Below are 54,894 nucleotides of genomic sequence, written 5' to 3' on the forward strand. Positions count from 1 at the left end.
TGGTATGCACTTCTTCATTCTTTTCTAAATGAAAGGTTTCGCCAAATTGAATGGATCGTGGTCCCTGCCAGTCATCCGATTCTTCTGTTTGTGAGATGATCTGTTTGCCGGTTGGAAAGCGAAAGCCGCCAAGTTCTTTGTAGGATGCATGTTCCTCTCGTTCAGCCGGTTTCTTTTCCTCTTGTTGTTCTCTTTTTTCGCAAATCTCTTGCTGAGATATTTGCTTATGGATAAAGGCAGGTTCTTCATGTATATTTAATCTAAAAAAGACGGGTTGTCCGCAATATGGGCAAGATAAATGCCCTTTTTTCCCCTCATCATGGAGGAATTGATAGTGTTCTCTCGAATATGTATGTAATGAGATCGTTCGATCATGTCGTCGTGCGCATTTCAAAGCTAGTCCTCCAATAGTCAATCAATGTTAAAAAGAAACACATCTAATCATATCAAATGAGGCGTGTTTCAAACAGTCATAATTAGGGAATAGTAGAGTAGAAGAGAAGCAAAGGAGGCGTTCTTGATGGGATATATAGCCCCGATTCAGCCGGATCTGTATTTTCAATATATCAATCGTCCTGCTCCTCAGGATAAAGAAGACTATGCGAAAGTGACGAAGGTCACCCGCACCTTTCATGACAAGGTATACAGAGAGCTGGAGAAAAAAGAGGACTTAGTGACAGAAGCGGAAACGAAAGTACAGCAAAAAAAGCGGGAACGCTTTGTACGAGATATGTTTATGGAAGAAGGCAAGGGCGTTCATATCAATACTTACGTCTAAATGACTGCGCTTTCTTCCTGAGCGAACGAGATGGAATCAATAAAAAGCCAGGGCATCCATGATGCCCTGGCTTTTTATTGTCGTTAAACGGATAGTGTTTTTGTCATTTTGACATGTGTAATCCCTGCTTCTTCAAACGGTTCTGAAACGGCTTTGTAGCCTTTCTTTTCGTAGAAAGGAAGAGCTTGGACTTGTGCATGCATGACAGCTTCTTTCGCCCCGTTTGCCATCGCTTCAGACTCAAGTGCTTCTAAAAGCTGGTGGCCAAGACCGAAAGAGCGCGCCTCTTTTAATACACAAATTCGTTCAAGCTTTGCCTTATGACCTTCAATTATGCGCAGTCTAGCAGCAGCTTGTGGTTTGTTGTCATCATTATAAATGACAAAGTGAATGGCTTCGTCCTCAAGTTCATCAATTTCAATCTCTAACGGGACTTCTTGTTCTTTTACGAAAACTTCTTTTCGAACATAATAAGCATCTTCTCGTTGTGTTTGTTCTTTTACGATGACTGTATTCAAATGTCTTTAACCCTCTTCTCCTAAGATAAATGTTTCATAAACGGTCCAAGAACCGTTCTCTAATTGATATAAAAGATGGAAGCGGTCAACCGTTTCCTCGTGGTCAATTTTTCTCAGCTTCAATGTGCCTAGAACGTCTGAATGCTCATCGTCTGATAACTTTTGAGCCACTGTCACATGCGGAACAAATGCATATTCAGGTGTACCAGCAAGCGGATCAGTGTACAACTTCTCATTGAGAGCCATTAATTCTTCGTTCGGTTCTACTTTCATATAAATCACGTTGTTTACAGGAGCGAATGAACTGAATTTTTTAATACGTAACGTAATAGGAGAAGCATTTTTTGCGTACTCTCGCAAGGTGGAGACGACCTCAGCTGCTTCTAGATCCGTTAATTCAAAAGGTGTTCTTAATGTTAAATGAGGTGGTATGAGTGCATAGTTCGGATCATAACGTTTCCGATAAGAGTTCGCAATGTCTTGCAATTTTTTTGATGGAAATAAAACAACTCCGTATTTCATCATGTTCCCTCCTGATTAAGAAAGTATTTATTATTTTTTATTATAACAAAATTCAGTTGATTAACGAATATGGGAGCATTCTTTTTAACGAAGGCGAAATGAGCGGCTGCCAAAACGTCCATTTATGATCGCCTTCGAATGTCTCAAATAAATAATCCGCACCGGACTTCTCCAAAAGGACCTTTAATTCTTCGTTCGGCTGAATAAAGTCTAGCACTTGCCCATCTGTCGTTTTCACAGCTGTTTCTTCTAACCCGATTTGATGGATAATGGCATAATGAGCAAGGGATGATGACTGTTTGACTGCTTGCAGAACCGACTCATCCACGTAAGGAGACTGCAAAATCAGTCCGCCAAATAACGAAGGATAATCAACGGCTGTCATAAGTGAGATCGTAGCACCTAATGAATCACCAATAAATGTACGACCTGATCCAACTTGATACGTTGGATAGTGTTCATCAATATAGGGAACTAGTTCATTTGCCAAAAAGCGTTTATACGCCTCGAACTTTGGTCCGTCTGGATGATACGTATTTCGCCTTTCAGTCACATTTTCATATGGGACACCAATGATAATCGAGCGTTCCATTTCTTTGTTTTGCATTAATTCTTCCGCCTGTCTGCCTATTTTACCTAGACGGAAATAATCATGACCATCTTGTGCAATGATGACATGATATGTATAAAGGGGGGAGTAATTGACTGGCAAATAAATCAAAATGGTCATATCTGCCCCAAGTTCTTTTGACTGTAAGGTTTCTTCTTGAATGATGCCTGTTTTCTTCACCATAATCCATTCCTCCAGCTAACCAAATTCATCATAAGTGAAACGTTTCCATTCATTGTAACACGAAAAACAGCGTTGTTCCTATATGCTAACATGCAATCAAATTGGCTGGCATCCAATCTGCTGCAAAATACAGAAAATTTTAATTAATCGTTACATTTCCCCTTGAAAAATGAGGTTTAATGCGTTACAGTATTAAGAATTAGAACAGACAGACAACACATTCTTATCGTGAGAGGTGGAGGGACTGGCCCTTTGAAACCTCAGCAACCGGTATGCATCACTTCATGTGATGTACCAAGGTGCTAAATCCAGCAAGCAGCTTTTTTGCTTGGAAGATAAGAGGAAGCGATTAAACCCCTTCTTCTTATGAAGAAGGGGTTTTTCTGTTTTGAAATTAGATTTTTACTTAGGATGGTGTCAAATGACAGAACATGTGGAAACGAAGTTAGCGCAAATTGGAAACCGCAGCGAAGAGGCGACTGGAACTGTCAGTCCTCCCGTTTATCTTTCAACAGCTTACAGACATAGAGGCATTGGGGAATCAACAGGATTTGATTATATTCGGACAAAAAACCCAACAAGGCAGCTTGTAGAAGATGCGATTGCTTCACTCGAAGAAGGAACGGCCGGTTTTGCCTTCAGTTCGGGAATGGCTGCCATCCAAACGATCATGGCGCTGTTTGAGAGCGGGGATGAACTCATTGTTTCATCAGATTTATATGGCGGTACATACCGTCTATTTGAAAACGAATGGAAAAAGTACGGACTGCGCTTTGTTTATGATGATTTTTCAGATGAAGACTGTTTACGCTCTAAAATGACGCCAAATACAAAAGCCGTCTTTATTGAAACGCCAACAAACCCACTCATGCAGGAAGCGGATATTCAAAAGGTTGCGAAAATCGCAAAAGAACACGGTGCATTGGTCATTGTGGATAACACCTTTTATACGCCCGTCTTGCAAAAACCGATTACACTCGGAGCGGACATTGTCATTCATAGTGCCACCAAATATTTAGGCGGACATAACGATGTTCTTGCCGGACTTGTCGTCACAAAAGGGGAGCAGCTATCGGAAGACATGTTCCAGCATCAAAACGCCATCGGGGCGGTTTTATCTCCATTTGACTCATGGCTTTTAATGAGAGGAATGAAAACATTGGCGCTGAGAATGCGCCAGCACGAAGCAAATGCGAAGGAATTAGCTGACTTTCTAAAGCAGCAGCCGGAAATTCAAGATGTCCTTTACCCAGGCAAGGGAGGCATGCTGTCATTCCGAGTAGCCAAAGAGGACTGGGTCAATCCATTTTTGAGGCAGCTGAAAACGATTTGTTTTGCTGAAAGCCTTGGCGGAGTCGAAAGCTTCATTACGTATCCTGCAACGCAAACTCATATGGACATCCCAGAAGAGATTCGTATTTCAAACGGTGTGTGTAACAAATTGCTCCGTTTCTCAGTCGGGATTGAGCATGTGGAGGACCTAAAAGCAGACCTGAAACAGGCACTATCAAATGTGAAAGAGGAGGTACACACGAAATGACCACACACGATTGGACACTAGAAACACAACTCGTTCATAATGCGTTTAAAACAGACCGTTCAACAGGTGCAGTCAGTGTGCCGATTCAACATGCATCGACGTTTCACCAAAGCAGCTTCGATGACTTTGGTCAATATGACTACTCCAGATCAGGCACCCCTACACGTCAGGCATTGGAGGATACCATTGCAGCGCTAGAAGGAGGAACGAGAGGGCTTGCCTTTGCGTCAGGTATGGCAGCCATTTCAACCGCTTTTCTTCTATTATCAAAAGGAGATCATGTCCTTGTCACAAAAGATGTGTATGGCGGGACTTTCCGAATGATCACCCAAGTTCTTTCAAGATTTGGGATTGAGCATACCTTTGTGGACATGACCAATTTGAATGAAGTGAAACAAGGCATTCAATCAAATACAAAAGTCATTTACATGGAAACACCGTCAAACCCTACACTCGGTATTACGGATATTGAAGGTGTCGTACAGATTGCGAAAGAGCATGACTGTCTGACTTTCTTAGATAATACATTTTTAACGCCTGCGCTTCAGCGTCCGCTGGACCTTGGTGTTGACGTTGTGCTGCACAGCGCAACGAAATTTTTAAGCGGCCACAGTGATGTACTGTCAGGCTTAGCCGTGGTGAAAGATGAGAAGCTAGGAGACGAACTTTATTCGCTGCAAAACTCCTTCGGGGCGGTACTTGGCGTACAGGATTGCTGGCTTGTGCTTAGAGGATTAAAGACCCTTCAAGTCAGATTAGAAAAAGCCAGTCAAACCGCATTAGAACTGGCTTCATTCCTCAAAGAACATCCTGCGGTCAAAAAAGTATATTACCCAGGATTAGATGATCACCCAGGGGCAGACATTCAGCGGAAGCAGGCGAGCGGTGCAGGTGCTGTTCTTTCATTTGAACTAGAAAACCAAGCGGCTGTCAAAGAATTGGTCGATGGCGTCACATTACCTGTATTCGCCGTCAGCCTCGGAGCAGTCGAATCCATTCTTTCCTATCCGGCCAAAATGTCCCATGCCGCTATGCCAAAAGAAGAAAGAGAAAAAAGAGGCATCACGGATGGTTTACTTCGATTAAGTGTGGGCGTAGAAAACGGAGAAGACCTCAAAAGGGACTTCAAACAAGCACTAGATCAACTAAAGCCAGCTCTTGTGAACCAATCATAAAAGTCAGTAAAAAGCCGGTGCGTATACCGGCTTTTCGCCTTTTTTGAACAAAACCATTGACGACTGATCATGATGGTTATATAATAGAGACTGTCAGTAACAGAAAGCCCAGAACTGATACATAACCTGATTCCGTAGCTCAGCTGGGAGAGCGCTACCTTGACAGGGTAGAGGTCGCTGGTTCGAGCCCAGTCGGAATCATCGTTTAAACCCTTGCCTAGCAAGGGTTTTTTTGTTTTTATCTTTCCACATAAAACAAAGATTTCGACTTGTGGGGCCATTCTTTCAAAAAAAGTTATGAAATTGATCAAATGGTCTATTAATATTTAAATTAATTTCCGATTTCGCTACGAGCTGTTTTAAACACATCGAATTTATCAGCTGTATCTTTATCAACTTTTTCTGTTACATGACTATATGTGTCAGAAAGAACTTTAAGGCTTTCATGACCAGTTCTTTTTTGGATGGCTTTCATTTGAGCACCAGCTTCAATAAGAAGAGTAACCATTGTATGCCTTAGATCATGAAGCCTTATTTCTTTTATCTCAGCTTTTTTTCTAAACTTATCCCATCGAGCGGTTGGAGTTGTATAGTAAAATGGTTTTCCGATGCCGTTGTGGAATAAAAATTCAAATGTACCGCCTTCCCATTCTTCACCAACTTTCATTTTTTCTTTCCTCCACCACAAATAATATTTCTGTAAATCTTCCATATACCATTCAGGCATTGAAACGAAACGACTTTTTTTGTTTTTAGTGGCTTTTATATACGCTTCTCCATTTTTAGTCTTGGACAAACTGCGGCTTATATTCAATCCTCCTTTATCCCAATCAACGTCTTTCCATTCTAAAGCCAGACCCTCACCTCTTCTTGTACCGGCAATTAACGTTGTTAAAAAATACATTCTCCACCAAATAGGCTCTAATTCATATAGTTTAGAAATGCACAAAGCAGCTTCTTCTGAATCAAAAAATCCCATCTCTTTTTTTCGATTTTTGGTGGTTTTAGTCCTTTCATAGGGTTCTCAGGAAGGATCGACCACTCATGAACAGCAGTATTGAAAATTCTATCAAGAATAGAATAGATATCTTTTTGCGTAGCAGAACCTAAACCGCCTTTTTTTCCATCTTTTCTAGCACCGTCAAGGGTAAGAGAATGCATTAAATCATCAATTTTTTTGCTATTAATTTTACCAAGTTCCTTATCACCTAGAGCAGGAAGGATATGATTTTTCATGTGTTGCTTTACTACATCTAGCTTAGTAATTTCATAAATTTTGGTTGCCTTTTTCTCAAGCCACTCATCAACGAATTTTGAAAAAACCATTTTCTCAGGTGTAATATAGGCACCCGCTTGAACCTCAATTTCAAATTTTAGTAACTCTTGTTCTAGAAATTTTTCAAGTTTCTTGGGTTTTTTCAACAATGATTCATCTGTTATTTTTATTGGCTTTCTCACTTTATTGCGTTTACCGTTTACATACTCACCCTCAGTGGTCAAACGGAAAGTGTATTTACTTCTTTGTTCAATAGTTCCCATTCTTAACACCTCAATGATATTTGATTTTGTTGTAGTATAGGCCTAGCCTACGTTTAGCAAATTCGCAAGTCACTTTGAAAATATCTGCGACAAGTAGTGCTGCTTTGTTTTGATCAGCGGGTAGGTTTAAATTTTTCAGCATGAATGTCGGAATGCAGAAATGGTATGAAAAATAGTTCGCCTTGTATTCTTGGTATTGTTTCCATTGATGTGGCATCACTGCATTGTTCCCACCTTCAATCAAAATGTACCAAAGTTCATGCGCTAGTTCGCATCTTTGTTGAAATGGATCTGATCTACTATCAATGCTTATAACATAGACACCGCATATCTCAGTCATACAGGTTCGTTTTTCATGTTGCACGATGAAAATGTTCATTTTTCGGCATAATTCAATTATTTCTAAGTCTGATGGCGATGTAATCTGTTTACCTCTTAAAACCTCCCGATCCAGTCTTCTAAATGGCTTTGAGTATAAGTGAAGCATCCCCTCCAAATTTACTGCATTAACACTGGATAAAAGTATGGTTTAGAATAAATTAATTGAGGCTAACGACTTATTTTCAAGTGAAAAAGAACATTCATTCTGTTTTTTGTTCTGAAAAATAGCCCAGTTTGAAGGATCTTAGAAAAAATTTCGATAAGTTATCAGAGAAGATGGACCTTTTAAAAAACATAGACGTGCTTTTTATTGATGATCTATTCAAATCAAGAACAAATGAAAATGACGAGCTGAAGACATGGCCGTTTCTGCAAATGCAAGAAATCATTAATTATCGTTATCAACATCAAAAACCGATCATGCTTTCATCTGAATTTTGAGGACTTCATACAAATGGATGAAGCATTCGGCACACGATTTTTCTCAATGTGTAAGAACTTTGCTGTAACGATTGAGAAAAATATAAAGCTAAATCATCGGTTAGAAGGAGCGTTTTAAATGTGTGAACCATGTAACGGATCGAAAGTCGTCATAAACGAAAATACTTTCATGGCGGGCTTCTTCCCTTGTCCTGATTGTAACACCACAGAAAGTAAGCAAAGCCTAAAGCCAGTCATCGAAATGTTAGACAGAATGTTAGTCGAAGCAAGGGCGTTGGAAGGAAAGACAGCATGAAGACGATGGCAGCGCTAATCACTATCACTTTCACAGCTAGATTCAGAGAAAGGAAGCTCCTGCAATGGCTGCGGGATGACGGGAGGTTGACATGATAATAGCATTTACAGTTTATGGCGAGCCAGTAGCGCAAGGGAGACCAAGAGCGTCTACAAGGAATACTGGAAAAAGAAAAATCGTTATGCATGATCCGCAGAAATCAAAAGATTTTAAGCATTACGTGGCTTTAGTTGCTTCACAACATAAACCAAATCAACTCATAACGGGACCTGTCTCAAAGGATATCAGAGTATTCAGACCAATGACAAAGAAAATTTCAGATTCTAAGAAGCAAAAAGCATGTGCTGAAAAAGGAATTCTAAGGCCCACAACAAAGCCGGATGTTGATAACTATTCAAAAGGCATTAAAGACGCATTAAACAATCTAATTTACAAGGATGATAGTCAAGTAGTGGAATTGAAAGTCTGTAAGTTCTACAGCGAAAATCCACGAGTCGAAATTATTATTACTGAATTGGCGAACTGAAAAGGAAGGCGGGTAGAAAATATGAGCGGAAAGTCTAACAATCCGTATACAGCGGGGCCGGATGTCACTTGGAAGATGACCAAAGAAGAGCTAGAGGCGTATCTAGCAAAACATCCTATCGTTTACCGAGAAGAACTAAAACCGTCACCAACGTTCCAGATGGATAAAGGGGCATAAAAAAACACCGAAGCCGCTGCTCCAGTGCTAATTAAATCTCACACTTTAATTATAACACATGGAAGCGGGGCGGAGCGGATGAAACCAAATGAAATAAAGGATTTTGAAACAACCATTCATCAGAATTTAGAACCTGGGAAGGTCCGCATCATCGTGATTGACGGCAACGAAGGTACAGCCCATATCACAGACGCACCTGAACACGGAAAAACAATCATTCAAACTGCTAAAGGTTATTTTGCGAGAGTTGACCATGAGATAGGGTTCAAGGTGAGATGATATTAGAATATTAGTTTCGAAGTTTAAGTTAAAAGATTTAGTGATTGTTTTTAGGAAAAGTAATGTAGACACTGAAGTATATTCAGTGTCTTTTTGAATTTTATTTTAAGTGCATCTATTTATAAAGGGAAAAATATTACACTTCTTTTGAGAATGCTACTTGTTGGTATGACTTGCAAGCCTCTTTAAAAAGAAATATTTTTTTATTTAACACTACACATAGTTCCTTTGAAAAGTCATTTAAAGTGTTTAAATAACTATCTATCTGTTTATGAGTCATGTTGGGACTCTTATCTTGATGTACTATATTATTTCTTTGATTTGTCATGTTATTGATAATTACATCCATATTAATTTCTTCTTTATCATCTAAGAGAGAGTCTTCTTCATTATAATAAATAGTAACTTTATCAAAAATATCTAGTTCAATATTCTTGAAAAGTTTTTGTACCTCTTTAGATCCATGTTTACCGTAGTTAAATTTATTAGGAATTTTAAGAGGAGATACACTATTCTCCTCATTGGACCATAATATAGATAATTCTTTAAATACTTCGATTTTTTCTGGATCCTTATTCGGATGTTCGATATAATCCATAAGTTTTTTAAGTAATACCGCTGAGTGCGTTATTTTAAGTTTATTTGAGAGTACAAGGTTTGTTATATTCATATCGTTTATGGTATCAATATATTCAGTAACTATATCTTCAAGAAACACTTCAAATTTAGCGGTAAGAAGCAATAATGCGCTCTTTATTAATGTTGCGTAGCTATTTTCATCTTTTTCCAGTTTTTCAGCTAGTTTTGTAAGTATTTCAACTTCTTTAAGTGCTTCAGTAAAGTTTTGAAAGCTTTGCATATTCATTAGTTTACCCCACTGTTGACATAGTACTTTCCATTTTAGAAATCCAAGAACTTAATCTATATTCTAAAGCTTTTGTATCTGATGTCCCTTGAGTTACGGATTTGTTGAAATCTTGATCAGTTAGTATCTCTTTGTAATTTAATAATATTTCTGCTTTCTTTGCTTGAATTCTTTCAAATGTATAATTTTGAAAACTAATCATTATCACATCCATAATGGCTTTGTTGATTTTTGTTTCATATCCATCTTCGTTCAATTTTCTAAATGCTTTGTCTCCAAAAACTTCATACACAGAATCAATCACACTATTAAACTTATTTTCAAGTTGGTGTAATTTCACTTCAGAGATATCCTGATTTTTCTCAAAATAACTGTTTAAGTATGTCTTTGTAGCACCTTTGTAGCCTTCCATATTATTATTTAATTCATTATATCCTTCAGAAAAAGCTAAATATCTTAATATCATTTCTTGATCAGTCATTCTTTTATGAGGCTTCTTCAACCCTAAGATTTGCATAAACTTAGGGGTATGTGTTAATTTTTTCAAAAGCTGATTTAAACGCCCTCTATACAAGCAATTTCTTAGTTCTTGTTCGTTTAACTTTACTGCTCCAGAATTTAGTCTCATAAAAATATCGTATTTAATTTCTGGATGAGAGTCATTAAATATTAATATTGTTCTCAGATTACCATTTTTCAAAACTCGACTAGCTTTAGAAGGAAGTTCATCATATTTTAGATTATTAAGTTCACTTAAAACTTTTAAGCCCTTTAATTTAAATTGATTGTTAATAAATCGGTTCAAAGCTGTAAGTCTTTGTAAACCGTCTACGATGTTCCATACGCTATCTTTTTCTTCAGAAGCATAAATAACAGGAATGGGGATGTTAAGTAGTATAGATTCAACAAGCAAAGAACATTTATTTGTATCCCAGATGAAGTTTCTTTGGTATTCAGGAGTTAATAGGATTTCTTTATCTTTAACCATCCTTACTAAATCACTAACACTTTTATCATAAGCTTGTACTCTTAATTTTCTTATTTCAGACGGTATTTCATTTATTTGATCTTCAGATTCATCTTCGAATTCTAAGGAAGTATCATCGAATTCTTCGACTTTTTCATCTTCAAGATAATACAAATCATTCATTATATTTCCTCACTTTTGTTTTTTTGTTATATCTTTCTAATAATAAGTCAAAAATAAACATTAGGAAAGTAGTAATGAGAAAAAAATCAAAAATGTTATTCTTCTTAGAATTTATTATATAATCAAATTAAACAATATATTGAGTCCAAGACGGAGAGCCTGAGGACACTGATCAACACCTTTTAGGGGTGCTGATTGGTGTCCTTTTTTTATTTCTCAGAAAGGAGCAGCCATGAAGAAGGAAAAGCCTAAAAAGAACACGCAGAAGCTCACTGATAGAGATTTAAGAAAGCTAATGGGGCAAAACATGCAAAGACTGAGAAGAGTCAAAGGCGGGGCGTACAAGCGTAAATAACGGGAGGGGAAACAATATGAACAAAAAAGAGATTGAAGGACTCATTCACAATTATCACTGGATGGCGAAAGAGGTTCAACGGCTTCAACGTGTTTTATATGGCACTGACATACCTATGCGCAGCTGGGGCGTTGCTCAATACGGCATCGAGGCAACATTGCCAAAGGGGAGCAAAGGAAAGAGCCAAGCTGAATTACGTGACATGGATATGAGGGAAGAAAGATTGTTTAAGAGACTTCGAAAGTTTGAAGAACGTGTATATGCAATAGAGGCAGTCAGCAAGCAAAATCGAAGGTGAAAAGCACAGGGTGGTCTATGACTGCATGATGGAAGGTATGAGTTATCGAGCCATTGGACTTCACTTGGGCCTGTCTCGTGAAAAGGTACGGCAGATGAAAGATAATATCATCGACCAAATATGCCAATATTGCCACTTTGTGCATATCTTGAAAGACGAAAAATCCGTAGTGTAAAATGGAAGGCAGGACGGGGAGGCACAATTTTCCCGCGTCACCAATTCTTATTTTAAATAAAACTATGATAATCTTAAGTTACAAAATAAGAATTGGATGTGAATTACAAATGAAACTAGAATCTCAAAATATAAGTGAGGCTATCATTCGTAACTGGGGCCTTCCAGAAGCTTTATTAAGTCATAATGAAGATATTGAATTTAGATTCTCTGATGAAGGAATGAAAGAAAGTATTAGGACGGGTTATCACATTAATGACATGTCTTGTAAATTTTGTATATATAATGTAAGAGAGGATAAGCCTTTATTCAGTATGGATTTTCACGAAAAATTTTCTATTACGGAACGTTTTACTAAGACTTATGATGCTCAAAAAAACAGACCATTAATGCTACAACTAATACATGTACATGACGGCTCTTTAAGGAAAGGAGGAATAGCAACATTTTATATTGAAAAATTGATTGAGTATGCTAAATCAATTAAGAGTGATCATATTATTGTTAATAAAGTGAATGCAGAATCTCCAGATTTCAGAAGTGATCAAAATAATGCTTTGAAGCAGGATGAGTTAAAGAAATTCTATAAAAAGTTTGATACTCCTGAAATGCCAATAATACTAAATTGATTTTCGTTCGACAAATTTTGCGAATAGTTCCATGTGCTCGCTTTCTGCCGATATAAAGGCGGGGGTGATAAAGGTGAATTTTGAATCTAAATATTTAGTAAGATGGGGACTCCCTGGATGGGTGTTTATGATATTTATAACCCTGCTGTATTTAATAAACAAACCAGAGTATATACCCCAAATTCTAAAGTATAAAGGTTTCTCGCTAGTAGGTTTTACTGCACTAGCAGCAGCACTAGGATTAATTTTAGGGCATATCATTCATCAGATTAGTTTGTTTTTCTGGTTTGTAATTCCAGAATACAGAAAAAGAAAATGGTTAGTTTACTTTGATAAAGAATTTAAAATAGATAAGCGAATCATTGAAGAAGAACTTGGGAAAGGAATTAAAAACATATACAGTTATCGTTTAGGGCAACTACATGCGAGAAGAGGCTTACTTACAAGTTTAATGCTGTCATTTGTGACTATAGCAGTCCTCTGTTGGACAGATTTAACCTTACTCAGCGGAAAAACGATAATACTTGAAATTGGTAACGGTGTTCTAATAATGATTATGCTGATAAATTATCACTATTTTGATAGAAACCTAGAATATTTTATGGACAGAGTAAATGAGTTTAAAAAACAAAGTAATTCAAGTGATAACTCTGAACAATCTAATAATGAATAAAATGGCGCCTCTATTATTAAGGTGCTTTTTTTGTTCCTGTAAACTGCTTCCGGTGAAGAATCTCTATAAAAAATATCGGCTTAAAGGTAGAGTGCGGCGGCAGTTTAGAGTGAATAAATTAAAAGGGGGTAAGTTGATATGCAATGAAACTGACAGAAAAACAGAAGCGCTTTGCTGACTACTACATCGAACTAGGAAATGCTACAGAAGCCGCTAGGAAAGCAGGATACAGCTCTAAGACCGCTAAATCAATCGGTCAAGAGAACCTGACTAAACCTGACATTAAATCCTATATAAAAGAGCGGTTGGATGAAAAGGATGCTGAAAGGATAGCTTCACAGGACGAGATTCTTGAGTTTCTAACTGCTGTCATGCGTGGAGAGAAAACAGAGCAAATACCTGTTGGCTTAGGCGAAGGCGCACAGCAATTAGAAGATAAAGACCCTTATCTAAAGGATCGTGTAAAAGCAGCTGAGCTGTTAGGGAAGCGTCATTCTATGTGGACAGATAAAGTTGATATGGTGGGAAATGTTGGCGTTCGTATTGTTGATGATATAGGTGATATCGATGACCATGATTAAAATATCGGAAGTGCTGGCACCGGCATTTCATGAGTTTTGGAGATGCAGGAGAGCAAAAGAGCATCTTCATTACGTTATGAAGGGAGGCCGTGCTTCTGGCAAATCGTTTAGCGTGGGTGTTGGAGTAGTAACAGACATCATTGAATACCCTGTTTCCGCTCTCGTGCTGCGTAAAGTACAGAACACGCTTGTTAAATCTGTTTTCGCACAAATAAAGCAAGCAACGGTAACGCTGGGTGTCTCTCATCTATTCAAGTTTGTTCCTTCTAGGTTAGAAATCACATACAAGCCGAGAGGGAACAAGATATATTTTGCAGGGGCTGACGATCCTGAAAAGCTCAAATCAATCAAAGACGCTGACTTTCCAATAGGTGTTATGTGGATTGAAGAGCTTGCAGAATTTAAGTCAGATGAAGAAGTAAGCACTATTATGAACTCGGTTCTACGTGAAGAACTAACACACAAAACAAAGCCGGACAACCCACGTAAACGAGCACAAGTATTTCTAAAGAGAGGTGCCTATATGTAATTGATGGCAATAAAAAAGACCTTCAAACCAAGGCCATTAATTGAATTTCTTTTTTAATCCCTCCATCATATCTGCATCATAAAAAGATTGTAAAAGCTCATCCACATTGATTTTTTTATCCTTCTTGCTTAGAAATTGATTGATGATCTCTTCATATTCTTCTCTAGTATTTCCTTCAATATCTGAAAGGTTTAATTCTTCACCAAAGTGTCTAATGAACGCTGTCCTTGTTATATCATATGCCTTTTTGTTTTCTTCTTCACAGGTGCAAAATGCTCCTGAGAGAGTGATGAGGAATTGAACGTCTTCATCGTCTAAACCATTGGCTTTTTGGAACTGAATGAATTGATTTTGTGACATATATATGTACCATCCTTTTATCTAAAGTATAAGTAAATCAGCAGTGAGAACGATGTATTCAACAACAAGTCCGATTGTATCAGCTACACCTGAGTCTATATGTTTTTTAAGCTCTGCAGAAACAACCTTTCGAGCCCTACCAGCTGCATTTTTTGGAGTATCAATAATTTTTTCTAATTCTTTAATGATCTTGTTTGCATTTTTGACAGTACCATTTACAGCTTCCTTTCCAAAACGTTGCTGTAAAACCCATTTTGCCCAGTCGTTATTCACTAAGCCTTTAATTACTTTGATTGCTGCCTTAATAGCCGCACCCTTAGGGCCATTTGTAGTAGCAAGTGGATCATTGTTAGCATTCTCAATAGCTTTAAATGCTTGAAGCAAGGCTTCTTGTTTTTCTAATGGTACATCTCTTAAAGCAAGTTGTTTTTGTAGCTCAGTAGGATTGAAAGTTACTGCCAAATTTTCTTTCTGTTCAATCTTTTCTGCTGCATATGTAGCTGTTGTGGGAATGAAAACTGCTGCTGATATGAGAACTAGCAACATCTTAACAAAAAACTTTTTCATTGGAATACTTCCTTTCTAATCATTTTTCAATAGTGAGGATATCACAGAAAGGAAAAAATTTTACATAAATTAGAATAAATGGGCTTTAAATCACATGCTGTTTGTCTTTGTTTAATTAGATGTGTTACTAATTTCTTGCATCTTGAAAAGGGCATATTTACGCATGAAAAAACCATCTACACATCAATGTAAGTGGCTACTTGTCTATCTAATTTTTTATTTATTTGATTGAATTCATTCTTTACATCATCAATGAATTCAATAATATTGTATTCAATTTCTTTTTAGATGTAAGGTTAATAGATGAGTTACTATTTGTAACAATCATGAGCACATTAGGGCTATTCCTACTGCTCATGATCGTCATTTCTAGCTGATTAGAAAAGTGTTGGCGCACTATCTAATCTGATGGGTTGGTACGCGCCCATGATACCAGCCCATTCTAACTTAATTTAGTTTGTATTCAATAGGTCGTGCATTTTACGAGGCAAGTAAAGTTTACCTCACCTAACTAAATAGGATCAGTCTATACTCCTGGATCAAGGTGTTGTCTTTAGTGATGCCATTTTTAAGGATAAGACTGTCGTGGAATGTGCTAACACTTTAAACTTAAAAGGGTAGTGACTCAGCCGATGCGATAAATGAGGATAGGATACCACTGTGCTTCACTATTTGCACATGTATCTGAAAGGCGAAAGCTGCCATTAAGTGCTGTACGAAGGATGGGTGTATCGTTTCTGACGATGCAGGACAAGCCACAAGTATCAAAACTCAAACTTGAGGGTTGAGAAACTGTTCGGGACACTTGACACAGTAGTGCAGTATTACAAAGGGAGTAGTTTTAACCTACAGTGGGGATTTCATAAATACCTACCGTCATTTAAAATGACATCAGCTTATGTCAAAACGCATATTTGCGTTCAGTCGTTTAAAACTATGATATTCTTTCCATTCAATCTAAATCCCCTGTATAATTAAGGAAAATTAATAAGGAGGATTAAAAGTGAAGGTTCTTAGATTTGAATATGAGAATAATAGATTTGAATTACACACAATGTTTATAGACGATATTTCAAACATGAAAGATAATGATATTCAAAGAGATATGTTGTTTAAGAGTAAAAATATAGTTAAAGCTGCTTTGGGCTTTGAAGGATATTTGAAAGTAGAAAGCTTTTCGACTTATGAAGAAACCAACTCTGTATATTGCTCATATACGTTTTGAAAGGATAACAAGATAAGAAGCGATTAGAACGTGAGTTAGATGAAGCTAAGAATATGGATCACGATGAATTGATTGAAGATTAATTATTAACTCATGTTATCATAGAAGAAAATGGATTATGGGGGATTGTCAATAAATGCTCAAATCAAAATTAATTGTTTGGACTTTTATCATTGCGACTGGATTCTATATGCTCATAAGTATATGGAACATTGCTGTATTTCCAGATAAAACATGGACAGATTACGCAGGACAGATTTTGATTGTAGTTTTTGGAAGTATGGTGAATGGTTTAATCGCTGCATTCTTTATGTACGCAGCAGCTATGTTAGTGAAATATATTAATGGTGATAAAGCTTAAAACAGGTTATAAAAAAGTAATAAAAAAGGTAACATTTTTTTCGGTTTTAAAAAATACGAAGGAACACCAGAGGATCTCAGTGATACTCACAGGATGTCATATACCTACCTTGACAGGGGAGAGGTCGCTGGTTCGAGCCCAGTCGGAATCATCGTTGAAACCCTTGCCTAGCAAGGGTTTTTTGTTTTTTTCTTTTGGTTGGGGGCGAATTGGGGACGAACTTTATCCACCAGATTGTTTCTCAGTATTTTTAGAATCAAAAAATCCCTTTTCCATACCGATCACACACTTTTAATAGTATCAGCATATCCAGTTTAAGAGGTTACTTACAAAATATTTAGAACTTTTTAGTAAGAATCCTCAGAAATGTAATACGGTTTTAAGTATTTTCATTTATAATTCTCTATTTGTCTATACTTTTCATATCGCTGTTGTATAAGCTCTTCCGAGGATAATCGTATCAATTTTTTAAGAGATGATTCGATTGCAGATTCAATCAATTTTGCCTGTGATTTTATATCATTTTGTGCTCCACCCTTAATTTCAGGAATAATTTCATCAATAATTCCTAAATGCTTTAAATCTTTTGCTGAAATTTTCATGTGTTTAGCAGCTTCTGGAGCATACTTAGCATCCTTCCATAGGATAGAGGCTGCTCCTTCTGGCGAAATGACTGAGTACCATGAATACTCTAACATATGGATATGGTTACCGACACTAATACCAAGAGCTCCACCACTTGATGCCTCTCCAATTACAATACAAACAATTGGCACTTTAAGTGTAGCCATTTCCAATAGATTTCGAGCTATCGCTTCAGAAATTCCACGTTCTTCAGACCCTTTGCCTGGATAGGCGCCAATTGTATCAATAAATGTAATAATAGGGCGATTAAATTTATCAGCTTGTTTCATCAGTCTTAGCGCTTTTCTATAACCTTCTGGATGTGCCATTCCAAAATTTCTTTCTATATTTTCCTTTGTACTTCTCCCTCTTTGATGACCAATAACCGTAACGGGCATCCCTTTAAATTTTGCAATACCACCTATCATTGCTTGATCATCACCATATAATCGATCACCATGAAGTTCGAAAAAGTTTGTAAACAATAAAGGTATATAATCCAATGTCGTGGGCCGGTTACGTAGCCTTGCAATTTGAACTCGTTGAAAAGGTGTAAGATTAGAATAAATTTCATCTTGCATTTTATTTAAACGTTTTTCTAATTCTTGAATTTCTGATGATAAATCTACATTATGTTCTTTCATCATTTTCTTTAATTCATCAAATTTCTCTTTTAGTTCAATAATAGGACGTTCAAAATCCAAACTCATTTTATCCTCCAAAGGGTATGATTTACCTCACTCTAATCAAAAGACTTAGAAATAGAATCAATAAATAATTCAAAACCATCCACAACTATTTTTTGTTCTGATTCTGATAAATTACTGAGGATACGTTGATAAAATGTAAGGGATTGTTCTCTTAAGCGATTCACAGTAATGTGGCCTTTTTCTGTGAGGTGCAGAAAAAGTTCTCTTCTGTTTTTTTCATTTACTTCACGATAAACAAGTCCCTTTTTTACTAACTTATCTACCAATCTACTTACAGTTGAAGTCTCTAATCTAAGTTTATTGGATAGTTGCCAAGCAGTTAATTTTTCCATCTCTAGTTCCTCTAACGCCATCATTTGAGAGGTTGGTAGAGGTTTTTCAAATGGTCCATTGGGCAAATTTTGAGATTCAAAAACCCCAGTTATTATAATCATTTTCTTAATATCTGATCTTAGTTTTAAGGCATCTTCTCTTTTCAAAAAAGGTCACTCTCCTAAAATTCATGTATTATACATCAATTGTATTATACATGAATTTGTTTTTTTCACAAGTTTAACGTAAGCCAATATGACAACATAGACAAGAGATTTCTTCTTGTTAAAATGGTTTAAGTGGATTGATCCATAGTCGATCCACCTGATTGATAGATGCATCAGGATCTTACCCTAAGTAATTGCTGTTTACTATTTTCAACAAAAATAGGCAAGTATGAAAAATAAAGAGAGGGGGAGAAAAATATGAAGTCATTTTTACTAATTGGACAATCTAATATGGCGGGTCGAGGCTTTAAGCATGAAGTGCCACCAATTTATAATGAAAGAATCATGATGTTGCGAAATGGTAGATGGCAAATGATGACTGAGCCCATCCATTTTGATAGACCGGTAGCTGGCGTAGGACTAGCGGCTTCTTTTGCGGAGGCTTGGTGTAAAGAGCATGAGAGAGAGAAGATTGGTCTTATTCCATGTGCCGAAGGTGGCAGTTCCATTGATGAGTGGTCACGAGATGGGGCATTATTTCGTCATGCAATAAATGAAGCTACATTTGCAAAGGAAGATAGCGAATTGGCCGGGATATTATGGCATCAAGGAGAAAGTGACAGCCAAGATGGGAAATACAAAGAATACAATGAAAAAATACGAAGATTATTTCATGAACTGAGAACGGAATTATCTGTCCCTAACATTCCGCTTGTGATAGGTGGTTTGGGCGATTTCTTAGGAAAGACAGCATTTGGCGCAGGATGTGTGGAATATCAACTGATCAATGAGGAACTACAAAAATATGCACATGATCATGAAAATTGTTATTATGTTACTGCGAAAGGTCTTATACCTAACCCGGATGGAATTCACTTCAATGCGATGTCCCAGAGAATATTTGGTATAAGATACTATGAAGCATGTCGAAAAAAAGAACATTTACATGGACCATTACCAAATGAACATGAGTTAGTGAATGAATGTCATAATAGAATGAATACTTCAGCGGAGAAAACATATATAGCACTAGAAAAATTCACGTTGGGCAAGATGACTTATGAAGAGTTGCTGGAGGCTTTAACGTAGGCAAAGCTCCTCATAGTAGTCTTTGAATAAACAGAAACATGATATATCTTGTGAAAGGATGATTGTGGTGGTAAAAACAGATAAAGCTTCCTCCTGAATACAAGCAATTACATTCAGGAGGAGATAAAAAATGTTTAAACAAATAGATGAAAATTATCCGAGAAAAGAGCACTTTCATCATTATATGACGGTAACCCGATGCTCATATAGTCTGGTGATCGATCTAGACATCACAAAATTGTATGCAATATTAAAAGAAAAAAGGCTAAAAGTATATCCTGTGCAAATTTATTTGTTAGCAAGAGCTGTGCAAAATATACCGGAATTTCGGATGGATCAAGTGGACGATGCACTTGGTTACTGGGAGATTCTCCATCCTAGTTATACAATTTTAAATAAAGAAACAAAGACGTTTTCAAGTATTTGGACGCCTTATGACGAAAACTTTGCTCGGTTTTATAAAAGCTGTGTAGCGGACATGGACACTTACAGCAAAAGCAGCAACCTATTTCCGAAACCTCATATGCCAGAAAACATGTTCAATATTTCAAGCCTGCCGTGGATTGATTTTACTTCTTTTAACCTTAATGTATCTACAGATATAACTTATTTACTGCCAATATTTACGATAGGCAAGTTTAAGGTGGAAGAAGGAAAAATCATCTTGCCAGTCGCGATTCAAGTCCATCATGCTGTTTGTGATGGCTATCATGTCGGTCAATATGTGGAATATTTGAGGTGGCTTATTGAACATTGTGAAGAGTGGTTAAATGATTCAATGCAAATTACCTGAAGACAAAAGGTGTTCTCATGGAAATCTAGAAGATGAAGGCAGATTGAAATGAGTCTGCCTTTTTGTTTTGTGATGAGAATGAAAATGTTCCAAAGGGTTATTAAGGCTATATTTGTTCTTTTTGCGGTTTCTTTTCGGTGCTTTGTAAATTCTTGTATGTGATAATAAATGTCATATAAGGGAGTTCAGTGGAAGGGGGATAAGGGATGGAGAAAGTTCTTTCTTCACATGTAGGTGTTAAAATCAATGAATGGTATAAAATGATTCGACAATTTAGTGTACCAGATGCAGAGATTTTGAAAGCTGAGGTCGAACGAGAAATTGAACGAATGGAAGAGGATCAAGATCTGCTCATTTATTATCAATTGATGTGTTTTCGCCATCAGCTTATGCTCGATTATATTAAACCTTCAGAAAAACGATCGCCTTCTGTTTCAGAATTGGTTGATAAAATTGAGAATTCTAATCATCAACTTTCGGGTATGTTGCAATATTACAATGCTTTTTTTAGAGGAATGCATGAATTTAGTAAGAAAGAATATGTACAGGCTATTCAATATTACAAGATCGCTGAAAGGCAGCTTGCACTGGTTGTCGATGATATTGAGCAAGCGGAGTTTCACTTCAAGGTGGCTGAAGCCTACTATATTATGAAACAAACTCATGTTTCTATGCATCACATCATAAAGGCGCTAGATATTTATAAAGAACATGAGCAGTATAAAGTTCGCCAAATTCAAAGTCTAATTGTCATTGCAGGAAATTATGATGATTTCATGAGATATGAAAAGTCGTTGCAACATTTAAAGACTGCTTATTCAATTGCTGTGGGCGCAAACGATCAACGTTTAGTAGCAAAAACATTATTAAATATTGGTAATACATATGATAGGCAATCAAAGTATACAGAGGCAATAAAGCATTATAAAGAAGTGTTAGATGTCATTTCTTCGGAAAATAGTGACATAAAGCCAATCACTCTATTTAGTTTGTGTTGGTCGCTGTACAAGTCTAATCAAACTGATGAAGCGGATCTGCTCGTTGAAGATGGACTTATATATTCCTTAAAGGTAAATGATTCGCTAAGTGTCTTGTTATTTAAAGCATTAAAAGCTATTTATATGGATACTAATGAACAAGCTTTGAAAGAAGTGTTTGATATTTTTGAAGAAAAGAAACTACATGTCTATGTGGAAGCATTTGCTCAAAGTGTCGGATTATTTTATGAAAAAAAAGGGGACTTTGAAAAATCCGCCGAATATTACAGAAAGGCTCTTAAGGCTCAAAATGATATTCAAAAAGGAGAATGTCTATATGATTATTAAAAGGGTGCTATTCATAGTAAGCATTGTATTATTGAGTGTATCAACTGTAGAAACGATGAAGATCATTGAAACAAAGTCGATTCGAAATACAACAATGGAAGAACAACAAAAAACTGATCGAAACACGACTTTGATTGACCGAAATGCAACATCTGAAAATGTATAGATAAAAACAGACCTTAAGGGGGTCTGTTTTTATATACAACTAAACTTCTCCATTTTTTTGCAGAAATCCCTTTTAAATCAGAAAAACCTGTTAAAAAATTTTAATATATCAGTTTATAACAGTGTTAAGTATAAATGCAGTTCATTTAATTTTTTTCCAACATGAAAAAGTTCGCTTTTCCATTTAAATTATTCAAAATAAATTGCTATCGGTGTAACTAATAAATCACCTGATTTAATAATATTAAAGCTTCCTAAAACGATATCCAGCATAAAATTAGGAACTTCATGCAATTGATCTGGGGAGATTGTTTCTAAACCAGTTCCATCATAAACTTCATCTTTTTTTCTTATAATTCTAGCTAAGAATTTTATATTTTTACCATTATTTCCTCTAAAGGATAAAGATTCAGGAGACTCACGAAGATATTCTTTTTTTACAAGTCCTATATTTGTTTCTGATTTTATTATTGAATGACCGCCTAAAATTTTGGAAGAATATGAACTGAGAATATCTAGGGTACTATATAAATTTAATATAGGACTTAGTTCTTTTCTTTTTTCGACCATGTTTTTCGCTTCCTTTATCAAAGTTGGATCTTGTTTTGTACCTTTCGCTTTTTTTATAATATTTTCTGCTTCTTCAACATTTTTTATTGATTGATCATCTTCATATAACATAAAAGTTTCTAATGCATCTGGATTTAATGCGTTACTTAACAACTCAAAATCAAAAAATGTAAAAGGGCCCTCACCGAAATAGAGATCACCTTCATGTAGTTCATCTTGATTACTCATTAATAAATTTCCAGATTTTAATTTTTCCAATAGTAATACAAGAGAATAATCATGAAAGGATTTATTGAGAATGTCTTTATGTCCTTCTAATAAAGTTTCAGAATCTAATGACATTGCATCAGATTTCCCTCCAATATTACCTGAGAGACCAATATTTACACCAGGAAGCCATCCAGAACCTCCACTAGCATTAAATGCTAACGTCGCACTTTTCCCAGATGAATCTCTTGTTCCAGATGAGAGAGATTTTTGAGTGTCATCATGTTGAGCATAATCAGTGATTATTCCTTGATCAATTTGGGCTAGAATTGAGTTTACTAGTTCTGTATCTAAATATACTATTTCCTTCATTAGGATCCCCCCTTGTTTACATGAGGATAATTATACCATATGTGATTAAGAGAAATTTAAGGAATAATTGGTTTGATGAAATTAACATAAAAATACAGATGATGTACCAACGTTCTTTTGAATAGAGAAATCCTAACTTCGATTGTGTGAGATCTCTTTTATATTAGTACTTATTAAATATAAAAGAGGGATTTTTGGCAGGTACAGAATACATATCGCAAGCTACTTAGCAGGGTATAATTTAGATTAAGTAATTAGGGAGATTTTGAAACTTTTTATAAAGTTATTGCGTATTAACTCATAACCTATTCTGATTGAGTAGGCATAATTGAATATTGAAATAGTGTTTCTTGTAGTTGATCTAATAAAATTGCGTGATGTTATTTAAATAGGAGGAAATTTATGGCTAGATCTGCATTACATCCTAAAACAAATGAAAAAATATCGATTGAAGATTGGGAGTTATATTATAAAGAGATAAAACCAAGATGCATGATTTGTGGTAATGATCTTTACATTAGATCAGGTAATACACCCAGTTCAGCTAAACATTTTATTCATTTTCCTCATTCTAATTGTCCATCTATTCCGAATAATAGAGAAAGATATAACAAACTCAAGCCTATCGAAAAAGATTATAAAAATGCCAAGTCAGTAAAAAAGCAATTTTTGAGTAACATGTGGACAGTATATGAAAAATGCAGGAGTTTGCTGGATGGAGAGCTTAAACTAAAAGATTTTAAAGATATGGTTTCTAGAGCTACTGAGAAAAATATTTGGCTCTATAAAAATTTGACATTAGATTATTTACCTTATGTTCTATTAGTCAATTATGGTGTTTTCCAAAAAGGAAGAAAACGTAACAAAGTTTATCTTGTTTTGGATTCTCAACTATCAAACTATGAAGATCTTTGGATTGAGTCCAAAATAAAGCAAAAAATATGGAAGGTATACCCAGATGAATTTCTAATTGAAGAGTTTGACATTGATTTCAATTTCACAACTTCTTCTTTGTCACCTGATTATTTTCTTTTTTATGTCACAGGTTTACAAGGGGAAAATGAAGGTGATTTTTTAAAATGGTAAACAAAGAATGTGGCACTTCAATATGCATTAAGTTGTTCAATCTAATTCACAGCTGGTGTATGTGAAATGATTTTTTTTCATCAGGTCAATCGTTGCTAAAGGACCCATCCCGTCCATAATACCAATCGTTATAGACATAGATATCACCACATTTCATTTTTTTCTATTATAAAAAAGAAAGCATGGTGATCGTTATAGAAAAGTTCTATTTGTATATATAAGTTTGATCAAAAGCGCCTTTGTTTGTCTTGAGGTATTAAGTTACAATCTATCCAAAATCCATTAGAATAAAAGAAAATGGATAAAGGAGCTACCATATGAATTTCAATTTGGATGAAGCTTTAGATATGTTGAGTCGAACTCCTCGTACATTAGAAAGTCTTTTGTCAGGTTTATCGAAGGATTGGCTTCACAGTCGTGAAGGGGAGGGAACGTGGAATCCCGTTGAAGTCATTGAACATTTGATTGAAGCAGAGAAATTCAACTGGATTCCACGATTAAATGTCATTCTTGCTGATGGAGAGAATACCCCATTTCCTGCATTTGACCGCTACGCCCATTTGAATCAAACTGAAAGACAGATAGAACAAGCACTAGCAGAGTTTCATCATGTGCGGATGGAGAATGTGGCATACATTCAGCGTATGACACATTCAAGTCTTGATCTAGAGAAAAAGGGCGTCCATCCAGAATTCGGCGTCGTGCAAGTGAGCGAATTACTTTCTACGTGGGTTGTCCATGATTTCACCCATATCTCCCAAATTGTTCGGGTCATGGCGGAACGATATCGAACCGATGTAGGACCGTGGAGCGCCTATTTAGGGATTTTAAATAGGAAATAAATGATTAATGACGCTTCGCGGCCCACTCGGATTGAAGAATAGCATATTGATACTCATCGACCCAATGTCCTTTTGACATATAATTTTGTAGCAAATGTCCTTCGCGTCTCATGTCTAAACGTTCCAGCACTCGAATGGATTTTTCGTTGCGTACATCTGTAAAGGCAATGATTTTATGCTTGTTCAGTGTAGTGAAAATATATTCGATCATTGAATTCAAGGCTTCATGAATATAGCCCTTTCCTTGAAATTCAGGCGCGAGTGTAAATCCAATTTCAACGATTCTAGGCTCGCTGCCGAGTGTATGAATGGCGCAATCTCCTATCAGCTGATTGGATTCAGATAAGGCAATCGCATATTGAAACCACGTCCCTGGTTGATTAGGTTGTTGCGTCATTTGGTGTTGTACAAATGATTCAGCGTCTTCGTGCGTGTAGTTTTCCCAGGATTGAAATGTGGCAATAGAGGGATTTGATCGGTATTGATAAAATGCTTCAATATCCTGCTGATCAAACTGGCGAATCACAACCCGGTTTGTTCTTGTAAATATGCTGTTTGCATTCTTCATGTGTTACCCTCACTTTTTAGTTTGTTCTTGATTTAAAAAAGTCTATTAGCCATTCAGATAGCTGTTTTTGCGCTTTGGTCACAAATCGATCGGCATAATACGTTAATTCAAGATGCCGAACAGGAGCAGGGGCAGAAATAGGGATAGAGACAATATTAGGCCATGCTGAATGTTGCTTTAACAGCCCTCTTGGCTGGATGGTGGCGCCGATCCCGGCTTCAACCAACTGCAATAATGAAGTGGCAGACCCAACATCCATGACCGTGTCCAATTCAAAACCGTGTTCTTTACATACGTCATCGACCAAATCTCTTCCTAGATAGCCTTTTGGATACATGACCAGTGCATGCTTTGTCAGCTCTTTTAGCGTCACTTCACGCCTTTTTGCCAGTTCACTGTCTGAATGAACAAACAATTCGTAGGGCTCATCGCCAAGTGGAATTTGAATCAGTCGTTTATCCGCAGGCCCGCGCAGCCCAATTCCGATATCGACTTTATGTGAGAGCACCTCGTCACGAACAAAGATGGTCGAAAAAGCCTTTAGGTTGATCTCTGGATACAGCGTTTTAAATTCTACAAAAAGCGGAACAAGCTGAAAGTCAAGATCAGAGGGAAGGACGGCAAGCCGAACGGTACCTCGCTGTTCAGATAACAGTTCTTTCATAGCATTTTTTGCATCTCGTTCAGCCTGAAGCATTTTCATGCCATATTGATAAAGAAGCGTACCAGCTTCAGTTGCAACTACTTTTTTACCGATTCGGTCAAAAAGCGGCATCCCAACTTCAGCTTCAAGCAGCTGAATCTGTTGGCTTAATGTAGGCTGTGATATACCTAGTTGCTCTGCAGCTTTTGTGAAATGTAAATGATCGAATACAGCCATAAAATAGGTAATGTGACGAGTATCCATATGCCATCCTTTCATTAATGATAGTATTTTCCTATCATCATAATACGAATTATTGTATTGATCAATGAATGAAGCGGATTTATACTCATAGTAACCTCAACAAGATGAGAGAGGAAGAAGAGTATTGATAAAAAAAATATTTTATTTAGCCGCTTTATTTTTAGCTGCCTTAAACTTGCGCCCAATCATTACATCCGTAGCTTCTATGATGAGCATGATTCAATCAGACCTTGGCGTTAGTGCACTCACGGCAAGTCTTTTAACCACTTTGCCGGTCTTGTGCATGGGAGTGTTTGCCCCTGTAGCAACGAAACTAAGCCGCCGGTTTGGATTAGAGAGAACCCTTTTTTTCTCGATTTTTCTTATCACAATTGCGACTGGACTGCGTGGTACAAGTCAAACAGTTACCATCCTTCTCATGACTGCTTTTGCAGGAGGAGTTGGAATTAGTTTTGCCGGACCATTGTTGTCTAGTTTTATTAAAAAGTATTTCCCGAAAAGTCCTGGGATTGTCAGTGTGTACTCTATATCGATGACAGTTGGAGCTGCACTTGCTTCGGGCTTGACCATTCCGATTTACCTTCGCAGTGAGCATAACCTTCCACTTGCGTTATCCTGCTGGGCGATTTTAGGCGTTATTGCCATGATTTTATGGCTCGGTCTAGCTCGTCAAAACCAACAAGCGGATCTTGCAGACGTGCCACTGAGATTACCGCTGCGAAACAAAAAAGCCATTCAATTCACCTTGTTCTTTGGCTTTATGTCTAGCATGTTCTATTCGTTAACAGCGTGGATTTCACCCATTGCGCTTGATTTTGGGAATAGTCCGCAGTATGCCGCCATGCTGCTTACGATATTTACACTCATTCAGATTCCGGTGGCATTACTCGTTCCAAACATCGTCAATCGTCTAGGAAAGCCGAAATTATTTCTGATCTTATGCAGTTTGTCAGAGCTGATTGGCCTCATATTCCTTCTACTGCCAATGCCGATCCTGCCAGCTGTTATTTTTCTGGGGATTGGAGCAGGTGGATTATTTCCTTTGGCGCTTATGCTGCCTATTATTGAAACGCGTACACCAGAAGAAGCCGGTACATGGTCAGCGATGTCACAGATGGGCGGGTACATCATGGGAGGATTTGGTCCATTTTTAATCGGTTTGATTTTCGATATCAGCGGACATTTTCAAGCTGCTATTGTCGCAATGCTCGCCATCGTGATGCTGATGATTGGCGTGCAGTTATCTATGAAGTTAGGAAAAAAACGTGATGAGGTATCCAATTAAAGATCAGTATACCGCTGCTTTTATTTCATCACTCAATTGAAATCGCCATAGCCTATTTCTAAGTAGGCTATGACGATTATTTTGCTCAATCTTTAAAAGATGCACCTGAATGAATTATCGTGAAAGAAATTTTTCAACTTTACGAGTGGCCATTTCTGCAGCCTCCATGATCATTTCACATAATGAAGGAGGAGAAAAGAGGATGCCTTATCCGAAAGGTCATAAGTCAAAAGTGAGAGAGCAGATCATCGCAAGTGCTGCACGAGCATTTCGAACAAATGGGGTCCGTAATATCAGTTTGCCATACATTATGAAAGGGGCAGGTCTAACTCATGGAGGGTTTTACGCTCACTTTAAGAACAAAGATCAGTTGGTGATAGAGACTTTTCATTTTGCTATTACGGATACGATCAAGCTGCTGCAAAGTGTTGCAGACAAGAAGGCAGATCAGCCTCGAATTCAGACGATCATTGAATTTTATTTAAGTTCCGTTCACCGTGATCAGACGGAAGTCGGCTGTATACTGCCTGCACTGGCAGGGGAGATTGCTCAATTATCGCAAGAGGTACGGAAAGCTTATACCGATGAATTGAAACGGTTTATGGCGTTTATAGCCGATACGGGAAACATAGATCACTCTAAGAGTTACGCACTAGTAAGCAGCATGATTGGTACAATTGCTCTTGCGCGTGCTGTCAATGACTAGCAGTTCAGTGATCAATTGTTATTTGCAGGCAGAACACAGGCAAAACACATTTTAGAAGCGAATTAACATTCAAATGAAAAACATAGGAGATGTTGCGATGTTTATTAGAGAAGCAAGCATAGAAGATTATCCACAATTAAGACAAATCTATTTAGAATCCCGACGTCAGAGCTTTCACTGGCTCAATACAGAAGAAATCAAACTCCAAGATTTTGATCAAGATACGCAGGAAGAGCAAATTTTCTTAGCTGAGGAGAACAATAAAATCCTTGGATTCATCTCATTATATGTGCCAGATCGTTTTATTCATCTCTTGTTTGTACATCCAGAAGCTACTGGTCAAGGGGCTGGCGATCAGCTGCTCAAGCAAGCTATAAAAGTTTTGGGAACACCAGTCACCCTCAAATGTGTATCCGAAAATCACAAAGCTTTGTCTTTTTATCAAAAAAGAGGATGGAAGGCTGTTGTAGAGGAAGGGGAGCCTGGGGCGAAGTACTGGGTGCTTATTTATGAATAGAAGTCATGTTATCTATCATTCACACGGCCCTTTATAGGGCCTTTTTGATTGTCAGTTTCTAAAAGCCATTTCTTCAAATGAAAATCAATAACAAATGAGCGGCTAAAATCCGTTCTTTTTTATGCTTAAAAATTGGACATCTTATGAATGAGAATATGAGATTCCATTATTTTTAATATCCTAATGCATTATATTTTAAAGGGTGTTACCGTTGGATGTAAGGAATGATTGGCCAATCTTCCAATAAGAGTTGGAGGAGAATCATGAATTACAAAATTGAAATGTTAACGAATATGAAAATGGTGTATATGAGAAATATAGGACCGTATGGCAGTAAAGAGAATGTGGAGATGATGAAGAAATTTAAAAAATGGATCAACGAACATCAATTCAATGATGAATTAAAGAAGCATGGCATATACGGTGTCCCTCAAGATGATCCTGCAAGAACTTTACCTGAAAATTGCAGATATGACCTAATGTTCATGACAAATAGAGATTTCTCCAAAGATCAACTTGTTCAGACTGGTCATGTTGAAGGAGGAAAGTATGCTGTGTTTACGGTGACACATACAGCCGAAAAAGTGAATTTGTTTTGGAGACAATTACCTCAAATGATCCAACACAATCAATTGAACATACGCCATGCACCTATTATGGAGAGATATAGAGAAGATGAAGGCGAAGATAAGGTGTGTGAATTCTTACTGCCTATCTTTTAAACATTTTATCTAACTTTCATGAAAACAGACCTCTTGTGGTCTGTTTTCATGAATATAAAATCTACACGTTTAAATAGTTTAGGACTCGTTCCTTTAAATAACGATATTGATCCTTATTCGTATCTTGAAATGCTTCTTCCCGATTTGAAGGTACATCCATATAAAAAATTTCTTCAGAGAATTGTGAAGAAGTAAAGTCAATTCTTGTTCCATTCACTACGTTGTAAAAGTGCCATCCGCTGGGTAATGAGGTCTTGTTTATTTTTCCGCCTAAAAGATCATGGACAACTAAAGAAGTGACGCCACATTGTCCGTTTGCTGGGTTGTCTTTACTCCATTTTGAACTAGATTGAGAGGACCAGGCTTTATATAAAGCATCAATGATTTCGTCTGTCGAGTAGAGGTTCATTTACTAAAGATCCTTTCTATTTAAAGAGTGAGATAAATATAGCATCTGTTTAGTCTATAGTAGATTTTTTTCATTTAAAAACCAATAAAATCTTTTCGTTGAAGCACTTGATCCAAATGATATACTATGGCTAAAACAATGAAAGGTCATGTCAGGAGGAGCATGGTGTGATATTCATCATAGGAATTGTAATCGCTTTTATTGTTGCTATTTTAGGCTTTACTGTTTTCGTAGATGTAGGTAATGGGTTGGGAACGGCTTTTAGCATTATTGGGGGAATGGTCATTTTATTCATAGCGGGAAGGCTGCAAAGACAAAAAGAAAAGAATGATCCAAACATCTTATTAGATAAGATGATGATGCTCTTTCATGAAGACGGATTTCAGTCCTCAACATACATCTTTTCGCAAAATGTTGATAAAGGTTTTGCGATTGATGACGAGCGAAAGAAAATGCGCTTTATTACACATCAACCTGGCGGCTCATCTCAGAAATTCAGGTTTGAAGTCACTGAACTTTCCTTGCAAGAGTTGAAACAAGTTGACATGTTAGAAGATGGTATACCGATTGAACATTCTACTGAGAGTGATAATAATGAAGAGATTTCTACACTTCAATTAAGATTAACGATGAATGATCAAGAAGCATCAACGATCACGATCACCTTCCTGCAATTTGATGTGCCAGTTCGTAAGAGCACCGCTGAATATTTAATTGAACGAGAAAATTTGGAGGAAATTTATCATCAAATTAATTCGATGATGAAATCTGTATATTAACTAAATTCCTGTTCATAAAGAAGAAATCACATTTTGATGTGGTTTCTTTTTTTATCTCAATCAAGTTAAAGCCAGTCCAGTCATTGTAGTTGAATGTTTTTCTCAAAAATGAATAAAGATAGACTAGACACGAAAACGAACATTGATATTGAAATGACTCATGTGATGAGGAGGAAACATACATGCAAAAGCTTTGCAGGGAAGTCTGGATCGAAGTCAATCTTGATGCGATTAAAAGAAATATCGAAGCGATTCAAGCGCATATTCCAAGAAAAAGTAAGATCATGGCTGTCGTGAAGGCGAATGCTTATGGACACGGTTCAGTGGAGGTAGCGCGGCAGGCACTAGAAAGCGGTGCGACAGAACTTGCAGTTGCTAGCTTAGAGGAAGGCATTGTGCTGCGAAGAGCAAAAATTGAAGCGCCAATTTTGGTTCTTGGATTTACCCCGCTCGACTGTGTGAAAAGGGCTGCGGCCTGGAGAATTGATCTATCTGGCCTTCGTGAAGACTGGATTGCTCAAGCAAATGAGATCTTAGCTGAAGAAGAAAGCCAGCGCCGGCTTGGGATTCATGTCAATGTTGACACAGGGATGGGGCGATTAGGTGTACGGACAAAGGAAGAGCTGTTAGCGGTGGTGAAGGCGCTTGAAAAGAGTGAAAACCTGAGGTGGGATGGAATATTTACGCATTTCTCCACTGCGGATGAGCCTGATCCTGATTTTACGTTGCTTCAGCACAGCATCTTCATTGATTTCCTTCGGTTTTTGAAAGAAGAAGGGATCAAACTGCCGACCGTACATATGAACAATACAGCTGCTTCGATTGCGTTTCCTGAATTTAGTGCCGATATGATCCGGCTTGGTATCGGACTTTATGGATTGTATCCCTCGCAATACATTAAAAGCTTAGACGCTGTTCAGCTAGAGCCCGCTCTCAGTTTAAAAGCAAGAATTGCGTTCGTGAAGAAAATGGTGACAAAGCCAAGAACGGTCAGCTATGGGGCAACCTATGTGGCAAAGCCTGACGAAGTCATTGCGACCATACCGATTGGTTATGCAGATGGGTACTCACGTGCTTTATCCAATCGAGGGTTTATGCTTTTCCGCGGAGAAAGAATGCCGATTGCTGGCCGAGTCACAATGGATATGACGATGATCAGCTTAGGAGAGATGAAAGCAAAGCAAGGCGAGGAAGTCGTCATTTATGGCCGTCAAAAGGGCGGAGAAATTTCTGTTGATGAAATTGCTGAAATGCTCAATACGATTAACTATGAAGTCATTGCAACATTAAGCCGCCGTGTTCCAAGGTTTTATCGTCGAGGCGGGAAGATTATTAAAATATCGACGCCGGTGATGTATGTGTGAAAGTAAGGACAGCATGAAATTGCAAAAATCCCCCTTTATAAAGGGGGATTTTGAGTTTCACGTCTTATTTCGGCTTAAGCTCGATACTCTTTATCTAAAATAAGAATTGGTTTAATCGTAGATCCATTTTTAGAATCTTCAAAAGCTTGTTCAATCTCTTCTAATTCGTAGAATTTTGCTAGTTTCTCAACTGGGAATTGTCCATTTTTAAAGAACTTGACTAGTTTAGGAATGAATAGTTGAGGAACGGCATCGCCTTCTATCACACCTTTTAACGTGAGCGCATTGAGCATGAGATCATTGGTCACATTAAACGTTAAATCGCGCTTTCCTACTGCTACTGTTGCACAAGTTCCTTTGACACGCAGGCAGTGAAGGGCAGCTAGCGTGACTTCTGGTACTCCAGTTGTTTCAAATGAGTAATGTGCCCCTTTTCCTTCTGTGATTTCCTTCACTTTTTCAGCTGGGTTCTCATGTTTACTGTTGATGACATGTGTTGCACCTAATTCTTTTGCTAGCTCAAGGCGGCTATCATGGATATCAACGGCAATTATCGGATCACAGCCTGCAATTTTTGCTGCCATTAACCCACTTAAACCAACAGCGCCTGTACCGAACACAACAAAGCTTGTACCTGGAGCTGGAGCAAGTGAATTTAAGACAGTACCGCTCCCAGTCATTAAGCCGCAACCGAATGGTCCTAAATAACGTAAATCAGTTTCTTTGTCTACTTTCACCACATTTTTCTCATCAACCGTTGCATATGTACCAAATGACGATTGACCAAAAAATTGTGATACATCTTGATGATCATGTGTATGGATAGGCGTTTCATTATGTTTATTACGACCAGAAAAATTCAGTGGAATCATGTTTTCACATCCACCAGCGTTCCCGTCAAGACAATTATGGCAATGACCGCAATAAGCGAAACCAAGTACAACGTGGTCTCCTTCTTGAACGGTTGTGACATTAGAACCTGCTTTTACGACAATGCCAGAGCCTTCATGTCCTAATAAAGCAGGACGTGGGACAGGAAGCGTACCATCTAATACTGTGGCATCCGTATGACAAACGCCAGATGCAACGATTTTGACAAGCACTTCATCTGCTTTTGGATCATCTAGTAATAATGTTTGTTTCTCGAAATCTTTTTCATTTGTTGTGACCATCGCTTGAATTTCCATATCATGTGCCCTCACTTTTTGTATAGTATGATATTCTGAAGAAAGGTTATATCAAATGTCACAAAAAATTCATTTCTTTATGACTAAGTTGATTGTAGGACGAAAGATTTTCCGTTTCAATCAGCAAAAAATCTTTTTTGTATAGGTTTTCAACACAAATAAATTTATGTATATCTAATCAACATTTATTAAAAAGTGTCTAAAGGAGGGGCCCATGATCAAAAAAGAGGATCGCCGTGTTGAGCGAACAAAAGAAACACTTCGTCAAACATTCAAAATACTAGTAAAAGAAAAAGGATATTCGCACGTAAAAGTGAAGGATATTGTGGAAAAGGCAAACTATAATCGGACGACGTTTTATGTGCATTATGAAAGTAAAGATGAATTAGCAGCAGATGTTATTCACCGGGAAATGGTCGATTTCGAATATGAATTTTGTAAGCCGACTCGTGAAAATCCACTGTTGGATTTAACTCGCATGAAACCAGAGGGCACCGATGTATTTCAATATATCGTTGAAAATCGCGACTATTATGATTTATTAGTGATGGAAGACCGAATTCCCCACATACAAGAACAATTGCTTAAGAAAATACAATATATTTTCCAAAATAGAATGTCGTTTGTGAGTGATCAGTATGCAGAAATCAACGACAGTTATTTTGTCCAATATCGTTCATATGGCATCTTTGGTTTTATCATTGAATGGATCAGAAATGACTACAATGCATCTCCCTCAGAAATGGCACGACGTATTATCAATTTATTATATATTCAATCCTCACTTATGATTCAGTTGAAAGATGAAGAAGCGATTATGAAAAGGTAATGCTTAGGCCGCATCTCTAGCCCACAACATTTTGAATGTATATAAAGTTTTATTTAAAACTTCTTTAAATTGTAAACTTTGTAAAAAATAGAACGATAAAAGGAGGGAACATAACGAGTTGGAGGAATAGAAAATGAAAAAAAGGTTTTTATTATTTATCACGGTACTCCTATTAATGAGTATTCTTAGTCCATTTAAAGCAAATGCAGAAAATTCAATTGGATGGACGAAACGAGCTGATTTACCAGAAGAACGTATTAATGCTGGTGTGGGAGTCGTTGATGGGAAAATTTATGTATTTGGTGGAGCAAGTGAAAAAAATAAGTTGAATAACCAAACATTTATGTATGATCCAAAAAAAGATGTTTGGGAAGAGAAAGCCAGTATGCCAAGAAATAGAACAGGCGGTACTTACGCTACTGTAGGTAAAAAAATCTATCTAATAGGTGGAATTAATGAAGAGACAGAAGTAGCTTATAACACTATAGATATTTATGATGCAGAACTTGATCAGTGGGCTGAAGAGCCGATTCGAATTCCAAGAGAGCCGGTTTTTTCAGCTTATAGTAAAGGAACTTTACAAGCAGTTGCAGTGAAAGAGAAGATATATATTGTATCTTCAAAAAACTCATATAAGAATAATGTCTATGAATACAATACAATCTCTGGTGAATGGAAGAGCTTGAACTCATCGGGTTTACCATCTCGGAATGGGAGAGCCATTTCTGCAATTGACGGAAATATATATGTTGCAGGTGGCGAAAATTCGATAGGGCATAGTAGAGAAAAGTATTTGTTTCAGTATGATATTTCAACAGATACTTGGAAGAGATTAATTGATGTTCAGTTAACATCTTATACATATGAACCCTCCTATGAAACTTACAACGGCAAGTTCTTGATTATTGGTGGGCAATTATATGGTGATAGTTCAAAAAATATGGTAAACAAAGTTCAGATTTTCAATCCAAAAGATGGCCAATTTAAAAATTCAGCATATGATTTACCAGAAGGTAGAGTATCAGCTGTCGCAGCAATTGTTGATGACCAATTGTATGTCATTGGCGGACGTAACTATTCGGAATCTATGAGACATCTTTCTGTGAAAAGTGATTACAGATCCGTGATTTCTATTTCATTAAAAGACTTACAAGTGACTGAGGATGAAACAAAGCCAGATGATGGGATAGCAGAAGACCCAAAGGATCAAGATGGGACACAGCCAGGTGATGGCACAACGGAAGATCCAAAAGACCACGATGGAACAAATCCCGGTGACGGAACAACGGAAGAACCAAAAGATCAAGATGGAACAAACCCTGGTGATGGGTCAACGGGAGAACCAAAAGATCAGGACGGAACAAAGCCAGATGACGGAACAACGGGAGAACCAAAAGATCAAGACGGAACAAAACCCGGAGAAGAAACTTCGAAAGGTATACTTTCTATTACCATGATCAATGGGTTACAAAAGGATTATCTGCTCTCAATGAAAGAAATCAACGATTTTCTTAACTGGTATAAAGAAAGAAGCTTTGGAATCGGAATGAACTTTTATGAGATCAATGATGAACACAATAAAGGACCTTTCACAAGTAAGAAAGATTACGTGGTGTACCAAAATATCTTAATGTTTGATATCAAGCAATATTGATAAAATGAAAGCTGCTGATAATAGATTAGCAGCTTTTTTTATTTTACATTATTGTTAAAATTAGGATGAACATCATAAAAAAATAAGATATTTTTTTAAAAATCTGCTAAACATCCCATAACCACGTCCGATAATAGAATTGTCAGGGTTGATAAGCCCTAGAATAAAGGACTTTTTTCAGACAAGGACGTCTGTCAGGTCCCACATACATGGAGGTAATAGGAAATGAGAATTAACCACAATATCGCAGCACTTAACACATTAAACCGTTTGTCTGCAAACAACGGTGCGAGCCAAAAGAACATGGAGAAACTTTCTTCTGGTCTTAAAATCAACCGTGCAGGAGATGATGCAGCAGGTCTTGCAATCTCTGAAAAAATGCGTGGACAAATCCGCGGATTAGAAATGGCTACTAAAAACGCACAAGACGGTATCTCTCTTATCCAAACAGCTGAAGGTGCATTAACTGAAACTCATGCAATTCTTCAACGTGTACGTGAGCTTGTAGTTCAAGCTGGAAACACTGGAACTCAAGATGATACAGATCTTGGTGCTATCCAAGAAGAAATCGATGCACTAGTACAAGAGATTGGAAACGGTTCTGACAAGAATGGTATCTCTGACCGTACAGAATTTAACGGAAAGAAACTACTTGATGGTTCTTTCAGTGCAACTGGAGCAGATCCTAAAAAACTAACTTTCCAAATTGGTGCTAATGGTGCTCAACAGTTATCTGTTCACATCGAAGCAATGTCTGCTGATAAACTTGGTAGCGACCCAGAAGATGCAACAAAAGTTGTTTCTGCACTTAAAGTAACAGATTTCGCAACAATTGAGGCTGATGCTGATGGCGGATATGACTTCCAATTGGCAATCGTAGATGGCGCAATTGAAGCAGTTTCTAAACAACGTTCTAAACTTGGTGCAGTTCAAAACCGTCTAGAGCACACAATCAACAACCTTGGTGCTTCTGGTGAAAACTTAACAGCTGCTGAGTCTCGTATCCGTGACGTTGACATGGCGAAAGAAATGAGTGAGTTCACTAAGAACAACATTCTTTCTCAAGCTTCTCAAGCAATGCTTGCACAAGCGAACCAACAGCCACAAAACGTACTTCAATTACTACGTTAATGAAAGGCCCCTTAATGGGGCTTTTTTTTATGCTCTTTTTTCTTCGCTTTTTCTCCTTCTCTTCACTTGTGATTCTTTAATCCCTCTATTAAATCATGAAAAACGACCTTTAAATTTGGCATACTCTAGCGAAACGATCATATTGAATGAGACTTTTCCCTTATTTATTCCTTTTTTGTTAAACATATTCCATTAAAGTTCGATAAATGGATTGTAAGGCTTACGGAAAAATTCTAATTTAGAACTTTTAGACATGGATGTCTAATTGGTTCAAACACATGGAGGTCATTTAATATGAGAATTAACCACAATATCGCAGCACTTAACACATTGAATCGTCTTTCTACTAACAACGGTTCAAGCCAAAAGAACATGGAGAAACTTTCTTCTGGTCTTCGCATTAATCGCGCAGGGGATGACGCAGCAGGTCTTGCGATCTCTGAAAAAATGAGAAGTCAAATCCGTGGTCTAGAAATGGCTACTAAAAACTCTCAAGATGGTATCTCTCTTATTCAAACGGCTGAAGGCGCATTGACTGAATCTCATGCGATACTTCAACGTATTCGTGAGCTAGTTGTTCAAGCTGGGAACACAGGTACACAGCAGGAAGAAGATTTAGCATCCATTCAAGATGAAATCTCAAACTTGCAAGATGAGATTACAAGTATTTCTACTCGTACAGAGTTTAACGGGAAGAAATTATTAGATGGAACTTATTCGTCTAAGGGTGCTGATGACGGTGGTGAGGCACAAAGCCTTGTATTCCAAATCGGTGCAAACGCAACACAACAAATTACACTTAACATCGAAAACATGGGTGCTTCAGTTTTAGGTACAGATGGGACGGCTGAAGGTGAAGATGGAGCCGGTTCTGTTGCTGGAATCGATGTGACAAAATTTATTAGTGCAAGTGGTGAAGATGGCGAGGAAGCTGCTGGATTTGATGCACAACTTGGTATTATTGAAACAGCTATTAAGCAAGTGTCTGCTCAGCGATCTAAGCTTGGTGCAGTCCAAAACCGTCTAGAGCACACAATCAACAACCTTAGTGCTTCTGCTGAAAACTTAACAGCTGCTGAGTCTCGTATTCGTGACGTTGATATGGCGAAAGAAATGAGTGAGTTCACAAAGAACAACATTCTTTCTCAAGCTTCTCAAGCTATGCTTGCACAAGCGAACCAACAGCCACAAAACGTACTTCAATTATTACGTTAATTAAAAGCCCCCGTTGAGGGGCTTTTTTTATGTTAGTTTGATTTTAGCAATTGATGTAATTGAAAGTCTGGAACAGCTTCATAGAAGAAAGCTCGATTTAATTCATCATTCTTTTGATCCCACCTATGCCACCAGTGGCCGACCTCACCAGTGGAGTCAGCTTGAATCATGTCTTGCAGCTGCTCTAGGTTGATGATTTTTCTCGGTTCTATTAAGAACGAATGCATACGATGATAAGCCTCAAGGCATTTAGGTTGTTTTGTTTGAACGGCATATTGTACATAATAATTGAAAAATTCTTGTACAAATGTCAGATGGGGAATGGGGGTTCCTTTTAATTCAACGCCTTCCCAAGCCATATCCGCAATTGCACAAAGCCACCAGCCAAGCTCATTGGCGTGCTGCATTTGTTGTAAGGTATGCCGTTCAAAAGAAATAAGCCCATCTTCTTGTGCTTGTTTGAGCATACGCTCAAGTGTCTGTGCCTCAAGAGCTGCCTTTGTCATTCCCTGACCATGTATTGGATCTAATGTGCATAAGGCATCACCCATGACCAATAAGCCGCTTGGCCAATCTTCCATTTGTTCATAGTGGTTTCTGACACAAGCCGGAACTCTAAATCCTTTTGGTTTCGTATAGGGAATTAAATGAGTGATGGCTTCTGCTATCGAGGGATTGGTCAGCCTAGCGGTCTCTACATCAAACTGATCAGCGTCCGTTGTTGGATAATGAGAGCCGCCAGCTGCAGAGAGAAGAACCGCTGCTAAATCATGATCTACTCGTTCAAACAGTCCTGTTGGAATTTTTTTATTTGGCTGTCCAACGATGACCATTGGTTCTAGGTTCGGTGCCTCAGATGGTATTTGGTAGTATCTCGTGCTATAGCCAAGAGACACGATTAGCTCATCTGTCTGAGGCAAGGTTCGTCCTGCGCTTTTCAGCCATTTTGGCAATTTAGACATTCTTCCAGACGTATCAATGACTATGTCCGCACTCATTTTGTTGATGATTCCAGGCTTTATCCTCCGATCTTTGACCTGTAATCCACTCACTTTAGTCGTTTCTTCTTCAAAAAGAAGAGCGATCGCTTCATGTTTTTCTAAAAATTGAACACGATCCTCACGTAACATTCTTTGCATCAGCACCCACTCTAGCATGGCACGTCGTGTGACAGCTGTTTCTTCAGTATCGGTGAGTACTAACTCGCCATCTTTTGTCATAAATCGAGATGTCTGATGCCATGTGTTGTACCCGCCCATTTCGAGTAATTCTTTTGTATAACCAGGAAATAGACGTTCCACGATTTGTTTGCCTAGTGGCAACATTCTATGTGGATGAAAAGCTTGAGGCGTGCCAAGACGATTTTCAGGAGCGTCTGGCAATTCGTCCTTTTCAATAATCAATACTTCAAGGTAAAAACTTGATAAAACCTTTGCAGCGAGCATTCCCGTTATTCCGCCTCCGATGACGATCGCCCGCTCATACTTCATGGGTTGTGTCACAACATGCGCCTCCAGTGAATATATCAAATGGTTACATGACCATTTCATCATATGTTGATTTTCTAAGTATAGCAAATTCTCGTTTTTTTGAATATAGAAAGGAATTGTCATACTTTTTACTCGTAAATATAAAAAAACTTCAATCTTGATCATTAATTTTAAAAAATAATAATCAAATTTAAGAGGAATGACCGATAAATACATTAAGGGGGTAGAGGGAATGGATATACTACAGAGTATTGTAACCGCAGCACCATATATGATGAAGATTTTAAAAGATGAAGTGACGATGGGGGTCATTGATCGAGAAAAATTCTTGCTGTATTTGCCATCAAAAGATGTGGATTTTCAAATACGGACAGGAGATCCCATTAAACCAGATGATCAGAATATGAAAAATGCGCTTAGAGGCGAAACATCAAGTACATTTGTACCTGAATCGGTGTATGGGACCCTTTAAATGCAATGGGATTGCCGATTTTCGATGAAAATCACCAAGTCATTGGTGCAATTGCTTTAGGTTTTCCACTTAAAAATCAAATAGAACTTGAGGCGTATATGGAGTCATTGAATGACATCATTCAAAGTATTCAAGAAAAGGTACATGTGGTGGCGGCTCATTCAGAAGAGCTCTCTGCGACAAGTGAGGAAATGACATTCCAAACACAGCAAACACTTGAAAGCTCGAAAAAAACTTCAGATATTACAAAAATGATCAAAGGTATCTCTAAGCAAACGAGTTTGCTAGGGTTGAATGCTTCAATTGAAGCGGCCAGGGCAGGGAAAGAGGGAGCGGGTTTTAGTGTGGTAGCGAGCGAGGTTCAAAAGCTCTCAAGCGAAACCTCACGTGCAACAGAAAACATAGAAAGCTCATTGCAAGGGATTTCCTCTAATATACATACATTACTTGAGAGTATGGGCCATATGAAAGGGTCATCTTCAGAACAGGCTTTATTAGTGACGGAGTTTAGTGAAATTGTAGACAGGTTGACGACGGTTAGCAAAGAAATGAAAGAATTTATGCAAAAGGTGATGTCAACGTAAAAAACGAATCCAAAAAGGGTTCGTTTTTTTGCTGGCTCGTTATTTTCTATTTTTCTGATCAAAGCGATAATCGTATGTTTCACCTTTGACCACATTTAAAAACTCATGTCCAATTTGAACGAGCTGTGCATTTTCCCATTTGATCAGAGGATCTTTATCAGGGTACTTCCAGTAGATTGTTTTTTTGTGGTGGGTGAGTTTGTTTTCAATTTCTGCTCTGACCGCATTCTCTTTTAGCTTTCCTCCGCTATGTCGATATGTGTTAATGGTATAGGTTCCATCAGGTGATGATATCGAGCGAATGAATGTGCCGTGAGACACGCCTTGAAGAGAGAAGCATTTCCAGTAAATAATTCCGGCGAAGCTAAGACATAAGATGGCAAGGATGATGGTGGTTTTCTTTTTAAACATGAATTCCTCCAGGTGTAGATCGCAATATTCTAATATATGAGAGAGATTACAAAAAGATTCATATAGTCCAAAAGTTCTATTCATTTCAATTATCGGTCATTTTTTCTCAACATTCAACAGTTAGCCCGTAAAGATAAGGAAAATTTAAGGATGCATTCAGATCACACTGGTTATTCGAAAACACTTTACAAAAGAATTTGCGATCAGTAGACTTATGCTCATATAGAGAAATGGGGCAGATGGAATGAATCAAATCATAGATACGTATCAAAATTATGAAGAGCTTTCCGCTCATGAAAGAAAAGGGATCGACTATCAGATTCTTCATCAGCGGAAAGGGGATCAGCTTCTCGTCCTGTCACCTCATGCGGGAGGAATTGAATCTGGCGTGAGCGAGCTGGTCCATGAAGTAGCAACCGATTATTCTATGTATTTATTCGAGGGCCTTAAAGTGAAAGGCAATCATGTTCTTCATATTACGAGCACACGTTTTGATGAGCCAATTTGTCTTTCTCAAGTGCATACACATCATTATACGTTTGCACTCCACGGCTATGGAGAAACAGATGTCCTACAAACTTTAGTTGGCGGTACCGACAGGGAAAAAGCTGCTGAAACAGTGAAGTGTCTCACACAAAATGGCTTCCATGCCTTGCTTTTATCTGAATCGGATCAATTTGCTGGAACACATCCTCAAAATATTAATAATCAATGCCTCACAGGAAAAAGTGTTCAAATTGAAATTAGCCAAGCTCAGAGAAGAGCTTTCTTTCAAGACTTTAGGCGGAGCCGTAGGCGTGATACACAAACCGAACAATTTTATCAATACACAAATGCGCTGAAACAAGTGTTAAGCTTTTATGAATAAACTTCTGACGTCACGTGTGCTGACGCTTTTGTTTGATATGTAGCTTCATTTTCTGCCACCTTGCCGGCTCTCATTAAATAAGAAGTAAATTCTTTTTGAAATTGAATGCCGGCTCTTCGCTGTTCAAATAGAGCAAGCCGTTTTTCAGCAAAAGCCCGAGTGACATGAAATGTTTGAGCAATATGCAAAATGGCTTGCTGCCTAAGGTTTGGGAGCGTCATTTGCAGCAGCATAAAAGTCGGAACACAAAAGTGATACATGAATTGTTTTGCTTGAAACTCTTGCAGTTCTCGAAAGAGCTTGTGCATGTTAAAGTGGTTGCCTGTATGCTTCAGCACATGACAAAGCTCGTGGGCGAAATCCTGCCACTGTTCTTCTGACGATAAGGATCTGTTTAAAATAATACTGTAAAGACCTTGATGTTTGATCATCATGCTGCCAGTATCCTCGTAGTGTACCCATACATGAAATTCAGCTGCGATCCTATGCATGTCTACATAAGCAGGACCACTTATTTGCAGTTGAGTGTATAACCGTTTAATATCTTCTTCTAAATGGGTTAAAAAATAAGTCATGTCAAAACCTCCATACAAACGTATGTTCTATTTTTGCCGTAAAAGAAAAGTCCATATAGGACTAAATGGCTAATAAAGCTATCGCTTACTTTTTATATCGGCTTGTTTTTAACAATTTTAACATAAAATCAAAGAAAATTGGAAGTTTTTCCTGTTTTTTATTCTATTTTTTTATTTTTTACAAAGATAAAACGGCGATTGAATTCAAATTTTACCATAGTCTTATGACGAAAACAAACAAATTTGTCTTACGTTTGCCACCGATTGATGAGCAAGATCAAACATCAATTTAGCAAAAAGGAGTGCAAAACATGGTACAAATTTATCAAGATTTTATTCCAGTTGGAAACGGAAATCGGCCAGGATATGCTATGACGCCGCTTTATGTAACTGTGCATAACACAGCCAATACATCTAAGGGAGCTGACGCAAAAAGTCATGCGGCATATGTCAAACGCTCAACAACAGAGGTAAGCTGGCACTTCACAGTGGATGACAGAGAAATTTTTCAGCATCTCCCTTTAAATGAAAATGGGTGGCATGCTGGGGATGGACATGGAGATGGCAACCGAAAATCGATTGGCATTGAAATTTGTGAAAACGAAGATGGAAACTTTCAACAAGCTGTCAAACATGCCCAGTGGCTTATTCAAAAGCTTTTAAAAGAACATGGCATTCCATTAGCAAATGTGGTGACGCATCAGCATTGGTCAGGAAAAACATGTCCACGTCTGCTGCTAGCTACATGGGATGAATTTAAAAGAGGAATTGAGACTGCAGGTGATCCGGAAACGGTGATCACATATGTGGTGAAAAGCGGGGATACGCTAACGAGTATTGCCAAAGCCCATGGTGTCACAGTGAGTGATTTACAGACATGGAATCAGATTAGTGACCCGAACATGATTCGAGTTGGACAAGTTCTCAAGATTTATCTTGCAGAAGAAAAGCTCAGTTATGAACTGCCGGATGGGGTGTTAAAAGTGACATCACCTCTGACAAAAGGGGAGCATGTACGTCTCGTCCAAAAAGCGCTTGCTGCTGTGTATTTTTATCCTGACAAAACAGCTGTAGATAAGGGCATTGATGGCGTTTATGGGGAAAAAACAGCCAATGCCGTCGCGCGATTTCAACTGATGAATGGTCTAACAAGTGATGGAGTATACGGTCCTAAAACAAAAGTGAAGTTGCTTCAACTATTAAATCAGTGAGTCTTTCTTTTTGGCCGCTTGAATGACGGCTACACTTTTTTCGTGTAATCGGCAGACATAAGGGGATGGCTTAAATTCAGCAAACTGAACATACCTCAATTGTTTAAGTTTCTTTTTCATATTGGCACCTCAATCGTTGCAGCAGTTGGTTTTATTGTATGCAAGTAGATGTGAAAACGGAAGTAGGACGCGGATAAAGTTCCGCGTCCTTTAGTGTAATCAAGCTTTTTTATTTTTATACTCATCTAGGAGCTGTTCATTCTTTTTGAAAATACGCTCCGTATGGGGACTTACTTTGTAATCAGCCATACTAATATGGCGCTTTTTCTTTAAAATCTTAAATGGGTTTTTCTTGCGATTGTTATTATCCCCTTGAAGTGCGTGTTCCATCTTCATCACCTTCCTCTTCGTCAGGCAAGATTAGGTCATAAATCGTTGTAAGTGAAGTCATTAATAAATAGTCGAATTCAGTGACAATTTCCTCAGAGGTCAGCTTAATCACAAAGTGTGCATCCGCTACTGAAAACGGGATGAGAACCAATTTGCCGAAATCATCGTAATACACTTCCTGCCTGTCAAGCTTTGCTTGAATAAGCGCTCTCTGATCAAGTGTCCGCAGCAGGTCATCTTTTTGCTCCTGCGTATCATAAGGACAAAGAACTGCTTGAATATTCATTTTTTCTGCAAAAGAATAGATCAGTCGTTCAATTCCCTCTATATATGCTTCTATACTTCCATAATATACATGGATCGGTTCGTTTTTCAATAGGTATTGGTACGTTTTTAGTTTATTGAGGTAAGAATGAAGCAGGTCGTTATTTTGTTCTAGGAGTTGATGGGTGTCGGTTTCAAGTTCATGATTTCCGAGTTTTTTAATATAGGAGCTGAGGAAAATAAAGGCATCAGTTAATGCGAAAAAAACAGCAATAATCAGGTAGTGCATCCAATCGGTGAAGATTGAAGCAGGGTCATTTGTCCAGTACACAACAGCACCCGCTACATAAATCCAATACCACGTTTTACGAATCGCAAACATCTTTTCTTTTACTTTTTGTTCAAAGCGCCATACCGCAAATACATATACAGCAAGAGCACCTAGCAATAACCAAACAGTCAATTGAAAAAATAATAGCATGTTCTTCTCTCCCATAGACAGATGGATACTTATTTATTTCTATGGATATGATTGGAAACCCTGCTTCATGAAAAAATGGCTTGCAGAAAAAGAGCATTTAAGAATGCAAACAAATAAAAAAAGACCTGTTAGACAGGTCTTTGATATTAGAGAATCGCATTTAACACAAAGTATATAAGTGCCCCTAGAGTTCCCGAAATCGGTAATGTGATCACCCAAGTGACAAGCATACGTTTTGCCGTACCCCAGTTGACTCCTTTTACTCTATGTGCAGATCCTACACCTAGAATAGAAGATGAGATCACGTGAGTGGTACTAACCGGTAAGTGAATAAATGTTGCACCGAAGATAATAGCTGCACCCGTTAAGTCTGCAGATACTCCGTTTACTGGACGAATCTTCATGATTTTACCGCCGACTGTTTTAATAATCTTCCAGCCGCCAATAGACGTACCTAGTCCCATTGCAAGCGCACAAGAGAATTGTACCCAGAAAGGAATGTCGTCTGTTGTATGCAAATTACCTGCAATTAAAGCCATCGTAATAATTCCCATCGCTTTTTGCGCATCGTTTGTTCCGTGGGTATACGATTGCAGTGCAGCCGTTAAAATTTGAACACGTCGGAATTGTTTATTTGTTTTTGCGAGATTGTTATTTCGGAATATAATTTTGATAATGGTATACACGATATATCCTAAAACAAAAGCCAGGATAGGTGAAAGCAAAAGTGCTTGAATGATTTTAATGAATCCCGAATAGTTTAAAGCGCCAAAACCAGCAGAGGCAATAACAGCTCCTGCAATTGATCCGATCAGTGCGTGTGAAGAACTACTCGGAATCCCGTAATACCAAGTAAGCAAGTTCCAAGTTATCGCTGCAATTAAAGCAGCCAAAATGACGACAGATCCGTTTTGAAGTGTAAAAGGATCTGCGATGTCTTTTGTAATGGACTTTGCCACACCTGTAAATGTCATTGCTCCTAAGAAGTTCATAAACGCTGCCATAATAATAGCATGTCTAGGCTTTAACGCCTTTGTTGAAACAGAAGTAGCAATGGCATTTGCTGTATCGTGGAATCCGTTAATGAAATCAAAAGCAAGTGCACAAATGACAATAAGTATGGTAAGGATGAGTAATGTATCCATGTTTAACTAACCCCGTTACGCATTCTTCATAATGATTGTTTCTAGATTGTTGGCAACACTTTGACAGGAATCTGCGATTTCTTCAAGTGTTTCGTAAATTTCTTTGTATTGAATGACCTTAATTGGATCTGTTTCTTTTCCAAACAAGTTCTTTAGTGATTTGCGGTGAAGATTGTCACAATTATGCTCAATCTCTTTAATTTTGATTGCGTGCGGATGAATATCTTTCAAGCGATTATCAGCCAGTAATTCAATAGTCGTTAAAATTTCTTTCGCACATTCTCTGATGTAGTGGCTGAATTTGTCGATATGTTCGTCAGAGCTTGTAATTGAATAAATTTCTAAAGTTGCTGAAAAATGCTCAATGCCGTCTAAAACATCGTCGAGGCTATTCGTCAATTGAAGAATGTCTTCACGTTCAATCGGTGTAATAAAGGCTTTGTTCAGCTCTTTAATCATGGTATGAACATGATTATCACCTTTTGTCTCATATTCCTTCAATGTGTCAGAAAATTCTTTCAGAGTGGTTTGATTTGTTACTTTATAGCTAACAAAATACTCAGCAGTTTCATCTAAATTTTTAGCAATTTCCGTTAACAAGACGGAAAACTTGTCTTTTTTCCTTTTTAACATGTAAAAACCCTCCATTGTATAAATGAGACAATGCACACATCAAATAATTATATATTCTTTTGTCGAAAAAAAACAGGTGTAGTCGAAAATTTCTTCACTTTTTCTATTTGATCTTATTCTGACCTAAAGATGTGATCTCAACTCACCTTTTTCAGAAAGGGGAAAAGAAAGCAAAAAAGCGGACCATTTTTGGCACCGCTTAAACGTTAAGAAGCTGAATAAACAAGCTTAAACCGCTCACAAACAAGAAGCATATCTTCCTTAAATGTTAATCCGTACGGCTTAAGGGCTTCTGTGAAAAATTCTTCATGTTCTTTGTACCAATAGTCATATGAAAGATCGCCTTCACCTTCTGCTTTTGCAAATGATTCAGGAACCTCATTCATTGGCATGATATCTACTTGTGTGATCTCTATAATGGCTTTTGGTTCCTCCCTGCTGTCCAAAATGACCGCATATTGACCGGGTTTTGGAAGAGGCTCTTGTTCTTTTTCGTAAAAAAGGTATCCAGAACAAGTGGCTGTTTTTTTCCCTTGTTGTACAAGGTCAAGCAAGTGATCTGGATCTGCGCCAAATGCCCAAGCAGAAACAGAGGCGTGATCAGGAGTTTTTTCTGATTTTTCCTCCCAATAAGATTCCCAAAATAAAGTGCTTTTGTGGTTCATCCTTTTTCCCCCTTTGTTATGAGTTTATTATATCGTGAAGTTTCAAACTTGGAAATCGTATGTCTTTATTACTACAAACTGTGCATGTCATATGTTTTGAAAACATGTGTTTTGTTTGGCAGATATAGGATGATAGAATGAAAAATTTTGAAATTTTAGAATAATCTATTGTATTCTGGTCAAGAAGTCGGTAAGGTCAAAGTAAGAATATGGAAGGGGTGTTGTTCATGAAACGCATTTCTCTAACTGTTTTGTCCATATGTCTGTTTGTTTTCTCGTTTTTCCTGCCGGTCAGCCAAGTCACTGCAAACGAAACTCATGGGAATAAAGTAGCTGTTGGCAAAGATGGTATGGTGGCTACTGCACATCCGCTTGCATCGGAGATTGGTGCTGACGTATTGAAAAAAGGTGGGAACGCAGTGGATGCTGCTGTTGCCATTCAGTACGCACTTAATGTAACAGAGCCAATGATGTCTGGAATTGGCGGCGGCGGATTTATGATGGTTTATGATGGGAAGACAAAGGAAACATCCATCATCAATAGCAGAGAGCGAGCACCACAGGGCGCAACACCTGACATGTTTTTAACAGATGATGGAAAAGTGATTCCGTTTGCTGAGCGATCTACACATGGAAATGCGGTAGGTGTTCCAGGGACTGTAAAAGGTCTTGAAGCTGCATTAGATAAGTGGGGTACTCGTTCTATGAAGGAATTGATTGAGCCCTCCATTCAACTTGCAGAAGATGGTTTTGAAATTGATTCTGTCTTGGCAAAAGCGATTGATGATCATCAAGGAAAATTGAAAAAAACGGCCGCAGCGCCAATTTTTCTTCCAAATGATCAGCCGCTCGAAGAAGGAGATCTGCTTGTCCAGCCAGGTCTTGCAAAAACATTTAAACTCATTGCGAAAAAAGGAAGCAAAGCGTTTTATGAAGGAAAAGTAGCAAAGGCACTTGCAAATACAGTTCAAGATTTTGGCGGGACGATGACTTCAAAAGATATCAAACGTTATGAAGTCAAGACTGACAAGCCAATCTGGGGAGACTATAAAGGATATCAGCTTGCAAGCATGCCTCCACCAAGCTCAGGCGGGGTGTTTATGCTACAAATTCTCAAAATACTTGACCATTTTAACCTGTCTCAGTATGACCCCAAATCATTCGAAAAATATCAGCTACTTGCTGAAACAATGCACCTCTCCTATGCTGACAGAGCCGCATATGCCGGCGACCCCGAATTCGTAGATGTTCCACTAAAAGGACTACTAGACGATGATTACATTTCAGAAAGAGCCTCTCTCATTCAATTAGATCAAATGAATCGCAGCCCGAAAGAAGGAGATCCTTGGGCATATGAGGATGAAAAAAATCCATCCCCAATTGTTCCTCAGCCAGAAGATAAAACCATTGGTGAGACGACCCATTTTACTGTTGCAGATCAGTGGGGAAATGTTGTGTCATTCACCACTACCATTGAACAATTATTTGGTACAGGGATTCTTGTTCCAGAGTATGGATTTTTCTTAAATAATGAACTGACTGATTTTGATGCAAGACCTGGCGGGGCAAATGAAGTCCAGCCCAATAAACGTCCGTTATCAAGCATGACCCCGACGATCATTTTTAAAGATGGAGAGCCTGTCATGACTGTTGGGTCTCCTGGTGGAACGACGATCATTGCTTCTGTTTCACAGACGATTCTCAATTTACTTGAATATGACATGGAGCTTCAGGATGCAGTAGAAGAGCCAAGAATCTACACAAACAGCTTAACTTCGTATCGTTATGAAGTAGGTGTCCCTCTAGATGTAAGAACAAAGTTAAATGATATGGGTCACCAGTTTGGCAGTTCCCCTATTGATATAGGGAATGTGCAAGCTTTACTGATTGATCGAAAAGCAGGGACATTCACTGGAGTAGCTGATTCTACGAGAAATGGAACTGCTGTTGGTGTCAATCTAAAAGTAGCTGCAGATCAATAGCATTTCCCGGGAAAAGAAGCGCCTCATCAAGAAGGCGTTTCTTTTTAGTTTTCATTAAAATAAAAACACAGTTGACACCTGTGAATAGTTTGAATAATATATAGACTAACATCAATCATACATAGCTGATCGGACAACCGAAGGCTCTTGGCATTGACGTACAGGACTTTTTTGTACTTCAATCGCTGAGGGCCTTTTTTGCGTATAGAACTGAAAACGGCAAGGTTGGTGTGACTATTCAATGTGAAAGGGAGCGGATAACATGAAAAATTGGATATGGATGTCTATTGCGATGACACTTTTCATCATCACAAGTGCCGCATGCTCAAATGCGAATGAAGCCTCAAATCAAAATGGAAAGGTTGAGCTGTTGAATGTGTCATACGATCCTACCCGTGAATTGTATCAGGAATACAATCAAGCCTTCCAGACTTATTGGAAAGACAAAACCGGTGAAGATGTGACGATACAGCAGTCTCATGGAGGGTCGGGTAAGCAGGGGAGATCGATTATTGATGGACTCGAAGCAGACGTGGCTACACTTGCTCTTGGGTACGACATTGATGCCATTGCAGATCGAGGGCTACTTTCAAAGGATTGGCAAAAAGAATTTCCGAATCAGTCCACACCTTACACGTCTACGATTGTGTTTCTTGTGAAGAAAGGGAACCCCAAAAATATTAAAGACTGGGATGACTTGCTTCAGCCAGGTGTATCTATCATCACACCAAATCCAAAAACGTCAGGCGGTGCAAGATGGAATTATTTAGCCGCATGGGCATATGCCGATAAAACCTTTCATGGGGATGAAGAAAAAACGAAGGATTTTGTAAAAAAGTTATATGAGCATGTTGAGGTACTCGATTCAGGTGCTCGTGGCGCCACAACAACTTTTGTCGAGCGCGGTCTTGGTGACGTGTTAATTGCTTGGGAAAATGAAGCCTATTTAACACTGCATGAATTAGGCAAAGACAAATTTGAGATTGTCAGTCCCTCCATTAGTATTTTAGCAGAGCCGCCCGTTGCCGTTGTCGACCAAAATGTGAAACGAAAAGGAACAGAGAAAGTGGCAAAGGCTTATTTAGATTATTTGTATTCTAAAAAAGGACAGGAAATTGCGGCTAAAAACTATTATCGACCAAGAAATCAAGAAGTGCTAAACAAATATAAAGATCAATTTAAAGAGATTGATATGGTGACCATTGATCAGGCATTTGGCGGATGGCGAAAGGCGCAGAAAAGATTTTTTGATGATGGTGGATTATTTGATCAAATATATAGCGGACAAAAATAGGGGGCGACGTGATGAAGAAAGGCTATACTGCCGCCAATAAAAGAAAACGTGTATTGCCTGGATTCGGGCTGAGTCTCGGAGTGACACTTGTTTATGTCAGTGCGATTGTCGTGATTCCTTTATCTATGGTATTTATTTGGACGGCTTCATTAGGAGCAGAAGGAATTTGGAATGTCTTTAGTGATGCGAGGGTGCTAAAGTCGCTGCAGCTTACGGTTACGACATCTTTAGCAGCTGCGCTCATCAATGCAGGTTTCGGTGTACTGATCGCATGGGTTCTCACGCGGTACTCGTTTCCAGGAAAGAACATCCTGAATGCCCTCATCGATTTGCCGTTTGCTCTTCCAACGGCAGTGGCTGGCATCGCTTTGACGACTCTTTATTCTCCGAATGGGTGGATTGGGCAATTTTTGCATGTGAAGGTGGCATACACCCCGCTCGGGATTATTTTGGCACTGATTTTTATTGGCATTCCATTTGTCATAAGAACGGTTCAACCGGTCATTGAGGGGCTTGAGCAGGAAGTGGAAGAGGCCGCAGCTATACTTGGTGCTACAAGAAAACAGACCTTTTTTCATGTACTGCTGCCTGCCTTGTTTCCAGCGGTAATGACTGGATTTTCTCTTGCATTTGCAAGAGCACTCGGTGAATATGGCTCCGTTGTGTTTATAGCGGGAAATATTCCGTTTAAAACAGAGATTACACCACTGATGATCATGTCTAAGCTTGAACAGTATGATTATCAAGGTGCCGCAGCCATTGCCTGTTTCATGCTGCTCTTATCATTTGTCATTTTGTTATTGATTCACGGATTGCAGTGGTTTGTCGAGCGTAAAAAACAAGTGGAAGTGAGGTGAGACGATTGGAAAGAGAGCTTCTTAAAGAGCACCGCATCAAGTACAGGAGTCCTGTGACGGAATCAAAAGCGGTGAAGCGTATGTTGATTAGTGTGGTGTATGCTTTTTTGATTTTGTTTTTACTTATGCCGTTGATTGCTGTGTTTTCAAAGGCTTTTGAGAAAGGATGGAGTTCTTATCTTCTTGCCATCTCACATCCAGACACGCTTGCGGCAATTAAATTGACTGTTTTCATTGTGATGATCACATTGCCGCTTCAAATGATTTTTGGGATCAGTGCTGCTTGGCTATTCACAAAATTTCATTTCCCGGGAAAACGTTTGTTAACGACTGTCATTGATCTTCCGTTTGCGGTGTCACCTGTCATTGCAGGACTTGTATTTGTACTTTTATTTGGTTCAAATGGACTTTTAGGACCGTGGCTTTTAGCAAATGGATGGAAAGTGATTTACTCTGTACCGGGGATGATTCTTGCGACCATCTTTGTGACATTTCCTTTTGTTGCGAGAGAATTAATTCCGTTTATGCAAAATGAAGGCATTCATGAGGAAGAAGCATCGCTTACGCTTGGTGCCAGTGGGTGGAAGACCTTTTTCCTTGTGACACTTCCAAATATAAAATGGGCCCTTTTTTACGGCGCTATTTTAGCAGGGGCTAGGGCAATTGGTGAATTTGGTGCAGTGTCGGTTGTATCCGGTCATATCCGCGGAATGACGAATACGATGCCACTTCATATAGAAATTCTATACAACGAGTATCAATTCCAAGCGGCTTTTGCCGTGGCCTCTCTCATGGCGTTTGTTGCGGTCATCACATTAATCATCAAGCAGATCATTCAGCAGAGAGATCACAGGCTTGGCAAACGTTCAAAATAAATGGAGGGATCAGCCTTGGGGATTACAGCAAAACAAATATCAAAGCAATTTGGGCAGACGAGGGTCTTGCAAAGCGTGGATTTGACGATCGGAAATGGGGAATTAATATCCTTACTAGGACCATCTGGATCAGGTAAGACGACTTTATTAAGAATTATTGCAGGGCTTGATGATGCGAATGCAGGACAAATCTTATTTGGAGAACAGGATTATACTCACATCCCAGTGCGAAAACGGCAAATTGGTTTTGTCTTTCAGCAATATGCGCTTTTTCGAAATATGACGGTATTTGATAATGTGGCTTTTGGATTGAAGATGAAACCTAGAGGAGAAAGGCTGCCTAAAAAAGACATCAAAGAGCGGGTGCATGAGCTGCTGAAAGTCGTTCAATTAACGCAGTATGCTCACCGTTATCCAGAGCAGCTGTCAGGTGGACAAAAGCAGCGTGTAGCACTTGCACGTGCTCTAGCCGTTAAACCGAAAGCTCTTCTCTTAGATGAACCTTTTGGTGCACTAGATTCAAAGGTGAGAAAAGAATTAAGACATTGGCTGAAAAAAGTTCATCAAGAATTTCAAATGACGACCATCTTTGTGACGCATGATCAAGAAGAAGCGTTTGATATCGCTGATCGTGTTGTGGTGATGAATGAGGGCAGAATCGAAAAAATCGGCACAAAAAAAGAAATGACAGAGCAGACAGACAACCTTTTTGTAGCTGAATTTTTAGATATAGGAAGCCATATTTAACAAGAAGTTGATGTGATGTAATGAAAGAGATGCGGCAAAAAGTTGCATCTTTTTTTTATAAAAAGTTTCCTAGGAACATTGACTTATAATTTTGAATATTATAATATCTTTACAAAGGTAACAGCATTGAACATTTTATAAAACATCTATTTGTAAGCGCTTTACAAAAGGTTCTATTTTAAAATGTTCATTCTTTTTGTTACATGTGTTCATATTTATACCAAATGAAAGGGGTGGTTGTTTGAACAGCTTGTTTGAGTTAGATCAACAGCTGATTGAGCTGCAATACGAAGCATCTTCAAGTGAGGAGGTGACTGCCTATTTAGCAGAAAGGTTAGAAACTGGAGGTTATATTAAATCGAGCTTTTTACCAGCAGTGCTTGAAAGAGAAAAAACATATCCGACCGGTCTACCTCTTGCGACCTTTGGGGTAGCCATTCCCCATACAGATCCTGAACATGTAAACAAACCGGCGATCAGTGTAGCGACATTAAAGGAACCTGTTATTTTTCATAAGATGGGAAGCCCTCATGAGACAGTTCAAGCCAAAATTGTGTTCGTTCTGGCAATCTCTGAACCTAGTAAGCAGCTCGTGATGTTAGAGAAACTGATGACGCTTTTCAGAAAAGAAGAAGTAATGACAAGTTTATCTCAGATGACATCGTATGAAGAAGCTGTTGATGTACTTCAAAAAGAATTAAACCAATAGTTATTCACGACATAATGTAAGCGCTTTATCTAAAATCAGGAGGTGGATGTATGATCAAGCAAGCCGTCGATTTCATCTTAGACTTAGGGCCAACAATTATGCTCCCAATTATTATGACGTTATTCGGTATGATTTTAAGGCAAGGATTTAAAAAATCCTTCCGTGCAGGTATTACGATCGGAATTGGATTTGTCGGGGTCAATCTTGTCATTAATTTACTTGTAAGCGGTCTTGGACCAGCAGCCAAAGCCATGGTCAATTCCCTTGGATTAAAGCTTGATATTTTAGATGTCGGCTGGCCGATTGGAGCCGCCATTTCATTTGGTACACCTGTTGCCCCTTTGATGATTCCTCTTGTGCTCTTGTTAAATGTCATTTTGCTGTCTGTTAACTTTACGAAAACATTGAATGTGGATATTTGGAATTTCTGGCATTTGATTTTCGCTGCTTCTGTTACTTACTACGCTTATCATAATATGTTCTTAGCTCTTGCCGTTGGTTTAATCGTTTCTGCGATTACACTAAAACTCGCCGATTGGACGGCACCGACGATTGAACACCATTTCGGATTAAAAGGCGTATCGATGGCTCATGCTGAAACGGTCAACTTCGCTCCGCTCATGTATGCGTCAAACCGCGTGATTGATAAAATCCCTGGTTTAAACAAAATTCATGCGGATCCAGAAACTTTGAAAAAACGTTTTGGCATCTTTGGTGAACCGCTTGTAATGGGTCTTATACTTGGTATCATTATTGGTCTTCTTGGTGGCTATGATGCAAAAGGTGTCATGACCCTTGGAATTCAAATGGCTGCAGTGCTTGTGTTAATGCCAAGAATGGTTGCTTTATTAATGGAAGGACTTATTCCAATCTCTGAGGGTGCTCGTTCTTATATTCAAAAGCGTTTCCCTGGAAAAAATGTCTATATTGGTTTGGATACAGCGATTGTCATTGGTCATCCAGCGAATATGGCTG

Annotated in this window: 64 protein-coding genes, 1 tRNA gene, 4 pseudogenes and 1 riboswitch (2 of these 70 running past the window's edge); of the genes and pseudogenes, 41 read left to right on the forward strand and 28 right to left on the reverse strand. The window is 38.2% G+C overall.

What is annotated here, in order from left to right; genetic code table 11:
- Window positions 1-394: the start of an ATP-dependent helicase gene (locus tag ACNO7B_RS05820; protein ID WP_417901297.1), read on the reverse strand. 1,916 nt of this gene lie to the left of the window's left edge; 394 of the gene's 2,310 nt are visible here — the first part of the coding sequence; its start codon is at window positions 392-394; the stop codon falls past the left edge of the window.
- Between the two features lie 126 nt (window positions 395-520).
- On the opposite strand from ACNO7B_RS05820, the gene ACNO7B_RS05825 reads away from it, so the two are divergent.
- A complete protein-coding gene (locus ACNO7B_RS05825) occupies window positions 521-778 on the forward strand; it encodes a hypothetical protein (protein ID WP_008348414.1) in 258 nt (85 codons plus the stop codon).
- 83 nt (window positions 779-861) lie between these two features.
- Here the strand turns inward: ACNO7B_RS05825 and ACNO7B_RS05830 are convergent, their stop codons facing one another.
- From ACNO7B_RS05830 to ACNO7B_RS05840, 3 genes are read right to left on the reverse strand one after another with little or no spacing between them, the layout of a single operon-like run.
- Window positions 862-1,296, reverse strand: coding sequence for a GNAT family N-acetyltransferase (locus ACNO7B_RS05830; protein ID WP_008348412.1), 435 nt, complete (start codon window positions 1,294-1,296; stop codon window positions 862-864).
- 6 nt (window positions 1,297-1,302) lie between these two features.
- Window positions 1,303-1,818, reverse strand: coding sequence for a YjcG family protein (locus ACNO7B_RS05835; RefSeq protein ID WP_017359656.1), 516 nt, complete (start codon window positions 1,816-1,818; stop codon window positions 1,303-1,305).
- Window positions 1,819-1,870: 52 nt separating this feature from the next.
- Window positions 1,871-2,611 (reverse strand): esterase family protein, encoded by a 741-nt coding sequence (locus ACNO7B_RS05840; protein WP_008348407.1) that lies wholly within the window; start codon window positions 2,609-2,611, stop codon window positions 1,871-1,873.
- A 220-nt stretch (window positions 2,612-2,831) separates the two neighbouring features.
- Window positions 2,832-2,953: riboswitch (SAM riboswitch) on the forward strand.
- A gap of 79 nt (window positions 2,954-3,032) precedes the next feature.
- Between ACNO7B_RS05840 and ACNO7B_RS05845 the strand changes: the two genes are divergently transcribed.
- The 3 genes from ACNO7B_RS05845 to ACNO7B_RS05855 all read left to right on the forward strand — a co-directional run bounded on the left by ACNO7B_RS05845 (window position 3,033) and on the right by ACNO7B_RS05855 (window position 5,527).
- Window positions 3,033-4,151: a methionine biosynthesis PLP-dependent protein gene (locus tag ACNO7B_RS05845; RefSeq protein WP_417901298.1), complete on the forward strand. Its 1,119-nt coding sequence runs from the start codon at window positions 3,033-3,035 to the stop codon at window positions 4,149-4,151.
- Entirely contained in the window at window positions 4,148-5,326 is a 1,179-nt protein-coding gene (metC, locus tag ACNO7B_RS05850; RefSeq protein WP_417901299.1) for a cystathionine beta-lyase, read from the forward strand. The genes ACNO7B_RS05845 and metC overlap by 4 nt, the downstream gene beginning before the upstream one ends.
- A 128-nt stretch (window positions 5,327-5,454) precedes the next feature.
- Window positions 5,455-5,527: transfer RNA gene (locus ACNO7B_RS05855), tRNA-Val, on the forward strand.
- 130 nt (window positions 5,528-5,657) lie between these two features.
- Here ACNO7B_RS05855 and ACNO7B_RS05860 read toward each other — a convergent pair.
- From ACNO7B_RS05860 to ACNO7B_RS05870, 3 genes are read right to left on the reverse strand one after another with little or no spacing between them, the layout of a single operon-like run.
- Complete coding sequence (locus ACNO7B_RS05860; RefSeq protein ID WP_417901300.1) at window positions 5,658-6,305, reverse strand: site-specific integrase; 648 nt, start codon at window positions 6,303-6,305, stop codon at window positions 5,658-5,660.
- The gene (locus tag ACNO7B_RS05865) at window positions 6,248-6,865 is read right to left on the reverse strand and encodes an N-terminal phage integrase SAM-like domain-containing protein (protein WP_235562243.1); all 618 of its coding nucleotides are present in this window, start codon (window positions 6,863-6,865) and stop codon (window positions 6,248-6,250) included. The genes ACNO7B_RS05860 and ACNO7B_RS05865 overlap by 58 nt, the downstream gene beginning before the upstream one ends.
- Window positions 6,866-6,875: 10 nt before the next feature.
- Window positions 6,876-7,352, reverse strand: coding sequence for an ImmA/IrrE family metallo-endopeptidase (locus ACNO7B_RS05870; protein WP_417901301.1), 477 nt, complete (start codon window positions 7,350-7,352; stop codon window positions 6,876-6,878).
- A 721-nt stretch (window positions 7,353-8,073) separates the two neighbouring features.
- Between ACNO7B_RS05870 and ACNO7B_RS05875 the strand changes: the two genes are divergently transcribed.
- The 3 genes from ACNO7B_RS05875 to ACNO7B_RS05885 all read left to right on the forward strand — a co-directional run bounded on the left by ACNO7B_RS05875 (window position 8,074) and on the right by ACNO7B_RS05885 (window position 8,964).
- Window positions 8,074-8,508 carry a RusA family crossover junction endodeoxyribonuclease gene (locus ACNO7B_RS05875; RefSeq protein ID WP_056704944.1) on the forward strand — a complete coding sequence of 145 codons (435 nt, stop codon included), beginning with the start codon at window positions 8,074-8,076 and terminating at the stop codon, window positions 8,506-8,508.
- A gap of 21 nt (window positions 8,509-8,529) precedes the next feature.
- Window positions 8,530-8,685: a hypothetical protein gene (locus tag ACNO7B_RS05880; RefSeq protein WP_200939625.1), complete on the forward strand. Its 156-nt coding sequence runs from the start codon at window positions 8,530-8,532 to the stop codon at window positions 8,683-8,685.
- A 78-nt stretch (window positions 8,686-8,763) separates the two neighbouring features.
- Window positions 8,764-8,964, forward strand: coding sequence for an XtrA/YqaO family protein (locus ACNO7B_RS05885; RefSeq protein WP_417901302.1), 201 nt, complete (start codon window positions 8,764-8,766; stop codon window positions 8,962-8,964).
- 136 nt (window positions 8,965-9,100) lie between these two features.
- On the opposite strand, the gene ACNO7B_RS05890 is transcribed toward ACNO7B_RS05885, so the two are convergent.
- Both ACNO7B_RS05890 and ACNO7B_RS05895 read right to left on the reverse strand, forming a co-directional pair.
- The gene (locus ACNO7B_RS05890; RefSeq protein WP_417901303.1) at window positions 9,101-9,829 is read right to left on the reverse strand and encodes an MAE_28990/MAE_18760 family HEPN-like nuclease; all 729 of its coding nucleotides are present in this window, start codon (window positions 9,827-9,829) and stop codon (window positions 9,101-9,103) included.
- A gap of 4 nt (window positions 9,830-9,833) precedes the next feature.
- Window positions 9,834-10,979 carry a DUF262 domain-containing protein gene (locus tag ACNO7B_RS05895; RefSeq protein ID WP_417901304.1) on the reverse strand — a complete coding sequence of 382 codons (1,146 nt, stop codon included), beginning with the start codon at window positions 10,977-10,979 and terminating at the stop codon, window positions 9,834-9,836.
- Between the two features lie 232 nt (window positions 10,980-11,211).
- Between ACNO7B_RS05895 and ACNO7B_RS05900 the strand changes: the two genes are divergently transcribed.
- From ACNO7B_RS05900 to ACNO7B_RS05925, 6 genes and pseudogenes are all read left to right on the forward strand, one after another.
- Complete coding sequence (locus ACNO7B_RS05900) at window positions 11,212-11,334, forward strand: hypothetical protein (protein ID WP_268414375.1); 123 nt, start codon at window positions 11,212-11,214, stop codon at window positions 11,332-11,334.
- Between the two features lie 16 nt (window positions 11,335-11,350).
- Window positions 11,351-11,807, forward strand: a pseudogene (locus ACNO7B_RS05905) (sigma-70 family RNA polymerase sigma factor).
- Between the two features lie 109 nt (window positions 11,808-11,916).
- Complete coding sequence (locus tag ACNO7B_RS05910) at window positions 11,917-12,435, forward strand: hypothetical protein (protein WP_056704939.1); 519 nt, start codon at window positions 11,917-11,919, stop codon at window positions 12,433-12,435.
- 73 nt (window positions 12,436-12,508) lie between these two features.
- Window positions 12,509-13,108: a hypothetical protein gene (locus ACNO7B_RS05915; RefSeq protein WP_056704936.1), complete on the forward strand. Its 600-nt coding sequence runs from the start codon at window positions 12,509-12,511 to the stop codon at window positions 13,106-13,108.
- 143 nt (window positions 13,109-13,251) lie between these two features.
- Window positions 13,252-13,689 carry a terminase small subunit gene (locus ACNO7B_RS05920; RefSeq protein WP_178930048.1) on the forward strand — a complete coding sequence of 146 codons (438 nt, stop codon included), beginning with the start codon at window positions 13,252-13,254 and terminating at the stop codon, window positions 13,687-13,689.
- On the forward strand, window positions 13,682-14,218 hold the full coding sequence (locus tag ACNO7B_RS05925; protein WP_235562241.1) for a phage terminase large subunit: 537 nt from the start codon (window positions 13,682-13,684) through the stop codon (window positions 14,216-14,218). The genes ACNO7B_RS05920 and ACNO7B_RS05925 overlap by 8 nt, the downstream gene beginning before the upstream one ends.
- 36 nt (window positions 14,219-14,254) lie before the next feature.
- Here the strand turns inward: ACNO7B_RS05925 and ACNO7B_RS05930 are convergent, their stop codons facing one another.
- On the reverse strand, window positions 14,255-14,578 hold the full coding sequence (locus ACNO7B_RS05930; protein WP_056704933.1) for a hypothetical protein: 324 nt from the start codon (window positions 14,576-14,578) through the stop codon (window positions 14,255-14,257).
- Window positions 14,579-14,599: 21 nt separating this feature from the next.
- Window positions 14,600-15,145 (reverse strand): hypothetical protein, encoded by a 546-nt coding sequence (locus tag ACNO7B_RS05935; protein ID WP_056704930.1) that lies wholly within the window; start codon window positions 15,143-15,145, stop codon window positions 14,600-14,602.
- 1,003 nt (window positions 15,146-16,148) lie between these two features.
- On the opposite strand from ACNO7B_RS05935, the gene ACNO7B_RS05940 reads away from it, so the two are divergent.
- Together ACNO7B_RS05940 and ACNO7B_RS05945 are read left to right on the forward strand one after the other, a co-directional pair.
- Window positions 16,149-16,370, forward strand: coding sequence for a hypothetical protein (locus tag ACNO7B_RS05940; protein ID WP_056704928.1), 222 nt, complete (start codon window positions 16,149-16,151; stop codon window positions 16,368-16,370).
- 136 nt (window positions 16,371-16,506) lie between these two features.
- On the forward strand, window positions 16,507-16,731 hold the full coding sequence (locus ACNO7B_RS05945; protein ID WP_047945565.1) for a hypothetical protein: 225 nt from the start codon (window positions 16,507-16,509) through the stop codon (window positions 16,729-16,731).
- A gap of 389 nt (window positions 16,732-17,120) precedes the next feature.
- Here ACNO7B_RS05945 and ACNO7B_RS05950 read toward each other — a convergent pair whose 3' ends face one another.
- Together ACNO7B_RS05950 and ACNO7B_RS05955 are read right to left on the reverse strand one after the other, a co-directional pair.
- Window positions 17,121-18,065, reverse strand: a complete 945-nt coding sequence (locus ACNO7B_RS05950) for an acetyl-CoA carboxylase carboxyltransferase subunit alpha (protein ID WP_017359642.1) — start codon at window positions 18,063-18,065, stop codon at window positions 17,121-17,123.
- A 32-nt stretch (window positions 18,066-18,097) separates the two neighbouring features.
- A complete protein-coding gene (locus ACNO7B_RS05955; protein ID WP_417901305.1) occupies window positions 18,098-18,544 on the reverse strand; it encodes a MarR family winged helix-turn-helix transcriptional regulator in 447 nt (148 codons plus the stop codon).
- A gap of 258 nt (window positions 18,545-18,802) precedes the next feature.
- On the opposite strand from ACNO7B_RS05955, the gene ACNO7B_RS05960 reads away from it, so the two are divergent.
- The 4 genes from ACNO7B_RS05960 to ACNO7B_RS05975 all read left to right on the forward strand — a co-directional run bounded on the left by ACNO7B_RS05960 (window position 18,803) and on the right by ACNO7B_RS05975 (window position 21,917).
- The gene (locus tag ACNO7B_RS05960; RefSeq protein ID WP_046527484.1) at window positions 18,803-19,633 is read left to right on the forward strand and encodes a sialate O-acetylesterase; all 831 of its coding nucleotides are present in this window, start codon (window positions 18,803-18,805) and stop codon (window positions 19,631-19,633) included.
- A gap of 130 nt (window positions 19,634-19,763) precedes the next feature.
- Entirely contained in the window at window positions 19,764-20,426 is a 663-nt protein-coding gene (catA, locus tag ACNO7B_RS05965) for a type A chloramphenicol O-acetyltransferase (protein WP_046527483.1), read from the forward strand.
- Window positions 20,427-20,632: 206 nt separating this feature from the next.
- Window positions 20,633-21,751, forward strand: coding sequence for a Rap family tetratricopeptide repeat protein (locus ACNO7B_RS05970; RefSeq protein WP_046527482.1), 1,119 nt, complete (start codon window positions 20,633-20,635; stop codon window positions 21,749-21,751).
- Window positions 21,741-21,917 carry a hypothetical protein gene (locus ACNO7B_RS05975; protein WP_046527481.1) on the forward strand — a complete coding sequence of 59 codons (177 nt, stop codon included), beginning with the start codon at window positions 21,741-21,743 and terminating at the stop codon, window positions 21,915-21,917. Before ACNO7B_RS05970 ends, ACNO7B_RS05975 begins: the two co-directional genes overlap by 11 nt.
- A gap of 188 nt (window positions 21,918-22,105) precedes the next feature.
- On the opposite strand, the gene ACNO7B_RS05980 is transcribed toward ACNO7B_RS05975, so the two are convergent.
- Window positions 22,106-23,065 (reverse strand): DUF6414 family protein, encoded by a 960-nt coding sequence (locus ACNO7B_RS05980; protein WP_048003230.1) that lies wholly within the window; start codon window positions 23,063-23,065, stop codon window positions 22,106-22,108.
- Between the two features lie 402 nt (window positions 23,066-23,467).
- On the opposite strand from ACNO7B_RS05980, the gene ACNO7B_RS05985 reads away from it, so the two are divergent.
- Window positions 23,468-24,151 (forward strand): hypothetical protein, encoded by a 684-nt coding sequence (locus ACNO7B_RS05985; protein ID WP_046527479.1) that lies wholly within the window; start codon window positions 23,468-23,470, stop codon window positions 24,149-24,151.
- A 47-nt stretch (window positions 24,152-24,198) separates the two neighbouring features.
- Here the strand turns inward: ACNO7B_RS05985 and ACNO7B_RS05990 are convergent.
- Window positions 24,199-24,289, reverse strand: a pseudogene (locus tag ACNO7B_RS05990) (aspartate racemase); the annotation flags it as partial.
- 179 nt (window positions 24,290-24,468) lie between these two features.
- Between ACNO7B_RS05990 and ACNO7B_RS05995 the strand changes: the two are divergent.
- Complete coding sequence (locus ACNO7B_RS05995; protein ID WP_144684625.1) at window positions 24,469-24,993, forward strand: DinB family protein; 525 nt, start codon at window positions 24,469-24,471, stop codon at window positions 24,991-24,993.
- Between the two features lie 4 nt (window positions 24,994-24,997).
- Here ACNO7B_RS05995 and ACNO7B_RS06000 read toward each other — a convergent pair whose 3' ends face one another.
- Together ACNO7B_RS06000 and ACNO7B_RS06005 are read right to left on the reverse strand one after the other, a co-directional pair.
- Window positions 24,998-25,561, reverse strand: a complete 564-nt coding sequence (locus ACNO7B_RS06000; RefSeq protein ID WP_035700391.1) for a GNAT family N-acetyltransferase — start codon at window positions 25,559-25,561, stop codon at window positions 24,998-25,000.
- Window positions 25,562-25,577: 16 nt separating this feature from the next.
- Window positions 25,578-26,483, reverse strand: coding sequence for a LysR family transcriptional regulator (locus ACNO7B_RS06005; protein ID WP_019743043.1), 906 nt, complete (start codon window positions 26,481-26,483; stop codon window positions 25,578-25,580).
- 112 nt (window positions 26,484-26,595) lie between these two features.
- Between ACNO7B_RS06005 and ACNO7B_RS06010 the strand changes: the two genes are divergently transcribed.
- The 4 genes and pseudogenes from ACNO7B_RS06010 (at window position 26,596) to ACNO7B_RS06025 (ending at window position 29,698) form a co-directional block, all read left to right on the forward strand.
- Window positions 26,596-27,753 (forward strand): CynX/NimT family MFS transporter, encoded by a 1,158-nt coding sequence (locus ACNO7B_RS06010; protein WP_138279264.1) that lies wholly within the window; start codon window positions 26,596-26,598, stop codon window positions 27,751-27,753.
- Window positions 27,754-27,955: 202 nt separating this feature from the next.
- Window positions 27,956-28,525: pseudogene (locus tag ACNO7B_RS06015) on the forward strand (TetR/AcrR family transcriptional regulator).
- Window positions 28,526-28,556: 31 nt separating this feature from the next.
- The gene (locus ACNO7B_RS06020; RefSeq protein WP_156060657.1) at window positions 28,557-28,976 is read left to right on the forward strand and encodes a GNAT family N-acetyltransferase; all 420 of its coding nucleotides are present in this window, start codon (window positions 28,557-28,559) and stop codon (window positions 28,974-28,976) included.
- Window positions 28,977-29,239: 263 nt separating this feature from the next.
- Window positions 29,240-29,698, forward strand: a complete 459-nt coding sequence (locus ACNO7B_RS06025; protein WP_039168785.1) for a GyrI-like domain-containing protein — start codon at window positions 29,240-29,242, stop codon at window positions 29,696-29,698.
- A gap of 61 nt (window positions 29,699-29,759) precedes the next feature.
- On the opposite strand, the gene ACNO7B_RS06030 is transcribed toward ACNO7B_RS06025, so the two are convergent.
- Window positions 29,760-30,107 (reverse strand): YunG family protein, encoded by a 348-nt coding sequence (locus ACNO7B_RS06030; protein WP_039168782.1) that lies wholly within the window; start codon window positions 30,105-30,107, stop codon window positions 29,760-29,762.
- 167 nt (window positions 30,108-30,274) lie between these two features.
- Between ACNO7B_RS06030 and ACNO7B_RS06035 the strand changes: the two genes are divergently transcribed.
- Window positions 30,275-30,886 (forward strand): hypothetical protein, encoded by a 612-nt coding sequence (locus ACNO7B_RS06035; RefSeq protein WP_156060661.1) that lies wholly within the window; start codon window positions 30,275-30,277, stop codon window positions 30,884-30,886.
- Window positions 30,887-31,068: 182 nt separating this feature from the next.
- On the forward strand, window positions 31,069-32,250 hold the full coding sequence (gene alr, locus ACNO7B_RS06040; RefSeq protein ID WP_039168779.1) for an alanine racemase: 1,182 nt from the start codon (window positions 31,069-31,071) through the stop codon (window positions 32,248-32,250).
- A 74-nt stretch (window positions 32,251-32,324) separates the two neighbouring features.
- Here the strand turns inward: alr and ACNO7B_RS06045 are convergent, their stop codons facing one another.
- On the reverse strand, window positions 32,325-33,437 hold the full coding sequence (locus tag ACNO7B_RS06045; RefSeq protein ID WP_007498906.1) for an NAD(P)-dependent alcohol dehydrogenase: 1,113 nt from the start codon (window positions 33,435-33,437) through the stop codon (window positions 32,325-32,327).
- Between the two features lie 214 nt (window positions 33,438-33,651).
- Between ACNO7B_RS06045 and ACNO7B_RS06050 the strand changes: the two genes are divergently transcribed.
- The 4 genes from ACNO7B_RS06050 to hag (ACNO7B_RS06065) all read left to right on the forward strand — a co-directional run bounded on the left by ACNO7B_RS06050 (window position 33,652) and on the right by hag (ACNO7B_RS06065) (window position 38,266).
- Window positions 33,652-34,266, forward strand: a complete 615-nt coding sequence (locus tag ACNO7B_RS06050; RefSeq protein ID WP_058213846.1) for a TetR/AcrR family transcriptional regulator — start codon at window positions 33,652-33,654, stop codon at window positions 34,264-34,266.
- 133 nt (window positions 34,267-34,399) lie between these two features.
- Window positions 34,400-35,920 (forward strand): kelch repeat-containing protein, encoded by a 1,521-nt coding sequence (locus ACNO7B_RS06055; protein WP_217967324.1) that lies wholly within the window; start codon window positions 34,400-34,402, stop codon window positions 35,918-35,920.
- Window positions 35,921-36,145: 225 nt separating this feature from the next.
- Complete coding sequence (gene hag, locus ACNO7B_RS06060; protein ID WP_138825599.1) at window positions 36,146-37,051, forward strand: flagellin Hag; 906 nt, start codon at window positions 36,146-36,148, stop codon at window positions 37,049-37,051.
- Window positions 37,052-37,345: 294 nt separating this feature from the next.
- Entirely contained in the window at window positions 37,346-38,266 is a 921-nt protein-coding gene (gene hag, locus ACNO7B_RS06065; RefSeq protein ID WP_041092274.1) for a flagellin Hag, read from the forward strand.
- A 32-nt stretch (window positions 38,267-38,298) separates the two neighbouring features.
- On the opposite strand, the gene ACNO7B_RS06070 is transcribed toward hag (ACNO7B_RS06065), so the two are convergent.
- Window positions 38,299-39,768, reverse strand: coding sequence for an NAD(P)/FAD-dependent oxidoreductase (locus ACNO7B_RS06070; RefSeq protein WP_217967323.1), 1,470 nt, complete (start codon window positions 39,766-39,768; stop codon window positions 38,299-38,301).
- Window positions 39,769-39,988: 220 nt separating this feature from the next.
- Here ACNO7B_RS06070 and ACNO7B_RS06075 point away from each other — a divergent pair.
- A pseudogene (locus ACNO7B_RS06075) lies at window positions 39,989-40,812 on the forward strand (methyl-accepting chemotaxis protein).
- Window positions 40,813-40,851: 39 nt separating this feature from the next.
- On the opposite strand, the gene ACNO7B_RS06080 reads toward ACNO7B_RS06075, so the two are convergent.
- On the reverse strand, window positions 40,852-41,223 hold the full coding sequence (locus ACNO7B_RS06080) for a DUF5412 domain-containing protein (RefSeq protein ID WP_017359605.1): 372 nt from the start codon (window positions 41,221-41,223) through the stop codon (window positions 40,852-40,854).
- A gap of 244 nt (window positions 41,224-41,467) precedes the next feature.
- Between ACNO7B_RS06080 and ACNO7B_RS06085 the strand changes: the two genes are divergently transcribed.
- Entirely contained in the window at window positions 41,468-42,091 is a 624-nt protein-coding gene (locus tag ACNO7B_RS06085) for a poly-gamma-glutamate hydrolase family protein (RefSeq protein ID WP_212047169.1), read from the forward strand.
- Here ACNO7B_RS06085 and ACNO7B_RS06090 read toward each other — a convergent pair.
- A complete protein-coding gene (locus ACNO7B_RS06090; protein ID WP_210552400.1) occupies window positions 42,082-42,666 on the reverse strand; it encodes an ImmA/IrrE family metallo-endopeptidase in 585 nt (194 codons plus the stop codon). The two genes, ACNO7B_RS06085 and ACNO7B_RS06090, sit on opposite strands and share 10 nt — an antisense overlap.
- Window positions 42,667-42,977: 311 nt before the next feature.
- Here ACNO7B_RS06090 and ACNO7B_RS06095 point away from each other — a divergent pair, with 311 nt between their 5' ends.
- Entirely contained in the window at window positions 42,978-43,877 is a 900-nt protein-coding gene (locus ACNO7B_RS06095; RefSeq protein ID WP_345912224.1) for an N-acetylmuramoyl-L-alanine amidase, read from the forward strand.
- Here the strand turns inward: ACNO7B_RS06095 and ACNO7B_RS06100 are convergent.
- The 6 genes from ACNO7B_RS06100 to ACNO7B_RS06125 form a co-directional block, all read right to left on the reverse strand.
- A complete protein-coding gene (locus ACNO7B_RS06100) occupies window positions 43,866-43,997 on the reverse strand; it encodes a hypothetical protein (protein WP_256734188.1) in 132 nt (43 codons plus the stop codon). The genes ACNO7B_RS06095 and ACNO7B_RS06100 overlap by 12 nt on opposite strands.
- A gap of 99 nt (window positions 43,998-44,096) precedes the next feature.
- Window positions 44,097-44,273, reverse strand: a complete 177-nt coding sequence (locus tag ACNO7B_RS06105; protein WP_008346289.1) for a type II toxin-antitoxin system SpoIISB family antitoxin — start codon at window positions 44,271-44,273, stop codon at window positions 44,097-44,099.
- Window positions 44,242-45,012, reverse strand: a complete 771-nt coding sequence (locus ACNO7B_RS06110) for a type II toxin-antitoxin system SpoIISA family toxin (protein ID WP_017359599.1) — start codon at window positions 45,010-45,012, stop codon at window positions 44,242-44,244. Before ACNO7B_RS06110 ends, ACNO7B_RS06105 begins: the two co-directional genes overlap by 32 nt.
- A gap of 146 nt (window positions 45,013-45,158) precedes the next feature.
- The gene (locus ACNO7B_RS06115; RefSeq protein ID WP_017359158.1) at window positions 45,159-46,157 is read right to left on the reverse strand and encodes an inorganic phosphate transporter; all 999 of its coding nucleotides are present in this window, start codon (window positions 46,155-46,157) and stop codon (window positions 45,159-45,161) included.
- Between the two features lie 15 nt (window positions 46,158-46,172).
- Complete coding sequence (locus ACNO7B_RS06120) at window positions 46,173-46,790, reverse strand: DUF47 domain-containing protein (RefSeq protein WP_017359157.1); 618 nt, start codon at window positions 46,788-46,790, stop codon at window positions 46,173-46,175.
- Window positions 46,791-46,996: 206 nt separating this feature from the next.
- On the reverse strand, window positions 46,997-47,455 hold the full coding sequence (locus ACNO7B_RS06125; RefSeq protein ID WP_035392337.1) for an ASCH domain-containing protein: 459 nt from the start codon (window positions 47,453-47,455) through the stop codon (window positions 46,997-46,999).
- Between the two features lie 227 nt (window positions 47,456-47,682).
- Here ACNO7B_RS06125 and ggt point away from each other — a divergent pair, with 227 nt between their 5' ends.
- The 7 genes from ggt to ACNO7B_RS06160 form a co-directional block, all read left to right on the forward strand.
- Window positions 47,683-49,437: a gamma-glutamyltransferase gene (gene ggt / locus ACNO7B_RS06130; RefSeq protein WP_017359155.1), complete on the forward strand. Its 1,755-nt coding sequence runs from the start codon at window positions 47,683-47,685 to the stop codon at window positions 49,435-49,437.
- Between the two features lie 262 nt (window positions 49,438-49,699).
- Window positions 49,700-50,731: a sulfate ABC transporter substrate-binding protein gene (locus tag ACNO7B_RS06135; RefSeq protein ID WP_025207202.1), complete on the forward strand. Its 1,032-nt coding sequence runs from the start codon at window positions 49,700-49,702 to the stop codon at window positions 50,729-50,731.
- Window positions 50,732-50,742: 11 nt separating this feature from the next.
- Window positions 50,743-51,588: a sulfate ABC transporter permease subunit CysT gene (gene cysT / locus ACNO7B_RS06140; protein ID WP_417901306.1), complete on the forward strand. Its 846-nt coding sequence runs from the start codon at window positions 50,743-50,745 to the stop codon at window positions 51,586-51,588.
- A gap of 5 nt (window positions 51,589-51,593) precedes the next feature.
- Window positions 51,594-52,463: a sulfate ABC transporter permease subunit CysW gene (cysW, locus tag ACNO7B_RS06145; RefSeq protein WP_138826840.1), complete on the forward strand. Its 870-nt coding sequence runs from the start codon at window positions 51,594-51,596 to the stop codon at window positions 52,461-52,463.
- A 15-nt stretch (window positions 52,464-52,478) separates the two neighbouring features.
- Window positions 52,479-53,210, forward strand: coding sequence for a sulfate/molybdate ABC transporter ATP-binding protein (locus ACNO7B_RS06150; RefSeq protein ID WP_175415455.1), 732 nt, complete (start codon window positions 52,479-52,481; stop codon window positions 53,208-53,210).
- A gap of 241 nt (window positions 53,211-53,451) precedes the next feature.
- Window positions 53,452-53,919, forward strand: coding sequence for a PTS sugar transporter subunit IIA (locus ACNO7B_RS06155; protein ID WP_017359150.1), 468 nt, complete (start codon window positions 53,452-53,454; stop codon window positions 53,917-53,919).
- A gap of 50 nt (window positions 53,920-53,969) precedes the next feature.
- On the forward strand, window positions 53,970-54,894 hold the 5' portion of the coding sequence (locus ACNO7B_RS06160) for a PTS galactitol transporter subunit IIC (protein WP_007498866.1). The gene runs 449 nt beyond the window's last position; only the first 925 of its 1,374 coding nucleotides appear in the window; its start codon is at window positions 53,970-53,972; its stop codon lies off the right edge, out of view.

The organism is Bacillus sp. AK25 (genome assembly GCF_048270685.1).
GTDB classification, from domain to species: Bacteria; Bacillota; Bacilli; order Bacillales; family Bacillaceae; genus Bacillus; species Bacillus altitudinis.

What these genes read in the sequence shown, in the direction of transcription:
- ACNO7B_RS05825 (WP_008348414.1), top strand. Translation starts at nt 521, where the DNA reads ATGGGATATATAGCCCCGATTCAGCCGGATCTGTATTTTCAATATATC.
- ACNO7B_RS05835 (WP_017359656.1), bottom strand. Translation starts at nt 1,818, where the DNA reads ATGAAATACGGAGTTGTTTTATTTCCATCAAAAAAATTGCAAGACATT.
- ACNO7B_RS05840 (WP_008348407.1), bottom strand. Translation starts at nt 2,611, where the DNA reads ATGGTGAAGAAAACAGGCATCATTCAAGAAGAAACCTTACAGTCAAAA.
- ACNO7B_RS05845 (WP_417901298.1), top strand. Translation starts at nt 3,033, where the DNA reads ATGACAGAACATGTGGAAACGAAGTTAGCGCAAATTGGAAACCGCAGC.
- metC (WP_417901299.1), top strand. Translation starts at nt 4,148, where the DNA reads ATGACCACACACGATTGGACACTAGAAACACAACTCGTTCATAATGCG.
- ACNO7B_RS05860 (WP_417901300.1), bottom strand. Translation starts at nt 6,305, where the DNA reads ATGGGATTTTTTGATTCAGAAGAAGCTGCTTTGTGCATTTCTAAACTA.
- ACNO7B_RS05865 (WP_235562243.1), bottom strand. Translation starts at nt 6,865, where the DNA reads ATGGGAACTATTGAACAAAGAAGTAAATACACTTTCCGTTTGACCACT.
- ACNO7B_RS05870 (WP_417901301.1), bottom strand. Translation starts at nt 7,352, where the DNA reads ATGCTTCACTTATACTCAAAGCCATTTAGAAGACTGGATCGGGAGGTT.
- ACNO7B_RS05875 (WP_056704944.1), top strand. Translation starts at nt 8,074, where the DNA reads ATGATAATAGCATTTACAGTTTATGGCGAGCCAGTAGCGCAAGGGAGA.
- ACNO7B_RS05880 (WP_200939625.1), top strand. Translation starts at nt 8,530, where the DNA reads ATGAGCGGAAAGTCTAACAATCCGTATACAGCGGGGCCGGATGTCACT.
- ACNO7B_RS05885 (WP_417901302.1), top strand. Translation starts at nt 8,764, where the DNA reads ATGAAACCAAATGAAATAAAGGATTTTGAAACAACCATTCATCAGAAT.
- ACNO7B_RS05890 (WP_417901303.1), bottom strand. Translation starts at nt 9,829, where the DNA reads ATGAATATGCAAAGCTTTCAAAACTTTACTGAAGCACTTAAAGAAGTT.
- ACNO7B_RS05895 (WP_417901304.1), bottom strand. Translation starts at nt 10,979, where the DNA reads ATGAATGATTTGTATTATCTTGAAGATGAAAAAGTCGAAGAATTCGAT.
- ACNO7B_RS05900 (WP_268414375.1), top strand. Translation starts at nt 11,212, where the DNA reads ATGAAGAAGGAAAAGCCTAAAAAGAACACGCAGAAGCTCACTGATAGA.
- ACNO7B_RS05910 (WP_056704939.1), top strand. Translation starts at nt 11,917, where the DNA reads ATGAAACTAGAATCTCAAAATATAAGTGAGGCTATCATTCGTAACTGG.
- ACNO7B_RS05920 (WP_178930048.1), top strand. Translation starts at nt 13,252, where the DNA reads ATGAAACTGACAGAAAAACAGAAGCGCTTTGCTGACTACTACATCGAA.
- ACNO7B_RS05925 (WP_235562241.1), top strand. Translation starts at nt 13,682, where the DNA reads ATGATTAAAATATCGGAAGTGCTGGCACCGGCATTTCATGAGTTTTGG.
- ACNO7B_RS05930 (WP_056704933.1), bottom strand. Translation starts at nt 14,578, where the DNA reads ATGTCACAAAATCAATTCATTCAGTTCCAAAAAGCCAATGGTTTAGAC.
- ACNO7B_RS05935 (WP_056704930.1), bottom strand. Translation starts at nt 15,145, where the DNA reads ATGAAAAAGTTTTTTGTTAAGATGTTGCTAGTTCTCATATCAGCAGCA.
- ACNO7B_RS05945 (WP_047945565.1), top strand. Translation starts at nt 16,507, where the DNA reads ATGCTCAAATCAAAATTAATTGTTTGGACTTTTATCATTGCGACTGGA.
- ACNO7B_RS05950 (WP_017359642.1), bottom strand. Translation starts at nt 18,065, where the DNA reads ATGAGTTTGGATTTTGAACGTCCTATTATTGAACTAAAAGAGAAATTT.
- ACNO7B_RS05960 (WP_046527484.1), top strand. Translation starts at nt 18,803, where the DNA reads ATGAAGTCATTTTTACTAATTGGACAATCTAATATGGCGGGTCGAGGC.
- catA (WP_046527483.1), top strand. Translation starts at nt 19,764, where the DNA reads ATGTTTAAACAAATAGATGAAAATTATCCGAGAAAAGAGCACTTTCAT.
- ACNO7B_RS05970 (WP_046527482.1), top strand. Translation starts at nt 20,633, where the DNA reads ATGGAGAAAGTTCTTTCTTCACATGTAGGTGTTAAAATCAATGAATGG.
- ACNO7B_RS05975 (WP_046527481.1), top strand. Translation starts at nt 21,741, where the DNA reads ATGATTATTAAAAGGGTGCTATTCATAGTAAGCATTGTATTATTGAGT.
- ACNO7B_RS05980 (WP_048003230.1), bottom strand. Translation starts at nt 23,065, where the DNA reads ATGAAGGAAATAGTATATTTAGATACAGAACTAGTAAACTCAATTCTA.
- ACNO7B_RS05985 (WP_046527479.1), top strand. Translation starts at nt 23,468, where the DNA reads ATGGCTAGATCTGCATTACATCCTAAAACAAATGAAAAAATATCGATT.
- ACNO7B_RS05995 (WP_144684625.1), top strand. Translation starts at nt 24,469, where the DNA reads ATGAATTTCAATTTGGATGAAGCTTTAGATATGTTGAGTCGAACTCCT.
- ACNO7B_RS06000 (WP_035700391.1), bottom strand. Translation starts at nt 25,561, where the DNA reads ATGAAGAATGCAAACAGCATATTTACAAGAACAAACCGGGTTGTGATT.
- ACNO7B_RS06005 (WP_019743043.1), bottom strand. Translation starts at nt 26,483, where the DNA reads ATGAAAGGATGGCATATGGATACTCGTCACATTACCTATTTTATGGCT.
- ACNO7B_RS06020 (WP_156060657.1), top strand. Translation starts at nt 28,557, where the DNA reads ATGTTTATTAGAGAAGCAAGCATAGAAGATTATCCACAATTAAGACAA.
- ACNO7B_RS06025 (WP_039168785.1), top strand. Translation starts at nt 29,240, where the DNA reads ATGAATTACAAAATTGAAATGTTAACGAATATGAAAATGGTGTATATG.
- ACNO7B_RS06030 (WP_039168782.1), bottom strand. Translation starts at nt 30,107, where the DNA reads ATGAACCTCTACTCGACAGACGAAATCATTGATGCTTTATATAAAGCC.
- alr (WP_039168779.1), top strand. Translation starts at nt 31,069, where the DNA reads ATGCAAAAGCTTTGCAGGGAAGTCTGGATCGAAGTCAATCTTGATGCG.
- ACNO7B_RS06045 (WP_007498906.1), bottom strand. Translation starts at nt 33,437, where the DNA reads ATGGAAATTCAAGCGATGGTCACAACAAATGAAAAAGATTTCGAGAAA.
- ACNO7B_RS06050 (WP_058213846.1), top strand. Translation starts at nt 33,652, where the DNA reads ATGATCAAAAAAGAGGATCGCCGTGTTGAGCGAACAAAAGAAACACTT.
- ACNO7B_RS06055 (WP_217967324.1), top strand. Translation starts at nt 34,400, where the DNA reads ATGAAAAAAAGGTTTTTATTATTTATCACGGTACTCCTATTAATGAGT.
- hag (WP_138825599.1), top strand. Translation starts at nt 36,146, where the DNA reads ATGAGAATTAACCACAATATCGCAGCACTTAACACATTAAACCGTTTG.
- hag (WP_041092274.1), top strand. Translation starts at nt 37,346, where the DNA reads ATGAGAATTAACCACAATATCGCAGCACTTAACACATTGAATCGTCTT.
- ACNO7B_RS06080 (WP_017359605.1), bottom strand. Translation starts at nt 41,223, where the DNA reads ATGTTTAAAAAGAAAACCACCATCATCCTTGCCATCTTATGTCTTAGC.
- ACNO7B_RS06085 (WP_212047169.1), top strand. Translation starts at nt 41,468, where the DNA reads ATGAATCAAATCATAGATACGTATCAAAATTATGAAGAGCTTTCCGCT.
- ACNO7B_RS06090 (WP_210552400.1), bottom strand. Translation starts at nt 42,666, where the DNA reads ATGACTTATTTTTTAACCCATTTAGAAGAAGATATTAAACGGTTATAC.
- ACNO7B_RS06095 (WP_345912224.1), top strand. Translation starts at nt 42,978, where the DNA reads ATGGTACAAATTTATCAAGATTTTATTCCAGTTGGAAACGGAAATCGG.
- ACNO7B_RS06100 (WP_256734188.1), bottom strand. Translation starts at nt 43,997, where the DNA reads ATGAAAAAGAAACTTAAACAATTGAGGTATGTTCAGTTTGCTGAATTT.
- ACNO7B_RS06105 (WP_008346289.1), bottom strand. Translation starts at nt 44,273, where the DNA reads ATGAAGATGGAACACGCACTTCAAGGGGATAATAACAATCGCAAGAAA.
- ACNO7B_RS06110 (WP_017359599.1), bottom strand. Translation starts at nt 45,012, where the DNA reads ATGCTATTATTTTTTCAATTGACTGTTTGGTTATTGCTAGGTGCTCTT.
- ACNO7B_RS06115 (WP_017359158.1), bottom strand. Translation starts at nt 46,157, where the DNA reads ATGGATACATTACTCATCCTTACCATACTTATTGTCATTTGTGCACTT.
- ACNO7B_RS06120 (WP_017359157.1), bottom strand. Translation starts at nt 46,790, where the DNA reads ATGTTAAAAAGGAAAAAAGACAAGTTTTCCGTCTTGTTAACGGAAATT.
- ACNO7B_RS06125 (WP_035392337.1), bottom strand. Translation starts at nt 47,455, where the DNA reads ATGAACCACAAAAGCACTTTATTTTGGGAATCTTATTGGGAGGAAAAA.
- ggt (WP_017359155.1), top strand. Translation starts at nt 47,683, where the DNA reads ATGAAACGCATTTCTCTAACTGTTTTGTCCATATGTCTGTTTGTTTTC.
- ACNO7B_RS06135 (WP_025207202.1), top strand. Translation starts at nt 49,700, where the DNA reads ATGAAAAATTGGATATGGATGTCTATTGCGATGACACTTTTCATCATC.
- cysT (WP_417901306.1), top strand. Translation starts at nt 50,743, where the DNA reads ATGAAGAAAGGCTATACTGCCGCCAATAAAAGAAAACGTGTATTGCCT.